This is a genomic window from Acinetobacter sp. ANC_7512, from assembly GCF_056779935.1.
In genome coordinates this window covers 115,344-173,014 of record NZ_JBWYIX010000005.1, presented here as the reverse complement: position 1 = coordinate 173,014, position 57,671 = coordinate 115,344, and the positions used below count along the sequence as shown (strand labels likewise).

General features: G+C 37.8%; 54 protein-coding genes (2 of these 54 cut by a window edge). 34 read left to right on the top strand and 20 right to left on the bottom strand.

Annotated features, from left to right (window positions below):
- Nucleotides 1-472, bottom strand: the 5' portion of a protein-coding gene (locus AC1M9H_RS07020) for an alpha/beta hydrolase (protein WP_035267316.1). The gene continues 158 nt to the left of window position 1, outside the view; the window shows 472 of its 630 coding nt (coding positions 1-472); the start codon lies at nt 470-472; its stop codon lies beyond the left edge, outside the window.
- Nucleotides 473-595: 123 nt separating this feature from the next.
- Here AC1M9H_RS07020 and yaaA point away from each other — a divergent pair, with 123 nt between their 5' ends.
- Entirely contained in the window at nt 596-1,375 is a 780-nt protein-coding gene (yaaA, locus tag AC1M9H_RS07015) for a peroxide stress protein YaaA (RefSeq protein ID WP_092767157.1), read from the top strand.
- A gap of 33 nt (nt 1,376-1,408) precedes the next feature.
- The gene (locus AC1M9H_RS07010; RefSeq protein WP_481613060.1) at nt 1,409-2,038 is read left to right on the top strand and encodes an HD domain-containing protein; all 630 of its coding nucleotides are present in this window, start codon (nt 1,409-1,411) and stop codon (nt 2,036-2,038) included.
- On the opposite strand, the gene AC1M9H_RS07005 is transcribed toward AC1M9H_RS07010, so the two are convergent.
- From AC1M9H_RS07005 to AC1M9H_RS06990, 4 genes are all read right to left on the bottom strand, one after another.
- On the bottom strand, nt 2,027-3,442 hold the full coding sequence (locus AC1M9H_RS07005) for a cryptochrome/photolyase family protein (protein ID WP_481613059.1): 1,416 nt from the start codon (nt 3,440-3,442) through the stop codon (nt 2,027-2,029). The genes AC1M9H_RS07010 and AC1M9H_RS07005 overlap by 12 nt on opposite strands.
- A 131-nt stretch (nt 3,443-3,573) precedes the next feature.
- Complete coding sequence (locus AC1M9H_RS07000) at nt 3,574-4,056, bottom strand: FKBP-type peptidyl-prolyl cis-trans isomerase (protein ID WP_092767151.1); 483 nt, start codon at nt 4,054-4,056, stop codon at nt 3,574-3,576.
- Between the two features lie 134 nt (nt 4,057-4,190).
- Nucleotides 4,191-5,477, bottom strand: a complete 1,287-nt coding sequence (locus AC1M9H_RS06995; protein ID WP_481613058.1) for an NAD(P)/FAD-dependent oxidoreductase — start codon at nt 5,475-5,477, stop codon at nt 4,191-4,193.
- A 123-nt stretch (nt 5,478-5,600) separates the two neighbouring features.
- Entirely contained in the window at nt 5,601-6,911 is a 1,311-nt protein-coding gene (locus tag AC1M9H_RS06990) for a D-alanyl-D-alanine carboxypeptidase family protein (RefSeq protein ID WP_481613057.1), read from the bottom strand.
- A 179-nt stretch (nt 6,912-7,090) separates the two neighbouring features.
- Here AC1M9H_RS06990 and AC1M9H_RS06985 point away from each other — a divergent pair, with 179 nt between their 5' ends.
- The gene (locus AC1M9H_RS06985; RefSeq protein WP_481613056.1) at nt 7,091-8,794 is read left to right on the top strand and encodes a M61 family metallopeptidase; all 1,704 of its coding nucleotides are present in this window, start codon (nt 7,091-7,093) and stop codon (nt 8,792-8,794) included.
- A gap of 51 nt (nt 8,795-8,845) precedes the next feature.
- Here the strand turns inward: AC1M9H_RS06985 and AC1M9H_RS06980 are convergent, their stop codons facing one another.
- From AC1M9H_RS06980 to AC1M9H_RS06970, 3 genes are all read right to left on the bottom strand, one after another.
- The gene (locus AC1M9H_RS06980; protein WP_092767142.1) at nt 8,846-9,094 is read right to left on the bottom strand and encodes a hypothetical protein; all 249 of its coding nucleotides are present in this window, start codon (nt 9,092-9,094) and stop codon (nt 8,846-8,848) included.
- Between the two features lie 567 nt (nt 9,095-9,661).
- On the bottom strand, nt 9,662-10,057 hold the full coding sequence (uraH, locus tag AC1M9H_RS06975) for a hydroxyisourate hydrolase (protein ID WP_481590269.1): 396 nt from the start codon (nt 10,055-10,057) through the stop codon (nt 9,662-9,664).
- 128 nt (nt 10,058-10,185) lie between these two features.
- Nucleotides 10,186-10,968, bottom strand: coding sequence for an rRNA large subunit pseudouridine synthase E (locus tag AC1M9H_RS06970; protein ID WP_481613055.1), 783 nt, complete (start codon nt 10,966-10,968; stop codon nt 10,186-10,188).
- 304 nt (nt 10,969-11,272) lie between these two features.
- Between AC1M9H_RS06970 and AC1M9H_RS06965 the strand changes: the two genes are divergently transcribed.
- The 5 genes from AC1M9H_RS06965 (at nt 11,273) to AC1M9H_RS06945 (ending at nt 16,336) form a co-directional block, all read left to right on the top strand.
- Nucleotides 11,273-11,812 carry a M23 family metallopeptidase gene (locus AC1M9H_RS06965; RefSeq protein WP_481613054.1) on the top strand — a complete coding sequence of 180 codons (540 nt, stop codon included), beginning with the start codon at nt 11,273-11,275 and terminating at the stop codon, nt 11,810-11,812.
- Between the two features lie 234 nt (nt 11,813-12,046).
- Nucleotides 12,047-12,244 (top strand): hypothetical protein, encoded by a 198-nt coding sequence (locus tag AC1M9H_RS06960; RefSeq protein ID WP_481613053.1) that lies wholly within the window; start codon nt 12,047-12,049, stop codon nt 12,242-12,244.
- Between the two features lie 104 nt (nt 12,245-12,348).
- Nucleotides 12,349-12,474 (top strand): hypothetical protein, encoded by a 126-nt coding sequence (locus AC1M9H_RS06955; protein ID WP_257219857.1) that lies wholly within the window; start codon nt 12,349-12,351, stop codon nt 12,472-12,474.
- A 172-nt stretch (nt 12,475-12,646) separates the two neighbouring features.
- Nucleotides 12,647-13,474, top strand: coding sequence for a PhzF family phenazine biosynthesis protein (locus tag AC1M9H_RS06950; protein ID WP_481613052.1), 828 nt, complete (start codon nt 12,647-12,649; stop codon nt 13,472-13,474).
- Nucleotides 13,475-13,546: 72 nt separating this feature from the next.
- Nucleotides 13,547-16,336 (top strand): M16 family metallopeptidase, encoded by a 2,790-nt coding sequence (locus AC1M9H_RS06945; protein ID WP_481613051.1) that lies wholly within the window; start codon nt 13,547-13,549, stop codon nt 16,334-16,336.
- 52 nt (nt 16,337-16,388) lie between these two features.
- Here the strand turns inward: AC1M9H_RS06945 and AC1M9H_RS06940 are convergent, their stop codons facing one another.
- Nucleotides 16,389-17,453, bottom strand: coding sequence for an amidohydrolase family protein (locus AC1M9H_RS06940; protein ID WP_481588990.1), 1,065 nt, complete (start codon nt 17,451-17,453; stop codon nt 16,389-16,391).
- A gap of 141 nt (nt 17,454-17,594) precedes the next feature.
- Nucleotides 17,595-17,984 (bottom strand): DUF3144 domain-containing protein, encoded by a 390-nt coding sequence (locus tag AC1M9H_RS06935; RefSeq protein ID WP_092767127.1) that lies wholly within the window; start codon nt 17,982-17,984, stop codon nt 17,595-17,597.
- A 115-nt stretch (nt 17,985-18,099) separates the two neighbouring features.
- Here AC1M9H_RS06935 and AC1M9H_RS06930 point away from each other — a divergent pair, with 115 nt between their 5' ends.
- Both AC1M9H_RS06930 and AC1M9H_RS06925 read left to right on the top strand, forming a co-directional pair.
- Nucleotides 18,100-18,732, top strand: a complete 633-nt coding sequence (locus AC1M9H_RS06930; RefSeq protein ID WP_035268706.1) for a hypothetical protein — start codon at nt 18,100-18,102, stop codon at nt 18,730-18,732.
- A 141-nt stretch (nt 18,733-18,873) separates the two neighbouring features.
- Nucleotides 18,874-20,586 (top strand): ATP-binding cassette domain-containing protein, encoded by a 1,713-nt coding sequence (locus AC1M9H_RS06925; RefSeq protein WP_481613050.1) that lies wholly within the window; start codon nt 18,874-18,876, stop codon nt 20,584-20,586.
- A gap of 170 nt (nt 20,587-20,756) precedes the next feature.
- On the opposite strand, the gene AC1M9H_RS06920 is transcribed toward AC1M9H_RS06925, so the two are convergent.
- From AC1M9H_RS06920 to AC1M9H_RS06910, 3 genes are all read right to left on the bottom strand, one after another.
- Complete coding sequence (locus AC1M9H_RS06920; RefSeq protein ID WP_481613049.1) at nt 20,757-21,446, bottom strand: aspartate/glutamate racemase family protein; 690 nt, start codon at nt 21,444-21,446, stop codon at nt 20,757-20,759.
- A 383-nt stretch (nt 21,447-21,829) separates the two neighbouring features.
- Complete coding sequence (locus tag AC1M9H_RS06915; protein WP_180028591.1) at nt 21,830-22,054, bottom strand: hypothetical protein; 225 nt, start codon at nt 22,052-22,054, stop codon at nt 21,830-21,832.
- A gap of 381 nt (nt 22,055-22,435) precedes the next feature.
- Entirely contained in the window at nt 22,436-23,674 is a 1,239-nt protein-coding gene (locus AC1M9H_RS06910; protein WP_481597396.1) for an MFS transporter, read from the bottom strand.
- Nucleotides 23,675-23,791: 117 nt separating this feature from the next.
- Here AC1M9H_RS06910 and AC1M9H_RS06905 point away from each other — a divergent pair, with 117 nt between their 5' ends.
- Nucleotides 23,792-24,439 (top strand): TetR/AcrR family transcriptional regulator, encoded by a 648-nt coding sequence (locus AC1M9H_RS06905; RefSeq protein ID WP_481613048.1) that lies wholly within the window; start codon nt 23,792-23,794, stop codon nt 24,437-24,439.
- A gap of 39 nt (nt 24,440-24,478) precedes the next feature.
- Here the strand turns inward: AC1M9H_RS06905 and AC1M9H_RS06900 are convergent, their stop codons facing one another.
- Nucleotides 24,479-25,945 (bottom strand): CYTH domain-containing protein, encoded by a 1,467-nt coding sequence (locus AC1M9H_RS06900; protein WP_481613047.1) that lies wholly within the window; start codon nt 25,943-25,945, stop codon nt 24,479-24,481.
- Nucleotides 25,946-26,160: 215 nt separating this feature from the next.
- Here AC1M9H_RS06900 and AC1M9H_RS06895 point away from each other — a divergent pair, with 215 nt between their 5' ends.
- Complete coding sequence (locus tag AC1M9H_RS06895) at nt 26,161-26,541, top strand: Mpo1-like protein (protein WP_180028595.1); 381 nt, start codon at nt 26,161-26,163, stop codon at nt 26,539-26,541.
- Between the two features lie 295 nt (nt 26,542-26,836).
- Nucleotides 26,837-27,511, top strand: coding sequence for an HAD family hydrolase (locus AC1M9H_RS06890; protein WP_481613046.1), 675 nt, complete (start codon nt 26,837-26,839; stop codon nt 27,509-27,511).
- A gap of 100 nt (nt 27,512-27,611) precedes the next feature.
- On the opposite strand, the gene AC1M9H_RS06885 is transcribed toward AC1M9H_RS06890, so the two are convergent.
- Nucleotides 27,612-27,809 (bottom strand): hypothetical protein, encoded by a 198-nt coding sequence (locus AC1M9H_RS06885; protein WP_481588997.1) that lies wholly within the window; start codon nt 27,807-27,809, stop codon nt 27,612-27,614.
- A 1,224-nt stretch (nt 27,810-29,033) separates the two neighbouring features.
- On the opposite strand from AC1M9H_RS06885, the gene thiE reads away from it, so the two are divergent.
- The 6 genes from thiE (at nt 29,034) to rapA (ending at nt 36,053) form a co-directional block, all read left to right on the top strand.
- Nucleotides 29,034-29,654 carry a thiamine phosphate synthase gene (gene thiE / locus AC1M9H_RS06880; protein ID WP_481586403.1) on the top strand — a complete coding sequence of 207 codons (621 nt, stop codon included), beginning with the start codon at nt 29,034-29,036 and terminating at the stop codon, nt 29,652-29,654.
- Between the two features lie 31 nt (nt 29,655-29,685).
- The gene (gene hemL, locus AC1M9H_RS06875) at nt 29,686-30,984 is read left to right on the top strand and encodes a glutamate-1-semialdehyde 2,1-aminomutase (protein WP_481613045.1); all 1,299 of its coding nucleotides are present in this window, start codon (nt 29,686-29,688) and stop codon (nt 30,982-30,984) included.
- 89 nt (nt 30,985-31,073) lie between these two features.
- Nucleotides 31,074-31,490, top strand: coding sequence for a GlcG/HbpS family heme-binding protein (locus AC1M9H_RS06870; protein WP_035267160.1), 417 nt, complete (start codon nt 31,074-31,076; stop codon nt 31,488-31,490).
- A gap of 7 nt (nt 31,491-31,497) precedes the next feature.
- Nucleotides 31,498-32,208: an acyl carrier protein gene (locus AC1M9H_RS06865; RefSeq protein ID WP_481591380.1), complete on the top strand. Its 711-nt coding sequence runs from the start codon at nt 31,498-31,500 to the stop codon at nt 32,206-32,208.
- Between the two features lie 160 nt (nt 32,209-32,368).
- Complete coding sequence (locus tag AC1M9H_RS06860) at nt 32,369-33,013, top strand: RluA family pseudouridine synthase (protein WP_481613044.1); 645 nt, start codon at nt 32,369-32,371, stop codon at nt 33,011-33,013.
- A 202-nt stretch (nt 33,014-33,215) separates the two neighbouring features.
- Nucleotides 33,216-36,053: an RNA polymerase-associated protein RapA gene (rapA, locus tag AC1M9H_RS06855; RefSeq protein ID WP_481613043.1), complete on the top strand. Its 2,838-nt coding sequence runs from the start codon at nt 33,216-33,218 to the stop codon at nt 36,051-36,053.
- Nucleotides 36,054-36,081: 28 nt separating this feature from the next.
- On the opposite strand, the gene AC1M9H_RS06850 is transcribed toward rapA, so the two are convergent.
- Together AC1M9H_RS06850 and AC1M9H_RS06845 are read right to left on the bottom strand one after the other, a co-directional pair.
- Nucleotides 36,082-36,885, bottom strand: a complete 804-nt coding sequence (locus tag AC1M9H_RS06850) for an enoyl-CoA hydratase-related protein (RefSeq protein ID WP_481591383.1) — start codon at nt 36,883-36,885, stop codon at nt 36,082-36,084.
- Nucleotides 36,886-36,964: 79 nt separating this feature from the next.
- Nucleotides 36,965-38,167, bottom strand: a complete 1,203-nt coding sequence (locus AC1M9H_RS06845) for an iron-containing alcohol dehydrogenase (protein ID WP_481597387.1) — start codon at nt 38,165-38,167, stop codon at nt 36,965-36,967.
- Between the two features lie 318 nt (nt 38,168-38,485).
- On the opposite strand from AC1M9H_RS06845, the gene AC1M9H_RS06840 reads away from it, so the two are divergent.
- Nucleotides 38,486-40,192, top strand: a complete 1,707-nt coding sequence (locus tag AC1M9H_RS06840; RefSeq protein ID WP_481613042.1) for an AMP-binding protein — start codon at nt 38,486-38,488, stop codon at nt 40,190-40,192.
- Between the two features lie 42 nt (nt 40,193-40,234).
- Here AC1M9H_RS06840 and fabR read toward each other — a convergent pair whose 3' ends face one another.
- Nucleotides 40,235-40,915, bottom strand: coding sequence for an HTH-type transcriptional repressor FabR (gene fabR, locus AC1M9H_RS06835; protein ID WP_481595942.1), 681 nt, complete (start codon nt 40,913-40,915; stop codon nt 40,235-40,237).
- Nucleotides 40,916-41,054: 139 nt separating this feature from the next.
- On the opposite strand from fabR, the gene AC1M9H_RS06830 reads away from it, so the two are divergent.
- Together AC1M9H_RS06830 and AC1M9H_RS06825 are read left to right on the top strand one after the other, a co-directional pair.
- Nucleotides 41,055-42,125, top strand: a complete 1,071-nt coding sequence (locus AC1M9H_RS06830; protein WP_180028834.1) for a flavin reductase family protein — start codon at nt 41,055-41,057, stop codon at nt 42,123-42,125.
- Between the two features lie 12 nt (nt 42,126-42,137).
- On the top strand, nt 42,138-43,232 hold the full coding sequence (locus tag AC1M9H_RS06825; RefSeq protein ID WP_179997864.1) for a fatty acid desaturase family protein: 1,095 nt from the start codon (nt 42,138-42,140) through the stop codon (nt 43,230-43,232).
- 51 nt (nt 43,233-43,283) lie between these two features.
- Here the strand turns inward: AC1M9H_RS06825 and AC1M9H_RS06820 are convergent, their stop codons facing one another.
- Entirely contained in the window at nt 43,284-43,985 is a 702-nt protein-coding gene (locus AC1M9H_RS06820) for an SIMPL domain-containing protein (RefSeq protein WP_481591387.1), read from the bottom strand.
- Nucleotides 43,986-44,516: 531 nt separating this feature from the next.
- Between AC1M9H_RS06820 and AC1M9H_RS06815 the strand changes: the two genes are divergently transcribed.
- The 5 genes from AC1M9H_RS06815 (at nt 44,517) to AC1M9H_RS06795 (ending at nt 50,080) form a co-directional block, all read left to right on the top strand.
- Nucleotides 44,517-45,314, top strand: a complete 798-nt coding sequence (locus AC1M9H_RS06815; RefSeq protein WP_481613041.1) for a 2-keto-4-pentenoate hydratase — start codon at nt 44,517-44,519, stop codon at nt 45,312-45,314.
- Nucleotides 45,315-45,339: 25 nt separating this feature from the next.
- Nucleotides 45,340-46,236, top strand: a complete 897-nt coding sequence (locus tag AC1M9H_RS06810) for an acetaldehyde dehydrogenase (acetylating) (protein ID WP_035267137.1) — start codon at nt 45,340-45,342, stop codon at nt 46,234-46,236.
- Nucleotides 46,237-46,247: 11 nt separating this feature from the next.
- A complete protein-coding gene (gene dmpG, locus AC1M9H_RS06805) occupies nt 46,248-47,267 on the top strand; it encodes a 4-hydroxy-2-oxovalerate aldolase (protein ID WP_092767099.1) in 1,020 nt (339 codons plus the stop codon).
- Nucleotides 47,268-47,664: 397 nt separating this feature from the next.
- Nucleotides 47,665-48,957, top strand: coding sequence for an OprD family outer membrane porin (locus AC1M9H_RS06800; RefSeq protein WP_481613040.1), 1,293 nt, complete (start codon nt 47,665-47,667; stop codon nt 48,955-48,957).
- A 262-nt stretch (nt 48,958-49,219) separates the two neighbouring features.
- Entirely contained in the window at nt 49,220-50,080 is an 861-nt protein-coding gene (locus AC1M9H_RS06795) for an alpha/beta fold hydrolase (RefSeq protein WP_035267132.1), read from the top strand.
- A 333-nt stretch (nt 50,081-50,413) separates the two neighbouring features.
- Here AC1M9H_RS06795 and hcaR read toward each other — a convergent pair whose 3' ends face one another.
- The gene (gene hcaR, locus AC1M9H_RS06790) at nt 50,414-51,313 is read right to left on the bottom strand and encodes a DNA-binding transcriptional regulator HcaR (protein WP_481613039.1); all 900 of its coding nucleotides are present in this window, start codon (nt 51,311-51,313) and stop codon (nt 50,414-50,416) included.
- 281 nt (nt 51,314-51,594) lie between these two features.
- On the opposite strand from hcaR, the gene hcaE reads away from it, so the two are divergent.
- From hcaE to AC1M9H_RS06755, 7 genes are all read left to right on the top strand, one after another.
- Complete coding sequence (gene hcaE, locus AC1M9H_RS06785; RefSeq protein ID WP_092767097.1) at nt 51,595-52,962, top strand: 3-phenylpropionate/cinnamic acid dioxygenase subunit alpha; 1,368 nt, start codon at nt 51,595-51,597, stop codon at nt 52,960-52,962.
- Nucleotides 52,959-53,477, top strand: a complete 519-nt coding sequence (gene hcaF / locus AC1M9H_RS06780) for a 3-phenylpropionate/cinnamic acid dioxygenase subunit beta (RefSeq protein WP_035267127.1) — start codon at nt 52,959-52,961, stop codon at nt 53,475-53,477. The genes hcaE and hcaF overlap by 4 nt, the downstream gene beginning before the upstream one ends.
- On the top strand, nt 53,477-53,803 hold the full coding sequence (hcaC, locus tag AC1M9H_RS06775) for a 3-phenylpropionate/cinnamic acid dioxygenase ferredoxin subunit (protein ID WP_005181999.1): 327 nt from the start codon (nt 53,477-53,479) through the stop codon (nt 53,801-53,803). Before hcaF ends, hcaC begins: the two co-directional genes overlap by 1 nt.
- 2 nt (nt 53,804-53,805) lie before the next feature.
- Nucleotides 53,806-54,621 (top strand): 3-phenylpropionate-dihydrodiol/cinnamic acid-dihydrodiol dehydrogenase, encoded by an 816-nt coding sequence (hcaB, locus tag AC1M9H_RS06770; protein ID WP_035267124.1) that lies wholly within the window; start codon nt 53,806-53,808, stop codon nt 54,619-54,621.
- A gap of 68 nt (nt 54,622-54,689) precedes the next feature.
- Nucleotides 54,690-55,655, top strand: coding sequence for a 3-carboxyethylcatechol 2,3-dioxygenase (locus AC1M9H_RS06765; protein WP_481609897.1), 966 nt, complete (start codon nt 54,690-54,692; stop codon nt 55,653-55,655).
- 4 nt (nt 55,656-55,659) lie between these two features.
- On the top strand, nt 55,660-56,889 hold the full coding sequence (gene hcaD, locus AC1M9H_RS06760; protein WP_481613038.1) for a 3-phenylpropionate/cinnamic acid dioxygenase ferredoxin--NAD(+) reductase subunit: 1,230 nt from the start codon (nt 55,660-55,662) through the stop codon (nt 56,887-56,889).
- Between the two features lie 88 nt (nt 56,890-56,977).
- Nucleotides 56,978-57,671, top strand: partial view of a DMT family transporter gene (locus AC1M9H_RS06755; protein WP_481608824.1) — the 5' portion only. The gene runs 212 nt beyond the window's last position; the window shows 694 of its 906 coding nt (coding positions 1-694); it begins with the start codon at nt 56,978-56,980; its stop codon lies beyond the right edge, outside the window.

Below are 57,671 nucleotides of genomic sequence, written 5' to 3'. Positions count from 1 at the left end.
TAAACAGGATATCACCTTTAATTGCCGGAGTAACATAGTGACGGATACCAGCAACTGTGGCTGTTGGTAAACCACATAGAATGACTTGTTCAGGTTGAATTTCTTGAGGTAGTGCATGATATGCCTTCGCCATAACATGTGCACCAAAACTAAAGCCTCCAACATAGAAAGGCAATGTAAGGTGTTTTGCACGTACTTGACGAATAACTTCTAAAATATCTTCTGTTTCACCAAATCCTTCATCGTGAACCCCTTCACTTTGACCTGATCCACGGAAACTTGGACGATAAACGATATAACCACGCTCAAGGAACATTTGAGCTAACAGAGTGGGAACTTTGTGCTGAGGAGTACCACCTTGAAGCGGGTGAGGGTGACAAACGACCGCAAATCCTTTTACTTCAGACTGAGGATAATCTACAAAAACCTCAATTTTGCCAACAGGGCCTTGAATGAACATTTGTTCAGACATAAAAATACCGATTAACGTGCAGGAGAATCGTATATTTTAACGTCAATAATTAAAAAAAACACAATTGGAAATAAAATAAGTCTACTGTTATAGTTTGATTAATTGTTTTTTGATCAGGTTTCTATGTTTGCCTTAATTTCTCCTGCTAAGACATTAGATTATGAATCTACACTTCCAACTGATGAACATACTTTACCAAGATTGCTTGACCACTCACAACAGCTTATAGACGTAAGTCGTAAACTGTCTGCTTCAGAAATCGCCAAATTAATGAGTGTGAGTGAAAAAATTGCGAATCTTAACGTGGAACGCTTTAGAGATTGGCAATCAGACTTTGATTTATCAAATTCACGCCAAGCAATATTTGCCTTTAAGGGCGATGTTTATACAGGTCTGGATGCGTATTCGCTTACGCAAGCTGATTTAGAATATGCTCAATGCCATTTAAGAATGCTATCGGGTCTCTATGGATTACTTCGACCACTGGATTTGATGATGCCTTATCGTTTAGAAATGGGCACAAAATTAGCAAATCCACGCGGTCACAATCTTTACGAATTTTGGGGAGATGAAATTACCCAATTGATCAACCAAGATTTATCAGAAGCCAAGAGTGATTTATTGGTCAATATCGCATCCGATGAATATTATAAATCGGTGAAAGAAAGCAAAATTAAAGCTGAAATTATCAAGCCCGTATTTTTAGACCAGAAAAATGGAAAATATAAAGTAATAAGTTTCTATGCAAAAAAAGCGCGTGGATTGATGGCACGTTATATTATCGAAAATAAACCTAATACTGTGGATGATCTTAAATCATTCAATACGGATGGCTATTATTTCGATGCTGAAAGTTCTTTGAAAGGTGAGCTCGTATTTAAACGTGATGAGCAGGCTGCTTGAAAATAAATAGGCGGTAGCTGGGCAAGGTGTCTGATGATTGATTCATATTTAAAACAGTTGAGAAGATACTGGGCCGCTACTGCACAACAGCTTGAACTATCCTCAGAGGATTCCATATCTATTCTTGATAGATTAGAAGTTCATTACAGTGAGCCTCATCGGCATTATCATACAGTGCAGCATATCGTTGAATGTATGGATCACTTACAATTGGTTCTACCAAATTTAAAAGATCCTTTATCAGTCTCTATAACTCTTTGGTTTCATGATGTCATATATGAGCCTAAGGCACACGATAATGAACAACAAAGTGCTGATATGATGCTGAACATCATATCTCCCCACATGGAGATGAGGAGATGTGAGAAAATTTATCAGTGGATATTAGCGACCAAAGAGCATCGTGCTTCAGTTGATTCAGACCTTAACTATTTACTTGATATTGATCTTGCAATTCTCGGTTCAAACGGCAAACGTTTTGAAGAATATCAGCAGCAAATTCATCAAGAATTCAGTTGGGTACCCTCTGAAATTTATACATTAAAACGAAATGAAGTTCTTAATAGCTTTTATCAAATGGAATCCATTTATAAAACAGCATATTTTCATGACACTTTAGAAAATCAAGCCAAACAAAATTTAGAACGAGCATTAGTTAGCTGATTTGAAAGCAGCTAATGCGCGCTGTCGACTCATCTTTAAATCAATAATAGGTTTTGGATAATTGAGTTTAAGATTCGGATTTTTAGCATAAGGCTCATGAATGATTTTCGCATCAAGATGAGCTAATTCAGGTACCCATTTGCGAATATAATCACCTTGGCTATCAAATTTTTGTGATTGACTAATGGGGTTAAAAATACGGAAATAAGGTACAGCATCTGTACCTGTTGAAGCACACCATTGCCAGCCACCATTATTTGCTGCTAAATCCCCATCTATCAAATGTTGCATAAACCATTGTTCGCCTTTACGCCAGTCGATGAGCAAATTCTTACTAAGGAACATGGCGACAATCATTCTGACACGATTGTGCATCCATCCTGTTTGAAGCATTTGACGGATTCCAGCGTCCACAATTGGAATACCCGTTTGTCCAAACTTCCAAGCATTTAATTCATTGGGTGCATCACGCCATGGCACATTAGATGTATTTAAATTGAATGGTTGATATTTCGATAATCTTGGAAAGTCAAACAGGATGTGTTGATAAAATTCTCGCCATAATAATTCATCTAACCAAGTTTGTTGACCATCAGAGTAGAGATGAAAATTGCCATTTGAGCGACTAAAAATTGCAGCCAAACATTGTCGAATCGAAATAATTCCTAGATTTAAATACGGTGATAATTGACTGGTAGTATTAATGTTTGGAAAGTCGCGTTGTTGTTTGTAGGTCTCTAAATTCTCGTCAACAAATTTCTCGAGCATTTGTAGTGCAAATGACTCTCCAACAGGCCATTGATATTTAATCTGAGCATCAGGATAAAAATCATGAATCGATGGAATTTTGGAGGTATGAAAGCGTTGTATAAGCTCGTGAGGTTGTACTTTCGGTACAGCGAGTGGTTGAGGAACAGAGATATTCAAGATTTCATAGCATGCACGTTTATAAGCACCAAAAACTTGGTAAGGCTGGTGCGTCTTATTTCGAATTGATCCAAGTGGGAAAATTGTGCGGTCATGATAATACTTGACAGTTACTTGATGCGATTCTAATAAGGTCTGCACTTGTGCATCACGATGTAACTCATTCACGCCGATTTCAATGTTGGCGTGTATCGCAGTAATTTGATATTTTTTTGCGAAAGTTAATATTTTAGCTGGTACATCGTCCCACTGGGGCACGATTTCTACCACAAGTGGAATATTGAATTGCTTTAACTCACTTTCAAGTGATTTAAGTTGGCGAAGATAAAAGTCAATTTTAATCACTGCATCATCATGCAATTTCCATTGTTCAGGCGAAAGTATCACCAATGCACAAGTATTCCCATGCCGGTTTGCCTCCATTAACGCCGAGTTGTCCCTAACTCTTAAATCCTGACGAAACCAAATGAGATTCATATGATTAATATCCAAATATCCTCAGGAAATTATAAGAATTTGAATCATTTAAATCGTTAAGCATTGTAATTTTTTGCATAAAAAAAAGGCGAAGCAGAAGCTTCACCTTTTTGTCCTAAAATCCGTAGATCTTAGTGGTGGTGACCACCTACACCGTGAACGTGACCGTGATCTAACTCTTCTTGAGTTGCTTCACGGATTTCAACGATTTCAACATCAAATGTTAAGTCTTGACCAGCAAGCGGGAAGTTAGCATCAACGATTACGTTTTCGCCTTCAACAGCTTTAACAGTCACAATTTGAACGCCATCATCAGTTTGCGCTTGGAATTGCATACCAGCTTCGATGTTGTCTACGCCTTGGAACATTTGTTTAGGTACTTCTTGAACTAAATCAGTGTTGTACTCACCATAAGCTTCAGCAGCAGGAATCGTTACTGTGAATTTATCACCAGTCGTTTTACCTAACATTGCTTTTTCTAAGCCAGGGATAATGTTGCCAGCGCCTTGCAAATATGCAAGTGGTTCACCTTGAGATTGATCGAGAGTTTCACCCTCTGCATTAGTCAATTTATAGTTAAATAAAACCACAAGGTCATTTGCAATAACTGTCATGTTAATGATCCATTCAAATATTTTAAGGGTACATCATAAAGTGAAAACCAATTTTTGTAGACAATTTTCTAAAAAAAATGCAGTTTCGATAATTTATAACGCTTAAATATTACATTGGGGCGTCTTTTCGATTTTCAATGCAATTTGATTTTAGGTGCTATTTTTCTGGTCATAAAATCTTTGGCTGTGAGTAACCCTGCCTGTGCATAACCATAAATCGTGGCTTGATGCAGTCGGTAAAGCGATACATACATCGACTTCGCCACAAATCCTTGAACATTGACCTGACCAAGTAATTCACCGACTGCTTTATTCTCACTTAAAGATACAAGTGAACCTTTGTCAGAAAAATTGAACATCGGTTGTGATTTTCCTGAAATTCGCGCTTTCATTGCATCAACGAGGAAAGCAGCCTGTTGACTTGCAACTTGCGCACGCGGTCCTAAAGCTGTTTCACGAGCATCTAAAATACAGTATGCGCAATCACCGAAAGCAAAAACATTCGGATCTGCTTTTGTTTGGAGTGTTGCAAATACGTGTAAGCGACCCATACGATCTTTTTCGAAGCCTTCTAGGTTTTGAATCACTGCTGGAGTTTTAATGCCTGCAGCCCAAACTTTTAATTGTGCTAGAATTGAACTTCCATCATTAAAGTAAATTTGATCAGCATCCACTTTTTCGACACGCTTAGACGTTAAAATATCCACATTCATGCGCTTAAGCTGCTTAGTGCTGTGGTCTGACATTTTTTCAGAAAGAGCCGGTAGAATACGATCCGCGCCTTCGATTAGTGAAATTTTGACGTTTTTAGGGTCAATTTTATTAAGACCGTATTTAAAGAAGTTTTGTTTGGCTTGAACTAATTCAGCTGCAAGCTCAACACCTGTTGCACCTGCACCTATAATGCCAATATGCAGCTCACGATGGTCATTGTTATTTTGAGCTTCGATATAAAGATGAAGTAGATGCTGCTGGAACTGTTCAGCCTGTTTTGGATTATCTAAATAGTGACAATGTTCTTGCACACCTGAAGTATTGAAATCATTGGAAACCGAACCAACCGCTAGAATAAGAGTGTCATAACTTAGCGTTAAATGATCAGTCGATTGGTCATAGGTCGATGCAACAGGTTTGAGCAATTGAATGGTCTTGGCTTCACGATCTAATTGTTCAAATTTACCCAATACAAACTCATAATGATGCTTCGCAGCATGACCAAAATAGTTTGTTTCTTCATCACTAGGGCTTAACGTACCTGCTGCAATTTCATGTAAAAGTGGTTTCCAAATATGTGTAAGCTTTTGGTCAACTAATGTAATTTTTGCTTTTTTAGATTTGCCCAGCGTGTCACCCAGTTGTGTTGCTAGTTCTAAGCCACCAGCACCACCACCCACAATGACAATATGATGAAGATTCGACATTTAATATTCCTATTTTTATAGCGTCATAAATAAAAAAGAGATGGGAGTTAATATGCCATCTCTTTTTTAAAAGAATTGTTCTTTTTGTATTACAAGTTACAGATTTACAATAAAAAACTGCAATCAGTTTAAAGGATAGATTTTTGCTTGATTTGTACTGCTAGATCCAAAACTAAATAATTGTTTAAACCAATTCAAAATACTTTCAAACCATGATGCTTCATCAATTTGAAGTTCATCTTCAATCAATACCGTTTGAATGAGTCTGTTATTTTGATAGATATGAATACGTGCCAACTGCTGAATTTGCGCGATAGGTGCGGTTAATGATTGTGTTAGTAGCTCGACGTTCATATGCGTTTGAGTTTGCTGTAAAGGCTCAAGAGCTGAAGTGAATCCAAAAGCATCTGTTTGAATCAAACGATGAGTTTGATTGTCAAAATTACGCATATCAATCATTTGATTCGCGTTATACAAAGAGGTCGTCACGATACTTGGCTTTTTAGTTTCGACTCTGAACATTTTTAAGGTCGATGCGACTACAGGGAGTTCAGCAATTAGTTGCTTATTTTTAATTGCAATTTCATTGCGTGTATAAGCATAGGATAGGTTTAAAAGCTGATGTGCGATTTCAGCGCGTTTGAAGCCACTTTGAGCACCGAGTACCACAACAATAAGTCTTCTTTGATTGAGGTCAAATTGTTGAGTTGGTCGGTTGGCTGTAAGTGCAAGGTTATAGCCTGCAGCACGAGTAAACCCTGTTTTTAAACCATCAACAGTAGCATCTTGTTTAAGTAAGATATTCGTTGCACGGTGAAAATGCTGATTGTAAGTAAAACTTTGCTGTTTCGAGTAGTCAAGGTAATCGGGTGTTTCATTGGTGAGTGCTTGTGCGAGCACGGCTAAATCATGCGCTGTAGAATAGTGCATATCCATTGTAATGCCCGCGGGATTGGCAAAATTTGTATCTTTCATGCCAAGTGCTTTGGCTTCTTGATTCATGCGTTGAACAAATGCAGGTACAGATCCTGAAATTCGTTCAGCCAATGTGACAGCAGCATCGTTGGCAGACATGATAATTAAGCCTGCCAAAAGCTGATCAATCGTAATTTGTTGAGTCGGTTTCAGATACATCTGAGACTCATCCCATTGAACTACATTGACGACTGGTGTGGCAGTAATAACTTCATTTTTGTTAATTTTACCTGCTTGAATGTCTTTCAGAACGATGTATGCCACCATCATTTTGGTTAACGAAGCTGGTGCACGTTGGACATGGCTATTGTGTTCAGTAATGACTTGACCTGATTGTGGATCTAAGACAGTCCATGCTTCAGCTTCTAAACTTTCTGGTGCAACTTCGAACAAGGAAGCATGTGTGATATTTACAATAAAAAAACTAAAAATTATGAGTAGAGCAGAGTAGAGTTTCAACGGGTTTACCTATATAAGCCAATCCAATGGCATAGATCATCAAGCACACCGCATGCTATGCCTTTTTTTTCTGAAACTCTAGTCAGATTTGTAGACAATTAATACGAATCGCGCAACTCCAAGTAAAAAAATGCTAATCTAAATACAAGTTGGTTCTATAGTTTCTCAATTAAGACATTATGTTGCATTATCAGATCGAATTTGACGACTTTCGTCAGCATCTCATTCACGTTACTGTTCGTTTCGTTGCTCAACCAACTCAAGTATTGAGCTTGCCAACTTGGATTCCAGGAAGTTATCTCATTCGAGAGTTTTCAAAACATATTGAGTCTGTTCGTGCCTATGATGAAGATGGTCGAATACTCAAGATTCGTAAAAATGAAAAAAATAAGTGGCAGTTATTTAATACTGATTTTGAGCTGATTACGGTTGAGTACGACGTCTATGCATACGACCTCTCAGTACGTGGTGCTTATGTTGATGAAACACGCTTATATGTGAATCCTGCTTGTGCATGTTTAGGTTTAGAAGGACAAGAAGACAAAGCGGTAGAAGTTGAGTTATTTTTGCCAGATGAATTGAAACATTTCCAACTCGCTACAGGATTGACATCTAAAAGTTTAGTGCGTGGTCGCTATACGCTTAAGGCAAAAAACTACGCTGAATTGATTGATGCACCATTTGAGCTTGCAGATCAAACTCGTTTTGCTTTTGAAGCAAATGGTATTCCACATGAGTTTGTGGTTTCTGGCAAACATGCGATGAATGTCCAACGTATGAAACAAGACATTGAGAAAATCTGTGCGACAGAAATATCCATGTTTGGTTCAGCACCATTTGAAAACTACACTTTTATGACCATCGCGACGGGTAACAGTTATGGTGGTTTAGAGCACCCGAACTCAACCAGTTTGATTTCTCCACGTGATGATCTACCTAAGTCCAATGAGCCTGTTGAACCTTCCGCTGATTATCAGCGTTTCTTAGGTTTGTGTAGCCATGAATATTTTCATTCATGGTTGGTGAAATTTATTCGCCCTGAAAATTTTGTGAATTATGATTTAGACAAAGAAGGCTATACCTCTTTGTTATGGATTTTTGAAGGCTTCACGTCCTACTATGATGATTTAATTCTACTTCGTAGTGGTGTGATTTCTCAGGAATCTTACTTGAAGTTGTTAAAGGCGCAGATCGATCGTTATTTGCAAAATCCAGGTCGTTTTGTTCAAACTGTAGCAGAGTCAAGTTTTGATGCATGGGTCAAATTCTATCGTCAAGACGAAAACTCTAACAATGCTGGCACAAGTTACTATAACAAGGGTTGCTTAGTAGCGCTGTGTCTAGATTTAGGTTTACGTTTAAGAGGTTCAAGTCTTGATGCATTGATGCGTAAGCTGTATGAAAATGCGCAACAGGGTATACAGGTTCATGAACGTACCATCTATGAACTATGCCAAGAACTAACAGGTGATGATTGGTCTGAACAAATTAACCATTTGATTAATACCACGGATGAGTTACCGCTTGATCAGTTGTTCCCTGAATTTGGCTTAGACTATGTTTTAAAGCACGATAAATCTTTACCATTTGGTTTAAAACTTGTAGATAAACCTGAAGGTGTATTAATTCAGTCTGCTCGTCGTGATGGCGCTGGTGTTAAAGCTGGGCTTTCTGCTCATGATATTATCATCGCAGTTGATGGTTTAAAGGCGACCACTAAGCAACTCGATAAGTATGCAAAATTGGAAGGTACTTTTAATGTGCATGCTTTCCGTCGTGATGAATTAATGCAATTTGAAGTTCAAGCAGGTGGTAGTGAACTCACTGAAGTAGATCTTAAGGTTTCCGATCAATATAAAGTTGAGAAATGGCTTAAAGCTTAATTTGCTTAGATTAGAAAATTCATGAAAAACCCATGCTTAGCTATGGGTTTTTCATAACTCCAGTTCTCGTCTTAGATCTTCCAAACGCTTTTCAAATATTGTTTTGTCTTTTGAGTATTTTTCAAAAGCAATTTGAACTTTTTTTATAGATTCTTTTCTTCTGTTTATGTCGCTATCTGAGGCGTAATTTTGACCATAATTTACCTCACTCAAATGAGCTTCTGAAACAAGTCTATGAGCATAATCTATAGCAGTTTCAAAAGTTCTTAAAACTTCTTTAAAATTTTTATGCTTGTTCACATTTTTTTCTTGATTGAGCCACTGTTGAAGATTTATTAATTTGTCGTAGTAATACAGATTATTGAATTTATCTTCATAAATTTGCTCTTCTAAATTAAATGAGTTGTGTAATTCATAACCTTTAGCGCGGATGAGTGAGTTTTTTTAATTGGTATAAGATGGTGTGATATTGATTTGAAATAATCTTGAGTTCTTCAAACTTGGATAAAGTTTCAATTGCTCTATGGAATTTATAGGCATCTTTCCATGATTCTAGGGACTTCAGTACGAAATATAGGCTGATCCAAGCTGTGACTATCCCAAGAAATTCAGCTAAAGATAAGATTTCAAGACAAATATAGTTATCACAATAGTGAGATAACTTGTTTTCATTCAATGCATAAAAGAAGTAGTAAAGAATTGATAAAATAAAAGCAGCGTAATAGCCTTTAGGAAAGCTTTTTTTATGTTCATAAGAAATCCTTATTCTTTTGAATAGGATAATTAAACTTTTAAAATTAATAAAGAAATAAAAAAGCTCACATAATGTGAGCTAAATTTGTGTCATAAATGATCAACAAAAAAAAATTAGTTCCCTCGATAGGTTGAATAACCATATGAACTTAATAACAACGGAATATGGTAATGATCTAAACTACCATCAATCAAAAAAACCACTGGCACTTCTGGAAAAAAAGTACGCTTGTTGTTTGCTTTAAACCAGTCGCCAGTTTTAAAAGTTACTCTGTAAACACCTTTTTGAAGATCTGTTTCGGCTGGATATAGAGCCTTGATACGACCATTTTCATCCGTTTTAGCTTCGTTGAGCTTTACCCATTTTTCACCCTGCTGCGCTTCAAGGGTAACTGCAATATTTGAGGATGGAAGACCAGTTTCTTGATTAAGCACATGAACACTTAAAGGATTTGCCAAAGTGAATGTTGAAAATGCAAAACCTGAAAGAGCAAGCGTAAATTTTTTCATAAGTATCAACTCACAATAAGCAAATAATTGAAAAAAGTGTACTTATAATGAGAGATTATTTAAGTTAATTTATGTATAAAAAAAGGATGCAATCGCATCCTTTTTACTTTTTTTACAATAGCTTGAGCTTAGCGTGCGCGTCCACGTGGAGCTTTTGTATTCGGGCGAGTAGTACCATTGGTCTTACGACGTGGTTTCTCATGTTCTTCCATTTGCCAAATACGTTTAGTACCCGATTTTTTCTTAGTACCATCTTTATTGACTTTCTTATTAATCGGCTTGCCACCTGTACCGCCTGGTTTCTTCACATAAGAGCGTGAGCGGTATGGCTCTTCGGCAGGAACATTTTGAAAGTCAGGATAAAGTAATGGTTCAATTTCTCTAGTTTCGCCAGATTCAAGACCCATCTGTACTAAGTCAATTGATCCAATTTTAGTGCGAATAAGACGTAAAGTTGGGAAACCCACTGCTGCAGTCATACGTCGAACTTGGCGGTTACGACCTTCGCAAATCGAAATTTCAACCCAAGAAGTAGGTACAGAAGCACGGAAGCGAACAGGAGGATCACGATCCCATAACCACTCAGGCTGTTCAACTTTTACGGCTTTTGCAGGTAGAGTCATACCGTCTTTAAGCTCTACACCTTTACGAAGCTGTTCTAAAGCCTCTTCAGTCACATTACCATCAACTTGAACCAAATAAGTTTTAAATTTCTTATTGGCAGGGTTGGTAATGTACTGATTTAAACCACCATGGTCGGTTAAAAACACTAGACCTTCAGAGTCCATGTCTAGACGTCCAGCAAGACGTAAAGTCGGATCGTCAACGAAATCAGACATTGTCATATGCGCTTCGTCTTTACGAAACTGGGAGAGAACGCCATAAGGTTTATTGAGAATGACGATTTTCATATAAAAACTTCAATAATTTGCAAATAGTGAAAGGTCTGACTTATCAAGAATTTATGAACATCCTGAATTGATCTGAGGATTCGATCAATGAAGTCAAACAAAATAAATAGGGGAATTGGTGACTATTATGCGTGATTCAAAAAAGAAAGTATCGTATTGATCAAAAAAAATATGTAATTCTGACGATTTAATCGGTATAAGCAGGCTTTTATTGGTTTATGACAAGTGCTTTTAATTTAATCAATACAATGCAAACGTCGATCAGACGCTAAAATTTAACTTAATTTAAGATGTTGGGTTGTATATGAAAAAAAGGATTATTGGATCACTCATTGCAATCAGTTGGATGCTTACTGCTTGTCAGCCCCCAACTTCAGGCGAAACAGCAGGATTACAATATCCATATTTATACTGGAAACTTCAACAACAAGCGTTGACAGAGCCGTTGGCGATACCCGTTGAAGGAGTCAAAGTAACTCAAATAGCAGATACTTGGGGGACGGCACGTTCAAATGGTCGTACACATCAAGGAATTGATATTTTTGCCAAACGAGGTACGCCTGTATTGAGTGCAACACAAGGTATTGTAAGTCGTATCGGCACAAATAGTTTGGGAGGTAAAGTCGTCTGGGTGGTAGGACCTCAGTTAAGTCGCCATTACTATGCACATTTAGATGAATATGCAGCACACATCCAAGAAGGTGACTGGGTTGAAGTCGGTGAAGTATTAGGATATGTGGGAAATACTGGCAATGCGATCAATACACCTCCACATTTACATTATGGGATTTATTTAACGAGTGGTGCTACAAATCCATATCCATATTTAAGACTAAAGGAATAAGTCTCGTTAATACAAGTAAACAAATGAGAGAGCCTTGTAAGCCTCGTAACACGTATCAATTTTAATCCTCTGAAATTTATATAGCTTACAGAATGAAAGTTACGATGCAGTATTTTGATACAGCTCTATGCTCGCAGTTTCATGCAAAAGGGTTATGGTTATTTGTACTGGTCTAATTCAAGTGAAAAAGAATTCAAGATCAGTATCAAAATCTGATAATCATGGAGATATGAAATGAGTAATCAATACAATCAAGATCAAAATGAGCAACAGCAACAGCAACAAAATCACCAGCAACGTCAACAAGGTCAACAGCCACATCAACAGCAACCCAATCAGCAGCAACAGCAACAAGATCAACAGCAACAGAATCAGCAACAGTCCCGTCAACAATCACAACAGCAATCTGATTTAGATCAACAAAATCGTTAAATCATTAATCTTAAATCGAATGGGAATTTAGGGATGAAGCCCCATTCTTGTCAGTAAATTCAAGCATTAACAATTTAAAGTAAATGACACGAGGAAGATAAGATATGGCGAATAAGTCCAAGTTAAAAATTAAAGATTTAAAAGATCAAATTAAATCGAGACTTAAGAAAATTTCTAAGCATGAATCTAAGTTAAAAGATTTAAAGAAAGCGCTCAAAAAGCGTAAATAGCAAAAGACCCTCATGTGAGGGTTTTTTTATGGAAAATCATTAGAAATATACAGTTTATGAACGAATCTTTGTGAAGCAATAATTTATAGTCAAGATTGAAATTAATCTATGATCTGAAATAATAAAAGATTATTATTCTCAATTAGAAGTTTGGAAATATTAGGGTGTATTTATGAAAATGTATCAAGTTGATGCCTTTACTACAGCGTTGTTTAAGGGGAATCCTGCAGCTGTAGTGGTCAGTGAAGAATGGCTTGATACATCACTCATGCAAAATATTGCATTTGAAAATAATTTGGCTGAAACGGCTTTTGTTAAAATTATTGATGATGAAAATTATGAAATCCGTTGGTTTACACCTAAAGTTGAAGTCGATTTTTGTGGTCATGCCACTTTAGCGAGCAGTTATGTACTTTTTAATGAGTATACTCAAGCGAAAAAAATTAAATTTCATGTCAAAGATTTAGGAATTTTTACCATCACTCGACAAGATAATGGAAAAATTACAATGAATTTCCCTGTTCGAATCCCTCATTTAACTGAAGAGTTTCCTGAGTTATTAAAAGAAGTGGTTGATCGTCCAATCAAGGAAATTTATCTAAATCAACAAGCTTATATTTTAGTCTTGGAAAGTGAACAAGATGTGCTTGATGCCAAACCTAATTTTGCCAATATTAATGCAATTGCTGAAGCATATGAGGTTAGTACTTGTATTACAGCATCCGATCATCCCGATATTGCTATAACTGCAGCATCAGAACAATATGATTATGTGGCACGTTATTTTGCACCACATAAAGGCATCAATGAAGATCCTGTAACAGGTTCTATGCATACAGGATTAGCACCCTTGTGGGCTGAGAAATTGAATAAAACAGAACTTATTGCTTTTCAAAGCTCAGAACGAGGTGGCGTGTTGTATTGCCAACTTAAAGAGAATCAAAGAATTGAAATTTCTGGCTATGCCAAACTTTATATGAAAGCTGAAATTTACCTTTAAAGCATAAACCCTATTGATCATACCCTTGTCAGGCGTGTGATCAATTTTTTTATATCAATAATTGGAAGAACAATGCTAACTCGTTTTAAAAAACTTTCACTTACTTTAATGATCGTTGCGGTCAGTTCTAGCGGTTTAGCACAACCTGTTTTGGTCAAGACTGAACAAAATATTGAAGAATACAAACTAGAAAATGGTTTACGGGTGATTTTGGCACCGATACCTAAAGAAAATAAAATTTTTATGAATATGGTGTATTTAACGGGAGCTTTGAATGACCCACAAGGTAAAGGTGGTTTAGCACATTTACTTGAGCATCTCGCGTTTAAAGGCACAGAAAATGTAAAAGGAGATGAGTTTCAACGTCGTCTAGATCAGCATACGCTCATGAGTAATGCGATGACTGACTACTATTCTACCCAGTATATGAGTGTCATCCGTCCAGAACAAAAAGCCATTGATGAAATGTTGTATCTGGAGGCAGAGCGAATGGATAAGCTCGTACTTCAGGAAAAATTTGTTCCGTCAGAAATCGCAATCGTAAAACGAGAGCGTGAGGTTCGAATGGATCAACCTTTTTCAGTATTGATGGATCAAATTTGGAAATCTGCTTACGGAAATCAGTATCTAGGTCGTCTACCGATTGGTGATTTAACTGAGCTTCAGTCAATCAACATGAAGGAACTGAATCAATTTTACCGACAATGGTATGCACCGAATAATGCAGTTCTAGTGATTGCAGGTAAATTTAATAAAACGGATATCCTGAAAGCAGTGGATAAAAATTTTAATCAAATTCCTGCGCGTCAAATTCCTGAGTCAACCCAAGTTCCAATGCTTGATTCGACCAAGATCAAAGATCGTCAATTTATCGTGCAAAAGGGAAGTGATTTAGGCAAATACAATATTTATCTCAATGGCACCCAGCAAAAAACACAGACTGCACTCGCTTTAGCACCTTATTTATTTACAATGCAACCTAGTGGTCACTTGTACAAAGATATTGTAGAAACAGGTACGGCTACACAGGTTCAATCGACGACATGGTTAACACCAGATTTTAATCTTGTTTTTATGGGGGCAGTGTATGCTCCTAATCATGATGAGAAAAAAGTTGCCCTTTCTCTAGAGAAAGGAATTGAGAAAAAGCATCAATTTAATGAAACAGAATTAAATCGTGTCAAAAACATGATTAAAAATGGTCAAGAGAGCATGATGACCAATGCCTCTTCTGTGGGTGGTTTCATTAGTGATTATGTGGTTTCATCCAATGGGGATTGGACAAAATATTTTAAAGACCAAGCAGAGATACAAAGTTTAAATGTCGATCAGGTTAATCAGGCAATAAATCAATTCTTGGTTGCTGAGCATCGTATTTCGGGAGACATACAACCTACGCCTGAGGATCAAAAAAAGGCACTCGAGCTAGACGCTCATGAGCAAGAATCAAAAACTTTAGATCAAGTGACAACTCAAGAAGAGCCTTTAAAAGACCCAGCTGTGTATAAAGCTGAAGTGGCTGAGCACTTAAAAAATTCCAAGCAGTATGTTGAAAAGTTAGAGAAAAAAATCAAGCGTGGTACTTTGAAAAATGGGATGCAGTATGCACTATTCCCAACGTCAACACGCGATGACAAAACTTACGCATCGATATCTTTAAATTTCGGGACAGCACAATCACTCAAGCATCAAGGTGAAGCACTAGGCTTTATGTCTTATTTGCTATTGAGAGCATCTGAGCAGTATAGCCTGCAAGATATTGCAGACAAATCAATCGAGGCGGGTGGTCGAGCATCTGCTTCAGCTGTTGATAATGGTATTGTGATTAACGTATCTGCGAAGAAAGAAAAATTTACAGAATTCTTCAAGTTTATTGTCGACGTTATGAATAATCCGAAATTTGAGCAAAGTCAGTTTGACCTCATCAAATCGCAAACATTGTCGTCATTAAATCGACCATATACAGAGCCTGAAACTGTTGCAGGACTGACTATCGCTAGAATCGTAGAGCGATATGAACCAGGTGATTTGCGATATCATTTTGAACCTAAGCTGGCAAAGCAGCAAATTGAAACCATCACCAATGATCAAATTAAAGCTTTGTACCAAAAGTATTTTACAACTCAAAATGGTCAAATATCGGTGACTGGTGATTTTGATGACAAAGCCATTCTGAAATATTTGAATTCATCTTTAGGTCAGTCTAAGACAAAAGAACCATACCAACGTTTGCAGGGCAGTCATATAGATTATCCTGCTCAAAAAGTTCATGCGCTGGCTGAACAGCGTCAATTTGGTAATTATCAAGCGGTTATTGCCATTCCAGTGGGTAATAATCATCCTGATGCAGAAGCATTATATGTGTTGAGCCATATTCTAGGCGAGTCACAATTATCATCACGCCTTGCCATGGAGTTACGTGAAAAAAATGCGTTGGTTTACAGCTTTGGAAGTAGTTTGAGTTTGGATAATTTTATCAATGCTGGTGCTCTAGGTGTAAGTGCTAATTATGCAGCAGGAAAATCAGCTCAAGTTTCTCAAGGTGTGCATAAAGTATTCACTGACTTATTAAAGAATGGTGTGACGGAGCAAGAGCTTGAAGCGGCTAAAGCCAATATTATGAAACAGCGTGTCACGAATTTAGAGGATGAGCGCCGTATTCATCGTGGATTGAACAGTCAGCTTGAGCAAAATAAAACACAGCTTTCAAGACTAGAGCGAGATCAGGCATTTGCAAAACTGACGAAGCAAGATATAGATGCAGTGATCAAAAAATATATTAAGCCTGAGTTTTTGGTTGAAGTTATGGCAGATCAGTATGGTAAACCACAACCTGAAATGATTTTAAAGCCTAAAACTTAGAGCCACAATGTACGATTCAAAAAGGCTCATTCGATCGTGAATGAGCCTTTTTTTAAAGCTTATAAAATTGCTGCGCATTTTTACAAAATATCTGTTCAACAACATCTGAATTATAGGTAGCGACAATGTCGCTAAAGGCATCAATGATATTTGTGAGTGATGTGCTCACTTTATCCATCGGGAAGTTGGATGCAAACATGACACGATAAGGCCCAAAACATTGTAAAGCATGAATAATCATAGGAGAGACCAATTCAATGATTTGTTGTTTAGATGCTAGTGTTCGTCGTGTATGAAATTGATGACCTAAAACAGGCATGAAGAGTCCAGACATTTTTGTATATACATTCGGACATTGAGCTAATTCTGCAAGATCTTCTTTCCAGTGGAAATAGATATTGTCTCGCGCAGTTTGGGTGATTCCTGTGTGTTTACCTACTGGGCCGAATAAACCTGCTGGTGTGCCCAAATGGTCTAAGACAATCGAAGTCTCAGGAAAACGTTTTGCCAAAGCAATAACATCTTTAAGCTGGCTAGAATAAACCCAAGCATCAAAGCTTAAATTGTACTGGGCTAAGGCTTCAAAACCTTTTAAAAATTTTCGATCAGTGTAGAGGTGGGGATCATCGTTCCATGCATGAATTCCAGGATCTTCATGATGTGCAGCCATTTTTCGAATACCACGAAAATGCGGAGATGCCTTTTTATGCATTTTAAGAATTTTTTTGAAATTACTTTCACGAGGATCAGCTGTTGCAACGATTCCAGCCAATTTGATGTTTTCTTGAGAAAAAGGAAGCTGCTGAATAAATTGCGTTTCTTCTACAACGCCAGTCCCTTTTTGATGATGCCAGCTGGCTTCGACATGTACAACACGGCTCACAGTATAGTGTCCAATGTCTTTGTGGTAATCCGCTGGTAAATAGGGTGCTGTGATGTAATCTGTAAGTCCTACTGTATCAATTAAATCTTTAGGTTTTACGAGACGAACGACTTTATCCAATATTTTTGGATGTTTTCCAAAAAGCTTAACAGCTAAAGCGGCAGCATGCGGTGTGTGATAAGGATCCCATTGATGGATATGAGCATCGACGATGGGAAAGTTGAGTTGATTCATCGCTATCCTTAGTTGAGTCATCAATAAGAATAACATACGAGAAATTGATCAATTTTTAAATTGCATTTTCGTTTGAATATTAGAGTTTAAGCATTAAAAAAGCCCCCTAAAGGAGGCCCAATGCACACAATGCAAATCTATTTAATGTTCGTGGTCATGTTTATTTGCATGAAACTCTTCATTACGACGGAAGCGAAGGTAGTTCTCAAACTGTTCGCAGTATTCGTCATAATTATCTTCAAGCATCATATGAAACTGTTGCATGATATAAGACATCACTTGTTCTTTAGCATCACGCATTTCATTGCCATCTTTAAAGTTATTGGCAGCAACCCATGTATTAAAACGAGCAGTACCAAATAGCATCGCAGCACTGACTTGACCACGAGCATCGGCTGGTTTAACAGTAGAACCTTTTTCAACACGGCAAAATTCATTGGCTTGCTTAATAAATTCATCAGCACGTTCGAAGAAAATCGCATTCAATGCTTCTTCTTCAGTGACATCAGTCGCTTGAATCTTTTGAACCATGAATTGTTCCTAATAAATAACTTAATTCAAGCACTATTATAGGCAAAGGCTTGCATAAACTAAACCTTTCACTTAATCTAAAAATAGCCTAAGTAATTTTTTTATGAGCTTTTCTATGCAAGATGCTATCGCAGTTCAAAGTTTAAAAAGTGATATTGCGTTACTGAGACAGAATATTTGGCCACCTGTTGATCTTGCGAATGTCGAAGGTCTTCCCATTTATTATGGAAGCAAAGAGCAAGTAGCTGCTTATTACCAGCAGTGGACAGGTCTAATCGAAAGGGCACAAGATTTATTTCAACCTTTTATGGAAGATGAGGTTTTAGATGCCATTCATTTACCGAGTCATCTAAATTTACCGCTGTTTTATTTTCATGTAGACCGAATTCGCATTAACAAAACACGTGCAAAGGAATCAAAGACTTTTCGTGGTATTGCTAGTGTATTAGAGAAGTGTGGACAGTTTGAACCTGAACAAGTTTTGGCAATGAGTCGTTGGTTGGATCATGATGACACTGCTGCATTAGTTGCGCATCGCGAATTTATAGATTTAAGAACTTATGTATTTCAGCATGGGCAAAGTGAATATACGAGAACACGTTTTTATGTAAATGGTATTGTCTTAAGTGTTGAGCCTCATTTCGAGTTGGTTGATGCTCGCGATAAACCACGTAAGCAACGAAATGACTCATATAGCGATCCATTGGCGGATAACAACACGTGGCGTATTTATGGTAAATATCGTTAGTTGAGCTGATTGAACTTAGTTTTTAGACATTAGAATCAATGATTAGCTACTTTATAAGTACAAAGCTTCTACGATCAATATCCAAACTTATTGATTAGTATTGTTTAAAATAGTCATCACAAAAAATAACTAATTTAAAGAATGATGACTGAAAAGATTAAACAATTTAAAAAGGCGTGGATGTTATTCCGTCAACATGATGAAAATGGATTAAGTGTATTCTTCGTTTTAGCCATACTTCAAATTTTAATTATTGGTACGAGTGTTGGTTTACCGTATTTGTTTAAGCTGCTGATTGACCAGACCAGTGAACCTGATCATTACTATTCGATTCAAGACTTTTTTCAAATTCATCTGCTCTATTTATTCGCCGTTGCTTATGCACTCGCTTGGTTTATCAATGAGGGGATGAAGAATATAAATAATTTTGCCATGTCTATGATGATCAGAAATGTTGATGCATCCATGCTTAAAGCTGGAGTATTTAATTTTCTTGATTTGAAATTAAAAGATCAACGACAACAAGATATCGGTGTATTTAATGCAAATCTAATTCGTGGCAGTGAAGCACTTGGTACAATTATTTTTACTATATTTTTTGTCATTGTACCTACGGTATTTAAAATCTTAGGTATGGTGTATGTGCTCGGAAATACGATCAATCTTGAATTTGGTGTGTTTTTTTTCGTATTCTCAGCTTGTACAGTTGCTTTATCGCTCATCATTACCTTTAAGACACAAGATATCTTTACGATTATGTATGGTGCTCGAAATCAACTGAATCAATTTGTGATTGAAAAACTCCAACAAAGTTATGATATCAAACTCAGTCATTCGAAATATTACGAATTTGAAGAGTTTAGCCGCAGAATCGATGACTATAAAATAAAGACTCAGGATACCTATAAAAAACTTCAGTATCTCATGATATATCAACTGTTATTTGTGTCATTTTTTCTTTTGGTATTCATGGTTTTATCAGTCTATATGTTTGAATATCAAAGTTTTAGTTCAGGTGATTTTGTTTTAGTCAGTACCTATATTATAGGTTTAACCATTCCTTTAATGATGATGTCTCAAAATATCATTCATTTGAAAGGTCATATTGTGGCTATTGATCAGTACCTAGAATATTTTGAATTGGAACATGAGTCATTCAGTACGAATGATCTAACAGCTGAGGAACAGAAAGAAAGTGAGGTGGCGTATTCATTTCAAAATGTGACATTTGATCTAGGTCAGCAGACGATTGAAAATTTTAATTTAGACATCGTGTGTGGAAAAATATATTTAATTCAAGGTCGAACAGGTATTGGAAAATCAAGTTTCCTCAATTATTTGGTGGGAATAGAAAAGATCAAATCTGGACGACTATTCTTTAGAAATTTAGAGATCACTTCAGTATTTTCAGAAAAGATATTTGATCAGATTGCTGTGGTCAGCCAAACTCCGATCGTTTATTCAAGCTCATTAAGACAAAATTTGATTCAAAATACTGAGATCAAATATTCTGATGAGGAGCTTAAACATTGGCTAAAAGAGTTTGATTTACTCCATTTGCTGGAAAAAAATCAAATTGAGTTAGACGATGATATACAAGAAATTTATAAAAATTTTTCTGGTGGTGAAAAACAACGATTGAACATCATTCGTGCATTACTAAAACAACCAAAGTTCCTGATCTTAGATGAACCTACAGCAGCCTTAGATGAGAAAACAAGTTCGAAAATTTTAAAATTTATTCAAGAGCGAGTTGAAACAGTCATTATGATTTCTCATGAACGTATGGCGACAGAAATTGCTGATGAAATTATTGATTTCAACATCATTTTAAATTCTAAGAATGAGGATTAAATGATGATTGTTCTGGCATGAATATCATTCAAAAAAAAGCGATTTTTAAAAATATGTATTTATTTGATTAAATTTAGTCATGAGCAACGATTCAAGTACTTGATGATAGATTTTGATGTCAGTTAAATATTTTTTAGCGTGAGCTGAATGATGTTTATGCTATGAAATATTTATGATAATACAAAATCTACAGCTGCTTGCGCATGAATAGAAGTTGTATCAAATAGTGGGACTGAGAATTTTAGATCTCCTATAAGCATACAAATCTCAGTGCATCTTAAAATGATTCCTTCAGCGCCAGAAGATATTAATTCTTCGGCAATATGAATATATTTCTTTTGCGAAGCTTCGCTAATTATTCCTAAACATAATTCGTTGTAAATAATATCATGAACAATTTTTCTACTCGCTTTATTAGGTGTTATTACTTTAAGTCCTTTTTCCTCCAATCTGCTTTTATAAAAACCTTGTTCCATCGTAAATGCAGTACCAAGCAGCCCAATTTTTGTAATTTTCTGGCTCATGATTTCCATGGCTGTCGCATCTGCTATATGAATAAATGGTATGTTGGTTGATTCCTCAATATAAGTTGCTACTTTGTGCATTGTATTTGTACAAAGTACTATGCCATCTGCACCTGCTTTTTCTAATTGTATGGCTTGATCTCTTAAATAGATTCCTGCATCTTCCCATAATCCTTTGCGTTGTAACTCCTCAATTTTAGCGAAATCAACGCTAATAAGAATAACCTTAGCAGAGTGTAACTTGCCAAGTTTCGTTTGAACCATCTTATTGATTTGTTGATAGTACAAATCAGTCGACTCCCAACTCATTCCACCTAATAAACCAATTGTCTTCAAGTTCGCACCTTTAAAAATTAAATATTTAATTTATCAATATAATGAAAATTATCGAGTATGAAATTGCTACTTTTTAAAATAATGACTTAATCAAAGTGAGAAAAGTTCAGCTTTTGATGTGTATTTTTAGGGATGAATGTATATAAGTTTAGCAGCAGAATTTACCAATCTTATGGTTGAGTAAGCTTCTCATCGGAAGAATTCACATTAACCCCGAACTTAGAAGCCATAAATAGAGGAAAATTATTGTATTGCTGAACAATCCATGTATAGAGCATTCTAGTTCAAAATCTTGTAGGATATCAATCAAAAGGCTCATTCACGAGCCTTTTGATGAGTGATTTGAAAGATTAAAAAGTCTATTGTTCATAAGATTTTTAAAATTAAATCAACGTGTCTACAACACCTTTTAATACACCTAATCCTAGTGAATCAATTGTTCCATTAAGTGTTTCATTTACGCCAGTGCCAATTTTCACTAAAGGATCTTTTAATCCTACAAGAGAGCCGACAGTACCAAGCAAATTAGTCACTAAACCTGCACCAGATACTGCTTCAATTTCATCTAATGTAAGTTCTTTTAAAGTTGTTGGATTTGAATTATTCATTGTATTCACCATTCATGTTTGATTTTATTTTCAAGTAAATCGAATAACTAGCGTTAAACGATAGACACATCATAATGAATGCATTTTGTATGCCAACTAATAAATAATGATAAATATATAATTTAGGTATAATTAATAATATGGAGGAGTGATTAACGGATTTTTCATGAAAAAATTCATCATTTTTGTGCAAATGTCACCGAATTGGTGCATTGATCGATTTGAATGATGGTTGAGAATTTAGCGCGTTAATTTCTTGAATTGATTTCACTCAACGAAATGAGTTTATATTTCATAGAATTATTTAAGAATTGAGCGTAAAAAATTACACTCAACTCAACTCAACTCAACTCAACTCAACTCAACTCAACTCAACTCAACTCAATTAATTGATGTACATTGCTGAGCTTTAGGATTATTCAATCCTCGACTATGAGTGAATACAGCAATTACAGCTAATGAAATAAAAATCAATACACTGTAAATTAAGGTACTGGTATTGAAGTGATCTACCATAAAACCACCAAATAAAGCGCCTGCTGCAATCATGATTTGGAACATACTGACAAAAAGAGGCATCCCTTTTTCAACCGCATGTGGCGCATGTAAAAACATCCAGATATTGGCTGTCGTAGGAAAGGCACCAAAAGCAAAACCCCATAATGCTGTAAGAATATATGCACCAGTTAAGAATTTGGCATAAACAGGGAATGTAAGGAATACGATTGCTAAACACAATGCAACAGCAAAAAGCGTATAGCGGACATTGATATTGCTGCTATAACCGGAGAATGCATTGCCTACGAAGCCTGCTGCTCCATAAATAAGAAGTAAAGAACTGATGGTTGAACCATCAAATCCTGCTTCATTTTTATAGAAAGGCGCCAAGTAACTGTATGTTGAAAAATGCGCTAATCCGATAAATAAAACAATGATTAACCCTTTACGAGCTTTTGGATCTCGAAACAATGCGGGTAGATCGCTATATTGAATAGCTGAAGTCGGCGGTAATTTCGGTAGGAATTTAATTTCAAAAAACAGAATAATGGCACCAATCACCGAGGTGATCATAAAGGCATTACGCCAACCGTAAATTTCACTTAGCCATGTTCCAACCGGAACACCCAGCACAGTTGCCAGAGTCACGCCAGCCATGACGATAGCTGTTGCTTTGGCGATGGGTAGGTGAGGAGGTGCAACACGACCACTTAAGGCGATTGCAGTTGCCCAGAATCCGCCTATCGCGATACCCAAGAAAAAGCGACTCAATAGAATCCAAGTGAAACTTTCTGAATAGCTCGTAATGAAATTTGCAATGACCATGACCGCTGTGAGTGCGATTAATAAATAGCGTCGATCAAGTTGCTTCACCCAGACCGAGATAAGCGGTGCTGCGAAAGCACCCATCACGCCTGGAAGGGTAATGAACAGGCCAGCAGTACCGACTGAAATGTTGAGATCTAGTGCGATTGCATTGAGCACACCAATAGGGAGAAACTCACTGGTCACTAATATAAAAGCGGTGATAGAAAGTGTTATAACAGCAAACCAATTTCCTTGATTTTTTGTAGGAGATGGAGAATTAACAGCGGTTTCAGTCAGATGAGATTCGGATTTCATTGACCAACGCTCCTTGAAAATAATTTCATAATGATTGTTATAGAAATAAAATATTTGAATTTAAGATCTGGGTCAATTAATTTATTAATGATCATTATAAAATTAATTGGGTTGAATATGCAGGAAAGTTCAAAGCCAATAAATCAAATGGATAGTGCCAAATCAATATCAAAGGGGCGTGGACGTCCTAAGTGTTTTAATGAAGAACAAGCACTTGAAAAAGCCATGACACTATTTTGGAAATACGGTTATGAAGCCACTTCAATGAGTGATTTAACATTCGCCATGGGAATCACTGCACCTAGTCTTTATAGTACGTATGGTGATAAATCTGAGCTCTTTAATCGTTGCATTGACTATTATCTCAGGCACGAATCATGCTCGATGGAAATGATTTTTAAACAGGCACATTCCATAAAATTAGCAATGGAACTCTATTTGATTGAAAATCTAAAACGACTGGTGCAAGAAGACAAACCTAAAGGATGTATGTTGGTCGTGTCGACAATGAACTGTTCGATTCAAAATCAACAAATACAACAATCAATTTCGCAAAAAAGACAGCTATCTAAATCGAATTTACTAGAAAAATTATTAGCTGCCCAAGCTTCAGGTGAAATTAGTGTACAAACTAATATTCAGGCAATGACAGATTATTATATGACGATTTTGCAAGGACTAAGCTTACAAGCACGTGATGGCGCAACTTTTGAACAATTGGGAAGCGTTGTACACATGGCGATGCAAACTTGGGATCATTTTTAAGTCAGAACTTCTCACTGACGAAAAGTTCTGACTTGAATTTTATGACTTGATAAATTTTCTGCTTACTAAGAATTGTTCAGTCGCTTCCAAAAGTTTTTCAGCGTAAATTTCTTGCTTTGCCGTCAACCAACCTAAGGCGAACCAGTCACTGGCTTCTAATTCTGTTTGCTGTAAGTAGGATGATGAGGAAGACAATACTTGATATTGTTCAGCTGCATAATGTGCATCATTAAGCGCCTTGCCGTATTTTTGTAAATTCTTCACATCAAAAATTTGTGTTAAGACTGGGAAACTGAATTTTAATTCACTTAAATGTATTGCCAATTGGTCAAGACTTTCAAAGTTAGAAGGATCAGCTTCATTCAGACATTCCTGTAAAACTTTATACTGCTGTTGAAGCGTATTTTGAGCATAGGTTTTGAGGTCTTGGGTTTGCACCTTCTTGGAATTGCCTAAACTAAAACTCAAAAGTTCAAGATAGTGTTGAACGTTTTGGGTAGATTTGACTAAGTTATTTAATTTTTCTCGGGCGTAGAGCACATCTTTGCTGAGCATTTCAGCAGTTTTAGGGTTTTGCAGAATAGCACCTAAGGTGTGTTGCATATGCTCATAATGTTTTAGGTTTTCAAAATGACTTTTAAATGCAGATAACTGATGTGCCCATTTATCTGTGCTCTTTGATGTCCAGTCTTTAAAAATAGATAGACTTAAAAACAAATAGTTCAAAGCAATATGTGCTTGTTCGATGTGTTCCTGTTCAGCCACTTCCGCAGAAATCGCAGCAATATTCGGCAGCAAATGTTGCATATGGTGACCGATCATCATTCGAATCGTTTTTTCTGCGCTTTCTTTTTTTGCAACGATCCATTCTTTTTCAGTTCGCGCTGGGCTTACAACTAAATTTGAAACCAATAAATTACCAAACTCAGCCTTACTTCGAACGTCTAGCCAAAGTTGATATTTTTTGACCCACTCAAAACTAAACGCTAGTAATGTTTCAACTTTTCCTTGTTTGAGTTCAAACTCTACTTCATGAATCTCATGTTCTCGATCATCTGATCGTACAACGCCAATATCTAGACTCACTTCAATCTCGGCATCTTCAAAGCTAATCACTCGAACTGTACGTTGAATGTCTGTTTCAAACTGCAAGACTAATTGGTCAAAATCACCTTTCAATGCGTCATTTAAGACCTCATAAGCTTCGGAATCATCTGAATAAATAGATAGATCTAAATTCGGTGCAGCCTCAAGATTATCTAAATCATGATTATGTTCGAAACGGTGTAAATGGCTTTTACTTTTCGTCGCTTTTAGGGTTTGAACCCAATTGGTATTTTCAAGACGTTGTCGAATGGCTATCCCATGCTGAGAGAGTAGGCGATCTGGAGTGTCATAGTACTTTGCTTGCATTTGAATGAGTTCAGACTTTTTTGGATCGATTGCTTTTAAAATCGCATTCCGTCGAGCTTCTGGGATCTGAAACTTTAATTCAATTTCAAGCATGTGATTTTCCTAATCGATCAATCATTTTCGTAGAAGTAAGACATTTGATTGCCTTTTAATTTAAAGGGGATTGTAACTGATTCAGTTAGAACCACAATCTTGACAATTCACTTACATTTACTTGAATGAATGATTAATCACAATATTTGTAAGATAAGCTTTTCAAGTGCGATTTTTTGAATTATGGTGGTCAAAAAAAGGACAGGAATACAACAATGAATGCTTATGTAGAGCCATCTTCATCGCAAGAAGAAGCTAAATTTCAATTACCCATCAAGAATTACTCAGAATTTTATCGTTTTTATTTGACTGAACACCGCAGCATTATGAGTCGTCGTTTACATGCAGCAGGTAGCTCAATCGGTATTTATTTTTTTACTCAAGCGATTCGTCAGCGTAAAGCTAAATATCTGGTCTACGGATTAGTTTCAGGCTACGCATGCGCGTGGGTGGGGCATTTTGTTTTTGAAAAAAATAAGCCAGCAAGCTTTAAACAACCGTTGTATAGCTTTATTTCAGACTGGAGAATGTTATCGGATATTTTGCGCGGAAACTTGAGTTTGAAAGATCGTAAATTTGATAAAATTGATAGCTAAATTTATATATTGTTAAAAAAGCTCAGCAGATTCTGGGCTTTTTTTGTCATGAAATGTTTTAAGAAAGCTACACAAAAATATGATTATATGATAGCTGGAGAGGCTTAACATCCAATGAATAAATCCAAATTATAAATATTGGGATTAAATAAAAAATTAACGTATTCAGTTAGATGAGTTAACGGTATTATTCTGATAAACCGCATATAATACATATTATGTTAATTTAAATAATACTGAAAAAAAAGAAGATGAACTATATATAGAACTTTTATTATGAGAGTGAGTATTTTTAATGCGAAACATACTTCTGTTTGATTTGGATCAAACTATTTTGAATAGGAATGAGTCACTTATTCGTTTTATAAGTTGGCAAGTAAATTTTTTCCAATTAGTACCACAAGAACTAAAAGATGCATTTATAAAAAAATTTATTGAATTGGATGATAATGGAAATGTTTGGAAAGATATCGTTTACAGTCAATTAATCAAAGATTTTAATATAAAAAAATTTACTGTTGATGAATTACTTAATTCTTACATTACTGATTTCAATAAATTTTCAATTGGTTTTGATGACTTCCAAAAAGTCATTTCAGATCTTTATCAAAAGGGATATAAGATTGGGTTAGTCTCCAATGGAAAAAGCCCATTTCAGGAACATAATTTTTATGCTTTAGGTCTTACCGAATATTTCTCGACTATCATAGTTTCAGAAGCGATTGGCTTAAGAAAGCCCGATAAAAAAATATTTGCTTATGCTTGTAACCAGTTAAATTGTTCACCTTCTGATTGTATTTTTATTGGTGACAATCCTAAAGCTGATATAGAAGGTGCAAAAAATGTTGGTATGAAAACTATTTTTTTTCACCCAAATCAAATACTAAAAAAACCTATTACAGATGAGAGTATTCATCATTATGATGAATTAGAGCTAGCTATCAATAGAATAAATAAAGAGGGCGTATGATGAATGATAAAATTAACTCATATGATAACTTTTTTTATAGAATTGAATGGATTAAGTGATGAATCAGATAATTAAATGCGACTATTTAACATAATAGAGCTCATCCTAAGTTTTTTAAATCAGGTCGAATTTTATAAATATTATTTTGGAGTTCAAAAATATGACTTAGAGCTTTTCCTATCAGTAATATATTTTCTCTATTTTCTAGTGATGGATCTGATTGAATCTTACTAGGAATACTGTCTAATAATATGGCGGCTTGATGCAAATCATCATTTATTTTTTTTAATTGATCCATTTTTCTCTTCTATACATATTGGTTAGGGTATAAATAATATTACGTTGAGATCCTGAATTATTCAATTATATGGTGTATTGTTGTTCAAATAAGAACTTTTTAGAACATATAGATCTGTTTCATAAATCTTAGATTAGCATTTGAAGTGCAACACCATCTTTTTTAACTACACCTTACACATGTAAGCGGTTTGTATAATTCAAATATTCTTCTGCTATCTATTTTCTTTACTGGATAGTCGGACGTAATGTCTTTGCCATCTAGTACTACCGAAATTTCTTCAAAATCAAAATAAATATTTACTAAATTTTCTTTAAAACAAATAAATTCAATTTGACTTTCTTTACTCGTGTCAGAAAATTTTCACTGAAAGTGGTTTAATTAGATAAATCGTTATTTACTTTTAAATATTTACATTTACTAAGCCCTTACTATTATTTTTATACCTAAATTTATGATTTTTAATAATATTTTATTTGCCTCCTAATCTTAAAAGGGAATCTCTTAATCATTTGCTGTACATGACATGCCAAAAGGTGTTTTCATACTGATTCGTCTATAACTAATGCCAAGTATGGGCTCCTTCGCAGGTAACATCTCTCTTTTTTCGCAAACTTCCTTTATGTACATAAGCGTGTCTTTCGAAGAACTATATGGAATATATTCAAGCGTATTTGAGTCAATGACTTTAAATCTCTGTCTTAGTTCATAAATTTTTTCACTAGGAGCTTGTGCTGAAAGCTTTCTTTCAATAATTTGATTTTCAGCTTCATACCAAGAGCGATCAACAAACCCTTCTTTGTCATGTTTAAAAAATCATTTCTGCATGAGCGAAATTATTAGCTAATAATAAAATTAAAATTCTCATAAACATCTATTTTTTCTTATATATATTTTAAATATTCAATTAAACCTCAATATTTATCTCAAGAGTTGGCCACAGAACTTGTGGATGAATTTGAGCTTGAAAAAATATAAAATAGATGAAATTTCGATTTTGATTAATTTTTGTCACATTTTGCCAAAAAGGTCTATCCAGCAATTAGCTTCGAATGATTAGTCAAATTTTCTTGGATTAAATTTCACAAATTCATTTCAATCAATATCTTTAACACGCTTAGTCAACAATAGAGCCTGTTAATTTCTACATTTTATCAATGTGTTCTTCCAAGGCTTTGTCCTATAATGTTTTAAATTTTTAGTATTTGCCTAGAGTTATTCTTTATGCGCGGTTTGTATTTAATCACCAACGATGATCCTATTGAACTTCTATTAGCAAAGCTTGAAGGAGCGATGGCAACTTATGAAGTTGCAGTACTTCAGTATCGTCGTAAAAACGTTGCGAAAGAAGATCAAGCTTATGAAATTGAATACATGAAGAATATGTGTAATCAATATAAGGTTCCTTTTGTCATCAATGATGATTTAGAGGCCGCAGTCAAATATGGCGTGGGTGTGCATCTTGGTCAAGATGATGGTTCAATCCAAGAGGCTGTGGAAAGATTGCCAAAAAACGTCTTAATTGGACGTAGTTGTAATAATTCTATTGAACTAGCTGAGCAAGCGATCGCAGACGGCGCAAATTATGTAGCCTTCGGCGCAATTTATGCGACACAAAGCAAACCTGAAGCAGGTAATATTGGTTTAGAAACATTAAAAGCTGCAAAAGCAAAATTAAATGTACCTATTTGCGCGATTGGAGGTTTGACGGTTGAAAATGGCGCTGAAGTGATTGCTGCTGGAGCAGATCTTTGTGCTGTCATTAGCGATGTATTGGGTCGGTCTATGTCAACTGTTGGTCAACGTGTTTACGACTGGTCAGAGCTATTTGCTAAACAAGCTTAAATTTTTTACTTTTTCGAGTTGAGTGATTTTCATGAGTTTATCTCCTAAGCAAGAACAATTATTTAAACAAGCCAGTAAACATATTCCTGGTGGTGTGAATTCACCAGTACGTGCTTTTAATGGTGTAGGCGGTACGCCGGTATTTATTGAAAAAGCTCAAGGTGCCTACCTGTACGATGTAGATGGCAAACGCTATGTGGATTATGTTGGTTCATGGGGACCAATGATTTTAGGACATGCACACCCTGCGATCATTAAAGCTGTTCAAGAAGCCGCTGTTGATGGTCTAAGTTTTGGTGCACCTACAGTGCATGAAACGACATTGGCAGATATTATCTGTGAAATTATGCCGTCAATTGAATTGGTACGTATGACCAACTCAGGGACAGAAGCAACAATGACTGCGATTCGTCTTGCACGTGGGTATACAGGTCGTGACAAGATTGTTAAGTTTGAGGGCTGTTACCATGGTCACTCAGACTCACTTTTAGTGAAAGCAGGTTCTGGTCTACTCACAAGTGGTGAAGGCGAGGCGACATCAGCGGGTGTTCCTGCTGATTTTGCAAAACATACTTTGACGCTTCCATACAATGATATTGCGACTTTAAAAGAATGCTTTGCTAAGTTTGGTTCCGAAATTGCGGGTGTTATTGTTGAACCTGTTGCAGGTAACATGAACTTGGTTAAACCAATTGATGGATTCTTGCAAGCCATTCGAGATGTGTGTGATGAGCATGGTTCAGTCTTCATTATTGATGAAGTGATGACTGGATTCCGTGTGGGATTAGGTGGAGCTCAAGCACACTACGGCGTTACACCTGATTTAACTACGCTAGGTAAAATTATTGGTGCAGGTCTGCCTGTAGGTGCATTTGGTGGTAAGCGGGAGGTGATGGAATGTATTGCGCCTCTAGGTAAAGTTTACCAAGCAGGAACTTTGTCAGGTAACCCGCTGGCAATGAGAGCTGGGATTGAGATGTTTAAACATCTTCGTCAACCAGGTTTCTATGAAAATCTAACTGCACAGCTCGAAAAGTTATTGGTTGGTTTACAGACTGCCGCAGATGAAGCAGGTATACCATTTAAGACTCAACAGGTTGGAGGTATGTTTGGATTGTATTTCACTGATCAAGAAGACATCACAAGCTTTGATTCAATGTTGAAATGCGATGTTGAAATGTTCCGTAAATTCTTCCATGGCATGTTGGATGAAGGTGTAAATTTAGCGCCTTCTGCTTTTGAAGCCGGCTTTATCTCAAGTGCGCATTCCGATGAAGATATTGCGTTCACTATTCAAGCAGCTAAGAATGTATTTGCGCGTTTAAAATAGAATTTTTTTGAAAATCTATTAACATAAGCCTACAGTGTAAATACTGTAGGCTTTTTTGCACGTATAAAATTCACGGACTTAAAATAGAAATGAAATTAAAACATTATTTAACTTTAGAAGACGCGGAGTTCTTACTGACGCGTGCGCAACAATATGCGATTGATAAAAAGTTGAATGTCAGTATTTCTGTTGTAGATGAAACTGGAAGTTTACTTGCAATGAAACGCATGGATGGTGCATCTCCGATGACTGCGAATTTGTCAGCTGAAAAAGCAAAATGTTCAGCTTTGAGCCGCCACCCATCTCAAATTTTTGAAGAGCTGATCAAAGATGGGCAATTGGGTTTTCTGACTGTTCACTCATTGTCGGGAATGTTAGAAGGTGCGGAACCCATTATTTATCAAGGGCAATTGGTGGGAGCCGTGGGAGTTTCAGGTGCTAAATCTTTTGAAGATGCTGAAATTGCGCTGCATGCCATTGAAGTTTTCTTGGCTTTAGCTGATTAGAGTGGCAATGTCATATTTTTATACACCACCCAAAAAAATTGAACTCAGCGCGAGTTTGGCAAAGTGGTCCATTGAAGCTGAACAATGCGTCTTGGTGGTTTTTGGATTTCAACGTTTAGCTGAATATAGCAATGACCAACATCAAGAATTATTAATTCATTTAAATCGCTTAATTAAAAAAGCGCAGGCTTTAGATATTGAAGTGATTGAAATTGAAGAGCAGCAATCATTTTCTAAAGTAGCGCAGTTGGGTGAATTACTGGCAGAAAAAAAACAACTGATTGTGTCTGGCATGATCAATTCACCTATAAAGCAACTTTTACAGCATATCATTTCGATTACTCCTCAAATTTGTGTGGTGAACGATGCTGTTCATGTAGAAACGAAGAGCCAACATTTACAGTGGATTGAGAACTGTGTAGAACAAGGTATTCATCATATGAACACCTCTGCCATGATTCGAATGCTGGAATTGAGTGCGCCGTCCTCATTTATTCTTTCTGAAAAGGGTATATTGCTGTCTATTGCTGAATACCTCGAATTCGATATTTTAGAAATTGATCCATTTCAAGATTTAAGACGCTATGGCTTAGATTCGGTCGCAATGGTGAGTTTGATTGGCTTGTGGAGAGCCAATGGCGCACATATAGATTTTGAATCATTTGGGCAAAATTGCACACTTTCTCAATTGCTTCCTATCCTGAGAAAAGACAGCTAGATGTCACAAACAAAACTTAATTCATTTGAATCGTTAGATTGATTTAATTTCTATCAGATATCGGAAAAATCGTCACTGTTTGTCCATTTCAAGATTGTAATTTATCGCTAAGCTTTCTATTATTGCCGCCTTGTTTTCACGATCTGCTAGGAATAGAAATTTGAGTCATTTTCTTCAGGAACATCTCATTCATCGTGATCAAGATTTTATGGTGATTCACAAACCAGCTGGATTACTTTCTGTTCCAGGCAAAACGCCTGACCTTCAAGATTGCGTTATCAATCGTCTTCTTCAAGAAGAACCGCGTACACTTCTTATTCATCGTTTAGATCGCGATACATCAGGCTTATTGGTATTTGGACTCAGCAAAGCAGGTCAAAAATCGATCTCGCGCCAATTTCAAGAACGTGAAACGGATAAAACTTATCAAGCACTAGTAGCGGGATGTGTAGAAGGTCAAGGAACTGTAGACATTCCTGTGATTTACGACCCATCGCGTCCGCCATTGCATATCGTAGATGCGCATCACAATAAAGCAGCGTTAACGCATTGGGAAGCAATTGAACAATTTCAAATTCAAGATCAGTGGGTGACACGCGTAAAATTAACGCCAATCACAGGTCGAGCACATCAACTTCGCGTTCACATGCAGCATTTAGGGCATCCCATCGTAGGTGATACTTTGTATGCAACACCAGCGCAACAAGCTTTGAAAGATCGACTCTGTTTGCATGCAGAGCAGTTAAGTTTCAATCATCCTGTTACTGGTGAACGACTGAATTTTCAATGTTCAGTGCCGTTCTAAAAACACATTTTTAAATCAGCATACGAATATTTTATGATCTGATCATGATGAAATCTTGGTTATGATCAATTAAATAGATCGGTGCTAAATATTGCTCACTTTTTGGTGGGCTTTATGTCAAAATATATTGCTTATAGACGTTAAATTCTGCTCAAATCATCTCCTGTTTGAGCATAAGTTTTCAGTCCTAACTTGAGATAAGGTGGAAAAATTGCAGCAGTTTGCTATTGGTCAACGTTGGTTATCAGACACAGAGACAGAGTTAGGTTTAGGGGTTTTGATTGATGTAAATGAACGATCAATTAGTATCCTCTTTCCTAAAAGTGACGAAACCCGTGTCTATGCACGTAGTAACGCACCTTTATCTCGAATTGTGTTCAATGTGAATGATGAGCTTCAAGACCAAGAGGGCATCGTCTGGAAAGTCGAATCATTAGAAGAGCGTGGTGGCGTTATTCGTTACAACGTCATTCGTCAGTTACAAGATGGTACTGATGAACGCAAATCATTAAATGAAACCCGTGTTGGCGCGACGATTCAATTGTCTAAACCACTTGATCGTTTATTGGCAAGCCAAATTGATTATAAAGAATGGTATGACCTGCGTATTGAAGCATTACAAATGCAAGCTAATATGCAAAATAGTCCATTACGTGGCATGGTGGGCGCTCGTGTTGGATTGATTCCTCACCAATTTTATATCGCGCATGAAGTAGGTAAGCGCTTTGCTCCACGTGTCTTATTGGCGGATGAAGTTGGTCTAGGTAAAACCATTGAAGCAGGTTTAATCATACACCAGCAACTTAAAACAGGACGTTCTGAACGCATCCTCGTTTTAGTACCTGATTCGCTGCAATATCAGTGGATGATTGAAATGCGTCGCCGTTTCAATTTGAATTTCTCGTTATTTGATTTAACGCGTACTGCTTCGATCAAAGAACATGATCCAGAATTGAATCCTTTCTTAACTGAACAGTGCATCATTGCGTCTGTTGATCTCATGATCGACCATGAAGATTTACGTGAGCAAGCGCTCGAAGCAGGTTTTGATTTGCTTGTGGTGGATGAAGCACATCATTTGATGTGGTCAGAAGAAGAGGGTGGTAATGACCGCTATGACCTTGTTGAAGAATTTGCTGAAAAAACTGCAGGCGTACTTTTACTGACTGCAACGCCTGAACAGTTAGGGGTCGAGTCTCATTTTGCCCGTTTACGTTTACTCGATCCGCAACGTTTTAGTTCGCTTGATCGTTTCTTAGATGAAGAGGAAAAATATCAGCAAACAGCTCAAATTGCAGAAGTGCTGATGTCGGATCAACCCCTTGAAGCTGATCATTTTCAAGCAATTGAGCAGTTACTGGGTCACAAGATTGAAGATGAGCCAGAACAGCGTTTCCGTGCAATTCATGAATTGTTAGATCGTCACGGTACGGGACGTGTACTATTCCGTAATACACGTGAAGCGATTCAAGGCTTCCCTGGTCGTGATTGTCAGCCTGCACCATTACCTGCGCCAGAAGGATGGTCGATGGATGGTAAACTTCGTGAACAAATGTGGCCAGAAGAAGCGCAATTGGACGGGGCTTGGATGGAAACTGATCCGCGTGTAACGTGGATTATGGAAATGCTCCGTACTCAGTTAAAGCATAAAAAAGTCTTACTCATTGCGCGTAGTGGGCCTGTGGTTGAAGCTTTAGAAAATGCATTACGTATCCATGCAGGGATTCGTACAGCAATGTTCCATGAAGGCATGAGTCTATTAGAGCGTGACCAAGCAGCTGCTTATTTTGCAGAAGATTCCTATGGTGCTCAGATTTTATTGTGTTCAGAAATTGGTTCAGAAGGTCGTAACTTCCAGTTTGCTTCAGATTTAATCCTATTTGATTTGCCAGCGAATCCTGATGTGCTTGAACAGCGTATCGGTCGACTGGATCGTATTGGTCAAGAAAACCGTATTCAGATTCATGTGCCATATTTAGTGGGCACTGCACAAGAGCGTATGTTCCGTTGGTACAATGAAGCATTAAATATTTTCAGCAATATTTCTCCAACTGCGCAAACCTTACAAGAAAATTTTATTGTTGATCTTAAAGATTGCTTGTTGGCTGATAAAGGTCAAGCCTTTGAAGATTTGCTTGAAGCCGTAAGTGTGCAACGTGAAGCTTTAGAGCAAGAGCTACAAGCAGGACGTGATCGTTTATTGGAATACAATTCTTGTCGTCCAATGGTTGCGCAAGAAATTGTGCAAGCACTTGAAGAGTATGATGATAATACGACTTTGCCAATGTTTATGAAACGCTTCATGGCATCAACCAATATTGATTTTGATGAGCAAAGTAATGGCACGGTGATTATCAAGCCTACTGATCAAATGCAAGTCCAAGGTCTGACTTTGGATGAGGAAGGCATGACCGTGACGTTCTATCGTGATCAGGCTCAAATCCGCGAAGATGCGCAATACATAACGCTTGAGCATCCTTTCACTGAAAGTGTCATGGAAATGATCAATACGCAATCGTTCGGTAGTACCAATGTGGCGTTATTGAAATCTGCAGCTTTACCACAAGGTTCAGTTTTAGTTGAGGTGTGGTTCAAAGTGGATGTGATTGCACCGAAAGCATTGAACTTGCCAGCGAGTTTACCAACACAATTGATTCGTGTGTTATTAAGTGAAAAAGGCCAAGATTTATCAGCTAAAATTGCACCAGATATTTTGAAACCATACTTACATCATCTTGACGGTAATAGTTGTCGCCAAGTGGTGAAAGCACGTCGTGATGTCGTTGAACAACGTTATGCACAAGCTTTAGACATTGCAAAAGGTGCTTTGCCTGAATTAAAACAGCAAGCGAAAGAAATCTATAGCAATAAATGGCAATATGAAATTGATCGTTTAAGTTATTTGAAACAATTTAACCCAAGTATTCGCGAAGATGAAATTGCACGTTTGCAGAAGCTTCAAAAAGAAGGCTTAAGCCTTTTAGAAGGTTTAACTGTAACGCCTGAAGCGATTCGAGTCTTGGTGGTGGTAAAGCCATAAAATAAAAAAAGCACCCTAGGGTGCTTTTTTAGGACTGCAGAAATTGATTGAAGTCAGGTTTTCTTTTTTGTAAGAAAGCCATCACGGCTTCAATCATTTCAGGTGATGTTAAACGTTCTGCAACAACCTCAGCTTCCTGAACAATACAATTCTGAATTTGATCTTGCTCGGGTCGAATTTGTTTTTTAATAATTTTTAGCGTGGTCATTGGCAGTTGACTCATCTGTTGAGCTCGCTGCAAAGCTAATTGTTCAGGTTGCTCGCAAATCTGATTGATGATTCGACATTTTAGCGCTTCTTCCGCTGAAAATTTTCGACCTGTGAGCAATAATTCGGCAGCCATATGATAACCAGCCAACTCAGTGAAAAGAAGGCTGGTGCCACCTTCTACAGATAATCCCAAACTTACAAATGGAATTTGAAATTCTGTATCGGGGTGGGCGTATACCATGTCACAGTGAAATAGCATAGTGACGCCAACGCCTATAGTGCAGCCACGTACCGCAGCAATAATAGGTTTAGAAAATCTTGCGATCGCTTTTAGGAAGACAAAGGGTGGTGTAGCATCAGCGGCTAAACCAACATATTTTTGAGCGGCAGACATAAAATCTTTCAGATCATTTCCTGCGGTAAAATCATGTTCGTTACCCTGTAAAATCACAACATTCACTTGTTGAGATTGATCTGCCGCATCCAATATTTTTGCAATGTCATTGTACATTTCCCCAGTTAAAGCATTTTTTTGCTCGGGGTGATCAATTTTGATGGTCAGGATTCTATTCTCAATCGTGACATGAATAAAAGGGTTTAGTGAATCTAAATTTTTTAACATGGCGGCATTCCTTGTCGCAAATTAAAAAAGCTCAGTAGACACGATTGTATACTGAGCTTTTATTCGTGCCTTATTGGCATTAAAGTCGATTTAAAATTTGCTCAGCATCTGAATAATTCATGTATTTTGGTACGGCATAAATTCCATGGGCTTCAGTAAAAGCAGATTTAATCATCTCTGGGAAATCTTGCTTTTTTAAATTCGGAATCTCAGTATTGATTTTCAAATCTTTGAGTAATTGCTTTACGCTTTGAATGAATATATTTGCGGCTTGTTCATCCGAAGTGTGTGACGAGCTTAAACCAATTTTCTTCGCTGCTAGTGCTAAGCGTTTTTCTGATGCTTTACGATTAAATTCTAGAACATGAGGCAAGATAATGGCATTAGCGCGTCCGTGTGGGATTTGATATTGAGTCCCTAATTGATGCGCCAAAGCATGTACATAGCCAATTCCAGCACTATTCATTGCCAAACCAGCATAATGAGAACCGAGCGCCATTGCTTCACGTGCTGCAATATTCTGACCATCTTCAAATGCTTTTTTTAAATTCTCCATGATCAATTTCATGGCTGCACTGGCGTAATAATCTGATTGTTTGTTGGCGAATCCGCTTACCCACGATTCAATTGCATGAGTAAGGGCATCAATGCCAGTGTCAGCAGTGATAGCAGGTGGCATGCCTTTCATGATGACGGGATCTAAAGCAGTTGCTAATGGAACGACTTTGGGATCAATAACTAAGCCTTTAATATGAGTTTCACTGTCTGAAATAACTGCGGCAATGGTAACTTCAGAACCTGTACCTGCGGTGGTCGGAATCACGAACAATGGATATGCAGGTTTACGGCTTTTTAAAATTCCAAAAAGTTGTTTAGGCGATTTATGGTTTGCGGCTGCGAGCGCTAATACTTTTGCTGTATCAATCGTCGAACCACCCCCTATACCCAATACGCTATCGCATGCGGTATTTTTAAACAGTGCTAGAGATTTTTCGACAATTTCACAAGTTGGATCAGGTTTTACATCAGAGAAAATAACAACTTCAATCCCATTGTGCTGTAATTGATCTTGAATGGGTTGTATGACACCTAATTTGACCAATACTGCATCAGTCACAATCATCACTTTTTTCATGCCGAGCTGAGCAATATTGCCACACAATTGCATTGATGAATCTTCACCCGCAAATACGAGAGGATGTGATACTGGGATTGCAAGGGTGAGGGCTTTGACAGCCATGAGTTGAGTTTTTGCACGTAAAATAGTGGCAATCTGAGCCATAATGATCAATCTCTATCCATGAGTTTGATTTAGTTATAGGATAATCATTGTCCAAGTACATTGGCGATAATCATCAACACATTGGTCTTAAATTACAATTTTATCAAAAATATAGCGCTATTAAACTGAGCAAAATAATGGTTGGATTTTGATCAGAATTCATGATAGAAAATAGAAAATAATTCGAAAATTTAAATCGTAAAGCTGTAGTTTTTACTCGGCAATCAGGAACTCAGGACGAGTTTAAAACGATTAAATCAGCTTTCGGTTATGAGTCATTACATAACAACAATGATGCGTTATTGGGAGTCATTACACATGGAAGTAAATCAGAACAACAACCAATTTGAGTTTTTACCGACTCATATTCACTATTTAATGTATTGGGAAAAGAAATCGCCAAACCAAGATTTCTTAGTTCAGCCTTTACCAAATGGTCAGGTGATTAAATACACTTGGGGAGAAGTGGCCAGTCAAGTCAAAAAAATGGCTGCTTATTTACAATCTTTGAATTTGCCTAGTCGATCTCAGATTGCAATTTTTGGTAAAAATAGTGCGCATTGGATTATGGCAGATCTTGCAATTTGGATGGCAGGTCATGTGTCGGTTCCTTTATATACGACTCTCAATGGTGAAGGAACCAAATATGTTCTAGATCATAGTGAAACTAAGGCTTTGTTTATCGGTAAACTGGATGGTATTGGAGACAGTTGGAACGATGTGAAACAAATCATCCCTCAAGATATGCATTGTATTAAATTGCCATTGGCACCTGACTATAATGCGCCAACATGGGATGAAATCACTGCGAAAACAGCACCAACCAGTGAGCCTTATTTTCCAAACGAGGATGAGCTTGCGACCATTATTTATACCTCGGGCAGTACAGGTCTACCTAAGGGCGTTATGCAAAGTTATAAGACCTTGCTCTCACCTGCGAGTGAGCTGAAATCTACGTTTGGTGTTTCAGAAAAAGATCGTGCTTTATCTTACTTGCCGCTAGCTCATGTTGCAGAGCGTGTATTTATTCAATCATCCGTGATGATTTGTGGTTTTACCGTTTATTTTGCCAATTCATTAGATACATTTATTGAAGATCTTAATCGTGCAAAACCAACGATCTTCTTTTCTGTGCCACGTTTATGGACTAAATTTTATTTGGGGATTAATGAAAAAATTCCACTGAATGTACAAAACGTGTTGTTTAAAATCCCATTCTTGGGGAATAAGATTAAGCAAAAACTCTTGGCAAAATTGGGTTTGAATCATGTTCGTTATGCTTTAACGGGTTCTGCACCTTTACCCGTAGATATTATTAAATGGTATCGAAATTTGGGCTTAGAGTTGCTTGAAGTTTATGGAATGACAGAAAACTGTGGATACTCGCATATCACACGTATGGGTGAATATATGAGTGGATATGTCGGACATGTTCAAGCACGAGTAGACTGCAAGATTGATGAGAATGGTGAGATTTTAGTCAGAAGCCCAGGAACAATGTTGGGTTATTACAAAAACCCAGAAAAAACAGCTGAAGATTTGACTGAGGATGGTTATTTAAGAACAGGTGACATGGGTGAAATTGATGCGACTGGCCGTCTAAAAATTACTGGACGTGTAAAGGACATCTTTAAAACTCAGAAAGGTAAGTATGTAATGCCTGTACCAATTGAACAAAAGATTGGTAATAACCAAATGATTGAATCTGTCTGTGTTGGTGGTGCAAGCCATAAACAGCCGATCGCCTTTGTGATGTTGGCAGAAGAAATTCGCAATAAATTACAGCAAGATAATAAACGTGATGATATCGAAGCAAAATTAATTGAGTTGAAGAATGAAATTAATGAAAAGCTTGAACCGCATGAAAAAATTGCATTCTTTGTGGTCATCATGGATTTGTGGACGATGGATAATGATATGTTGACGCCGACTATGAAGATTAAGCGTAATAAAATTGAGGCGAAGTACGAAGCACTTATTCCAACTTGGGTTGCTCAAAATAAAGAAGTAATTTGGGAAAAGTAATAAAAAAGCCCTTCAACTGAAGGGCTTTTTTACACTCAATATTCATTCTTTCAGATGACGTGCGCCTTCTAAAATCATTCGGATCATCGTCATCGTTTGTTCAGCTACAACTTTTCTTTCATCGTGTGGCATGTTGATTAATTTAGCACCCATAGTGAATACCAATTGAGTAATCGCTTTTGCAGCTAATTCTGGATGCTTGATTTTATGAGGGTTATTTTGCTCAAGGCGAACAAGATCATCCATGAGTTCTTGCTGAAAGTAATTGAGCTGTTTTTCAACCGCCTCTTTATAAGAGGCAGAACCAGTATAACCTTCACGTAACAACAAGCTCAGATTACCTTCGTCAGCATCTAACTGTTCAATAAATACTTCAACTGAACTACGCACAATACTTGAATTGCGAACTGCTTTTAAGCGGGCTTGATGCAAGATTTGACGTAAAACAATACCTGAGCGATCAATCAATTCAATGGCAAGTTCATCGATATCTTTGAAATGTCTATAAAAGCTGTTGGGGGCGATTCCTGCTTCACGAGCAACTTCGCGTAAGCTTAAAGATGCGATGCTTTTTTGAGGTCCGATAAGGTTGAGAGCAGCTTGGAATAATTCTTCTTTCGTGATTGTGGCTTTTCTTCCGACTGTACGTGCAGTTGGATGCTCCAAAATGGATGCGGATTCACTGGCATGCAGAGGAGAAAGGGGAATCGTAGAGCTGCTCATAAATATCAGATGTTTACAGTTAGAGTTGCATTATATCGCTCTGTGTCAGGATATGGAAATCAATAGATGATATACAAGTGTCTATACAAATATATATACATGTGTATAATAATTCTAAACCCACTGTGATGAGCCCATGATGCAAGCAGTTAAGCAACCTAAAAATTTGATTAGATCCGCAGTAAATGCTGTATTTGATCCGAATGCTGCCAATTTTTGGTTGCAAAAGATCGATCCAATTTGGTCGGTGAATCAATCATTAGGCAAAATTGTTGAACGTACACAAGTTGCAAATGATACGGTCAGCTTAAAAATTGCGGTTAATCGAAAATTTCAGTTTGGTGAAGCAGGGCAACATCATCCAGTTATTGTCACGACACGAGGTCGTTGTTTTGAACGTACCTATAGTTTGACCAAAATCGACACTCAACATGTATTGTTGACTGCTAAGAAAGTCGATCAGGGTGTAGTCAGTTCTTGGATTAACGATATTGCTGAGGTAGGCGATATTGTTGAGTTTGGTGCACCCTATGGAGATATGACACTCGGAAGTGTAAATACACCTCTATTAATGCTGGCCGCAGGGAGTGGTATTACTCCAATGTACAGCTTGATCAAGGCATTATTGCAGCAAGAAAAAAAATTAGTTCAGCCAGTTAAATTGATGTACTGGGCAAAAAAAACAGAAGATTTAGCATTTCAAACAGAGTTGATTGCTTTGGCGAATCAACACTCAAATTTTAATGTTGAATTTTTTACCACTCAAGATGAAGTGGCTGATTCCCGTTTAGAAGATTCTCATTTAACTGCTATCGAATCCTTAGATCAATATACGGTTTATGCATGCGGTCCAGCAGGATTTGTGCAAGTTGCTGAACAACTAACTGATACTCGTGTTCATAAATTTAAAGGTGAAGCATTCAGTGTTGAACCATTCATTAGTGATGAAACTGGTTTTGTTCAGGTCACACTTACGAAATCAAATAAGGTCGTCACGATTCCAAAGGGACAATCAATACTTGCAAGTTTAGAGCAACAAAATATTCGCCCACAGCACGGTTGCCGCATGGGGGTATGTAATAAATGTGCATGCCATAAAGCGCAAGGTGCAACTAAAAACCTCGTCAATGGTGCAGAAAATACTGAGCCTGGAAATCTGCTCAAAATCTGTATCAATTCAGCTCAGTCTGATCTCACTATCGACCTATAAGCGAGAATAATCATGAATATGCCAGTTCAAGCACAATATTTCAAAAACCCAAAAAATCGTGAACTCACTGATGCACAACTTGATGAACTCGCACGTGAACTTGATGCGATTAAGCAGGAAGTTCTTGATGATTTAGGTGAAAAAGACGAAAAGTATATTAAGCGAGTGTATGCAGCGATTCGCTACAGTTCAATCCTTGGACGTGCATGCTTATTTGCTGGCTGGTTTCCTCCAGCATGGCTTTTAGGCACAGGCTTGCTTGGTTTTGCCAAAATCATGGAAAACATGGAGTTGGGCCATAATGTGATGCATGGTCAATATGATTGGATGAACGACCCTAAATTTAAAGGGACAACTTACGAATGGGATATCGTCGGCACATCTGATGATTGGCGCCAAACCCACAACTACAAACACCATACCTATACCAATATCAAAGGTATGGATGATGATATTGGTTATGGAATTCTTCGTTTGTTCCCAGAGCAACGCTGGAAAAAAGGATATTTATTACAACCACTTTACAGTATTCCATTCTGTTTGTTATTCCAGTGGGGTGTAGCGATTCAGAACTTAGAAATTGGTAAGCGCTTAAAAGGGCGCATGACCAAAGAAGAATTTCAACAACGTTTGAACCCGATGAAAAAGAAAATGGGGAAACAGTTATTTAAAGATTATGTTTTTTTCCCACTCATTGCAGGTCCTGCAGCATTACCCGTTTTAACAGGTAATTTAGTCGCTAATGGTATTCGTAATATCTGGACATTCAGTATTATTTTCTGCGGTCATTTCACCAAAGATGTGGAAGTTTTCCCGAAGTCAGTTTTAGAAAATGAAAGCCGTGGCCATTGGTATATGCGTCAAATTCGTGGGTCTTCTAACCTCACAGGTTCAGAAGGATTCCATATTCTGACGGGGCATCTGAGTCATCAGATTGAGCATCATCTTTATCCAGATATTCCTGCTCGACGTTACCGTCAAATGGGGCCTAAAGTGAAAGCGGTGTGTGAAAAATACGGCTTGAATTACAATAATGCGAGTTTATTTAAACAATATGGTCAGGTTTTGGGACGTATTGTGAAATATGCCTTCCCATTTAAAAAGTAAGGAACAAAAAAAAGCCACTTATTGAGTGGCTTTTTGAACTTTAATAGCAAACTATTTTAATTGAATTGATCCATTTGCATTGACTGTGATTGTTGATTCTCCAGCAGCCATATTTTGTGAGTCTGCAACGGGTGCACTCTCTACAACCATTGCGGCACGTGCCATGGCCAATGGTCTTGGTGAATAATTATTGGTGTTCATATTCAAGTTAACCAAGTTATAACTAGAACGATTCCAAGCTTTAGTGAGAACCTGAGCGCGCTGTTGGAAATTTTGCGTAGCTTCAGTCAATAACTCATTTTCAACCTGCTTTCGTTTTTCAGTGGAAACAGTGAAATTAATCGATTGTGTTTGAAAATCTTGTTGTAACTCGCTAATTAATTGGCTCGCTGCTTTAAAATCTTTGCTTTCAATATTCACTTCAGCGCGGCCGCGCCATTCCTTCAGTTTTGTTGAATTGTTGTTGTCATAGACAGGGTAAGTGGTCTGAGAACCTGTTTCGACCTTAACTTGGGGGTATTTTTTACTGATGTTGATGGCCTGATTCATCAATTGGGTCATTTGTGTTGAAAGTTGTGCAGGCTGTTTATTACTTTTTTCAATAAATAGAATGGCGTGCATTTCGTCATTAGAGACTTGTTTAGAAGCGTCTGCTTGAAGATTAATAATATTAGTTTTAGGTTCTGTGTCAGCAAGTACCGAAAAGCTAATCCCGGTAGCTAAGATCAATAGTGGCAGTTTTAATAATTTCATTGTTATCTCTGTATCTTCACCTGATGAATATTCTAATCTTTTTTGATGGAGAGAAAATGTGATTATTTGGTGATGAGATAGTAGCAATTGTAATATTCAACACCGATTTTACGACTTAAGTCGCCTTAACAAGGCTTTTAAAATGTATTTTAATTGAATTGTAGTTGAACAATAAAAGAATATAACTTGTCTTTGGATTAGTGCATTAATAATTTGTAATTCATGGATAATTCTATTATCAATGGTCTAATAAGCAGTATTAGAAATAGATTAAACATTCTGTATATTTAAATAATAAAATTTTAAAAACATGTAAAACAATAAGATAGTGTCTTCATTTGATAAATTATTTATAGTCTGAAACTATTGTCATAAAGAAAATAAGTATTGGCATATAGGTCAAGATTTTTCCATTCTAGCTCTCATCAGAGATGCAGGTATCTCTCTAAAAGAATTTGTCCTTTAGAAGGTTGTTTTCAAGCAATTTCCTAAGGTCAAATAGATCATCGAATGAAGTTGAAGGAAGTCTTGATGTCTAATTCTGCTGTAGTTGAATCAGTAGCACAAGCGTTACGAACTGCTGAATTATCACAAAGTGCAATCGCACCAATTCGCCCAACGTTGGGTGGTGAAGCTGCTGATGTAGATATCGCTTACGCTGTACAAGAAGTGAATACAGCGCGTGCCTTATCAGAAGGTCGTCGTTTAGTTGGGCGTAAAATCGGTTTGACATCAAAAGTGGTTCAAGCACAACTCGGTGTAGATCAACCTGACTTCGGTATGCTGTTTGCAGACATGGCTTATGGTGATGGAGAGGCGATTCCTGCAGGTCTATTGATCCAACCTAAAGTAGAAGCGGAAATCGCTTTGGTGATCAAACAAGATTTAACGAAAGAAAAACACACTTATGCTGACATTATCAGCGCGACTGATTATGCACTTCCTGCTGTTGAGGTGGTGGATAGTCGAATTGAAAACTGGAAGATCAGTTTGATTGACACTGTCGCAGATAATGCATCTTCAGCTGCATTTGTATTGGGTTCACGTCCTGTAAAACTCGATAACCTTGATCTAGTGAATTGTAAAATGATCATGACACGTCGTGAAGAAGTCGTGTCTCAAGGTGTTGGTAAGGCTTGCTTAGCAAACCCTTTAAATGCAGCTGTCTGGCTTGCTGATGAAATGGTACGTCGTGGTCGTCCATTGTTAGCTGGTGACATTATTTTAACAGGTGCATTAGGCCCTATGGTTGTAGCAAACCCAGGTGATGAATTCAAAGTTGAGATTGAAGGCTTTGGTTCAGTGACTGCTGCTTTCGCTGCTGAATAAGTCGGAATTTTGAGAGAGTACGTTAATGAAAAAGATTAAATGTGCAATGATCGGACCAGGTAACATTGGTACTGATTTGCTTTACAAACTTCAACGTAGCGAATGGTTAGAGCCAGTTTGGATGGTGGGTATCGATCCTACTTCTGAAGGTCTTGCTCGTGCTGCGAAAATGGGTTTAAAAACCACTGCAGAAGGGGTTGATGGTCTTCTTCCTCACGTCATTGAAGATGATATCAAAATTGCTTTTGATGCAACGTCTGCATATGTACATGCTGAAAACAGCCGCAAGTTAAATGAACTTGGTGTACTGATGATTGACTTAACACCTGCTGCAATTGGTCCTTTCTGTGTTCCACCTGTGAACTTAGAAGCTTTACTTGCAGAAGGTGAAGTGCCTAACGTGAATATGGTAACGTGTGGTGGTCAGGCGACAATTCCTATGGTTGCAGCAGTTTCACGTGTTCAACCTGTTGAATATGGTGAGATCATCGCGACTGTGTCTACAAAATCTGTAGGTCCTGGTACACGTAAAAACATCGACGAATTCACACGTACAACTGCGGGTGCTATTGAGAAAGTTGGTGGTGCGAAAAAAGGTAAAGCGATCATCATCATTAACCCTGCTGAGCCACCACTTATGATGCGTGACACAGTACACTGTCTCGTTGAAGGTGAGCCAGATCAAGCTGCGATCACTGAATCAGTTCACGCGATGATTAAAGAAGTGCAAAAATATGTACCAGGTTACAAACTTGTAAATGGTCCAATTTTTGATGGTAACCGTGTTTCCATCTTCTTGGAAGTAGAAGGTTTGGGTGATTTCTTGCCGAAATATGCAGGTAACCTCGACATTATGACAGCTGCAGCTGCTCGTACAGCAGAAATGTTTGCTGAACACGTATTCAACAAAGAAGAAGCTTAAGGAGCAACCGCATGTCTAAGATTATTGTTCATGATATGACTTTACGTGATGGTATGCATCCGCAGCGCCATCAAACGACTGTTGAGCAAATGATTGCAATTTCAACAGCACTTGATGATGCAGGCGTACCATTAATTGAAGTCACTCACGGTGACGGCCTTGGTGGTTCATCAGTAAACTACGGTTTTGCTGCTGCGACTGACGAAGAATACTTGTCTGCTGTTGTACCGCGTATGAAGAATGCAAAAGTTTCTGCACTTCTTCTTCCTGGTATCGGTACGGTTGACCACTTGAAAATGGCACATGAAATCGGTGTATCAACGATTCGTGTTGCAACTCACTGTACTGAAGCTGACTGTTCTGAACAGCACATCACCGCTGCGCGTAAATTAGAAATGGACACAGTGGGCTTCTTAATGTTGGCTCACATGGCATCTCCAGAGCGTCTTTTAGAAGAAGCGAAGAAGATGGTGTCTTACGGTGCAAACTGTATTTATGTGACTGACTCAGCAGGTTACATGCTTCCTCAAGATGTAATTGATCGCGTTGGACACTTACGTCAACACTTGGACCCAAGCATTGAGTTGGGTTTCCACGGTCACCACAACTTAGGTATGGGTGTATCAAATACTGTTGCTGCTGTTGAAGCAGGCGCGGTACGTGTTGACTTGGCATCTGCAGGTCTCGGTGCGGGTGCAGGTAACACACCACTTGAATTGTTCATCGCTGTTGCAAATCGTATGGGTATGGACACAGGCGTTGACTTGTTCAAAGTACAAGATGTTGCTGAAGATCTCGTGATTCCAATGATGCACAACCCAATTCGTGCAGACCGTGATGCAGCTACTTTAGGTTATGCGGGTGTTTACTCTTCATTCCTATTGTTCGCTAAACGTGCTGAAGCGAAATATGGCGTATCTGCGCGTGAAATCTTAATGGAGCTTGGTCGCCGTGGTACTGTTGGTGGTCAGGAAGACATGATTGAAGATCTAGCTTTGACTATGGCTAAAGCAAAAGAACTTAACGCATAATTTAAAAGTGATTTGAAAGAGCACTCTTAGGAGTGCTTTTTTTATGAATTTAGAAAAGATACATATAAAAAAACAATTGCGTGAGATGTTTGGGTGCTTATATTGAGTGATTTGGTGTAGAGCGTATCGTGATTGTTAAACTTAAAAACTATTAAATAAAATGGCAAAATGCTTCTGGGTTAATTTGTAAGATATTAAAATATAATAAATTATCCATAGTAAAAGTTAATTTGCTTAGTTACTGAGCTATTATTAATTGTTTATAACAATGAGAATTTTTAAAGTATTGTTTTTCATCGGAAAAGTCTAAATTTTTTTTAGACTCTAGTCTGATTTCTTCAGAGTGCACAATTTAGCAATATGCTCATCAACGCTGATTTGAGTATAGGATGAAGCCATGCGTCATCAAAAATTATGGCTAGCAATGATTGCTGCAACAACTCTAGGGACAACTGCTGCTCACGCGAATTTTGTGGCTGATTCAAATGTTCAGCTTAAATTTAAAAATTTCTATTTAGAACGTAATTACGATACAGCACCAAATCTAGATTATGGTAACTGGACGCAAGCAATCACTTTAGATGCTAAATCGGGTTATCACGATATTGGTGCAGGCATTCAAGTTGGTGCAGATCTCTTGGCTCAATATGCAATTGGATTGAAATCGCGTGATTCTGTAAATGACATTCATATGCCATATGATAACAGTCAAGGTCGTACAGAACGCGATAATGCTAAATTCGGTGCGACTTTAAAATTTAAAGTTTCTGAAACTGAACTTAAAGTAGGTGATTTATTGCCGATGTCACCAGTTATTTTCTTCGATCCATCACGCCAATTATTAACTACTTATAGTGGTGCATGGTTAGAGTCGAAAGATATTCAGGATACTAAATTAACCTTAGCTTATATTGATGGTATTAATGCGCGTTACGATAATCAGTATCAAGATTTGACCTTATTCCCAAACAATGATTTTGCGAAGGCAGAAGCTCAAGGTCTCACAACTGATGATGGAATGTATATTGTTGGTGTTGATCACCAGTTTACATCAAAGATTGGTGGTAGTTATTGGTTCGCTGATTTAACTGACATCTTCAAGCAACATTATGTTGCTGCAAGCTATAAAACTAAACTTGATGAAAAAACGAATTTAGATGCACATATTCGTTACTTCGATAACAGTGAAACTGGCGATAAACTTTTTGGTGAAATTGATAGCCAAGCAATTTCTATGGGGGCGAAAGTCAATCATGGTATGCATACTGTTCAATTAGGTTATCAAGAGATGTTTGGCGAGCATGGAGATAAAGCGACACTATTCCCAACATTGGGTGGTTGGGTGCCACAACCTTATTTAGATAACTGGTCAGTCGCGAGTTTTATCCGTAAGGATGAGAAATCTTGGAGTGTAGGTTATACCTATAATTTTAAAGAAATGGGTGTACCAGGATTATCTGCCACTGTACGTCATTTCCAAGGTTGGAATATTGATACGGCAACACCAGGTCGAGGTCGCGAGAATGAAAATAACATCATCGTGAACTATGTTGTGCCAGAAGGTAAGTATAAAGGTCTTGGTTTCAACTATATGTTCATTGATACTAATTATAACAACATCAATGTTCCAGGTACCTTGAGTGATTTAGAAGAGCATCGTGTGGCGTTAAGTTATAGTTATAAATTCTAAAAAATGAAATTGATCTCGATATGATGAGCAAGGATCATATCGAGATCTTATCAAGTCATATTAGAGGGTGAATATTGATTTTAAAAAAATAAGAAAAAACAGTAATTTATTTAATTGGTAAAAAGATGGATGCAATCGTAAATTTGTATCAGTTGAAAGGTACAGAGCAGTTAATATAAGACTGTAAAACTATCATTTGTAAACATCAACTGATGATTGTTTCACAAATATATGATCAGTTATAGACAGTTAGAGGACTATGATGAGCACTGTTCAAATTCCAGAATATAAAACGGATTCATTCTTTGGTTTAGAAGATAAATGGATCGAAACTGCTGAAGGTGAGTTAACCCATTATCATGAAATTGGTGAAGGCACGCCTATTTTATTCCTTCATGGTTCTGGTACTGGTGTATCAGCAGCTGCTAACTGGTGGTTGAATTTACCTGCAATTGGTGAGCAAGCGCGTTGTATCGCAATTGATACCATTGGTTATGGTCAAACTGTCGTTGCACCAGGAACTCAATACGGTATCCGTGCATGGGTTGATCATGCAATTCGTACTCTTGATGCACTTGGTATTGAAAAAACATGGTTAGTAGGTAATTCGCTAGGTGGTTGGTTAGCATTCCAATTGGCACTTGATTATCCAGAGCGTGTACTCGGTATTGTTTCAATGGGTACAGGTGGTGCAAAACAAACTGCAGCCCTAAAAGCGCATGCAAACCCAGTTTTAACAGAAGAAGGTATTCGTAAGACACTTTCAATGTTCGTTGTAAATAAAGACTTAATTACAGATGAGCTGGTAAAAGTACGTTTTGATTCTGCGGCGAATGACTATGCATCTGATCGTTTAATGGATGTTGTGGGTGCGCGTGACCGTGATCGTTTCGAGTTCCCATTAGACTTTGAAAAAATGAAAGACATTACAGTTCCTGTATTGTTGATTCATGGTACTCAAGATGTGGTAATTCCTGTGTCGCGTACTTGGGACATTTTGAATATCGTTCCAAATGCTGATGCACATATTTTTAGTCAGTGTGGCCACTGGTCGCAAGTTGAAAAAGCAGAAGAATTTAATACAGTGATTAAAAATTATCTAGCAGTTCATGGTGTTAAATAATTTAAAATCCTAAAAAACTAAAAAAGAGGATGATTTGATCATCCTCTTTTTTAAAACTGAAAATATAGAACATGTGTTTAATACGTTTAAATCTGCATATTGATAATCAATATTGAGCATTGATCTGTTTTAATGCATTAGACTTAAGTGGTAGATCAAGTCTAGTTGGTTAATGAGTTGTTTAAAAATTAGTCTAATCTAAAGCCTGAATTCATAGAATTTATGATGATATTTGTAAAACTTTATTAGACTAAAGTCTAAGACTGATGGTTGAAATAAAACTAAAAATCACCGCTATGTCTAACGGTGATCATTAATTTGAAAAAAAATTAATTAATTACGATTAATATCAAGGTAAAAAACAGAGCTCAGTAAGTCCATAAATTTTTTGACGCCTTCTGAGTTAGTAGTTTTTCTATAGCTTGCAAATAAATCGATTGAAGGTAATTCCACGTCTAGCGGGCGAATCACGGTGTTGTTCATCGTCAGTGGTGCGATATATCCAGGTAGAAAAGTACAGCCCAGGTTCATGCCAATAGAATTAATGTTAAAGAGGATATTGTCTGCAGTTTGAACAATATTTAAATTGATTTGATGATATTTAGCAAAATCTAGAATGATCTTATTTAGGGTTTGAGATTGCTGTTCAGAAGGAATAATGAAATCGATTCCATCGAGCTCTTTAACTGGAATGCGATCGTATTTAGCGAGTGGATGATCTTTGGGGAGTAAGAAAATCAAAGGTTCTCGTAAAACAAATTGACTTTCGATTTCATCACTAAATAGATTTTGACGAGTAAAAGCGATATCAATTTCGCCTTTTTTTAACATTTTTGACTGATCGGAGTTGTTTAAGCTTAACAATTCAATCTTTAAATCCCGGTTTTGAACACGAAGATTAGGGAGAACGTAAGGAAAAATTTTCATTTCAACTACAGGAACAAAGCCGATACGTAACAATTGCTGTTTAGATTTGGCAATCTGACGAGTCATTGCGACTGCTTTGTCTGCTTGGGCTATCGTGAGGCGAGCTTGTTCAAGGAAGACTTGACCCTCCTCAGTGAGTTCTACCTTACGTTTTGTACGATAAAGCAAAGGGACGCCAATTTCATCTTCAAGATCTTTAATCTGCTGGCTCAATGATGGCTGAGCAGTATAAAGGCGCAAGGCTGCTTTGGTGAAGTTGAGTTCTTCTGCCACAGCAATGAAATATCGTAGGTGTCGTAGTTCCATAAAAAATCATCCAAAGATTGATTCATATAATGTCTAAATATGATCAAGTGCGAGTATAGTTCACAAATGGATATTCGGTGAAGTGGGGCTGAGCATATTGAAATATCAACGTTATTATTAAAATATGGTAAAATTCACGTATTCAGCGATTGATTAATTTATCGATAAAACATCTTGATTCAAACAAAAAAAATATTTCCCCAAAACTCGTTCAAAACTCATTATCTCTGCAAAGTTGAGTCTATTAGTTTGTGTCTAATTTAGTCACAGGAGAGCTTTTCATGAGTGGGAAAATTGATGTGCGCGAAATCGATGCTTTAGTCGATGCACAAAATGGACGTATCACGCCATCTATTTATACAGATCCAGATATCTATGAATTAGAACTTGAACGTGTGTTCGGTCGTACATGGTTATTCCTTTGCCATGAAAGCCAAATTCCAAAGGCTGGTGATTTCTTCAATACCTATATGGGTGAAGATCCGATCATCGTGGTACGTCAAAAAGACGGTTCAATCAAAGCATTGTTAAACCAATGTCGTCACCGTTCAATGCGCGTGAGCTTTGCTGACTGCGGTAACACTCGTGCATTTACATGTCCATACCACGGTTGGTCTTATGGCGTAGACGGCTCTCTTAAAGATATTCCTCTTGAAGATCGTGCATTCCCTCAAGGCGCATGTAAAGAGAAGTGGAGTTTGATCGAAGTAAACCGTGTGAAGTCTTATAAAGGCTTAATCTTCGGTTGTTGGGATGAAACAACTCCAGACCTTGAAGAATACATGGGTGATATCGCTTGGTACTTAGATGGCGTATTAGATCGTCGTCCAGGTGGTACTGAGATTATCGGTGGTGTTCATAAGTGGGAAATCGAATGTAACTGGAAATTTGCGGCTGAACAGTTTGCATCTGACCAATATCATGCATTGTTCTCTCACGCATCTGCGATTCAAGTATTAGGTGCTAAACCTGATGACGAATCTACTAAGAAATTAGGTGCTGCGCAAACTGCACGTCCTGTATGGGAAACTGCGAAAGACGCAATCCAATATGGTTCACGTGGTCACGGTTCAGGCTTCTTCTTTACAGAGAAACCAGATGCAAACGTATGGGTTGATGGTGAAGTAGCAAACTATTTCCGCGAAACTTACGAAGAAGTTAAAGAGCGTCTTGGTGAAATCCGTGCTTTACGTCTTGCGGGTCATAACACTATGTTCCCAACATTGTCTTGGTTAAACGGTACAGCAACACTTCGCGTATGGCATCCACGTGGTCCAAACAAAACTGAAGTATGGGCGTTCTGTATTGCGGATGCTGAAGCGTCACAAGAAGTGAAAGAAGCGTTTGAACGTTCTGCGACACGTGCATTTGGTCCAGCTGGTTTCTTAGAGCAAGATGACTCTGAAAACTGGATCGAAATTCAAAAAGTCTTACGTGGTTACAAAGCACGTCAAAACAAACTCATTATGGAAATGGGTCTTGGCAACGAGAAAATTCGTGAAGATGGTATCCCTGGTATCACCAACTATATTTTCTCAGAAACTGCGGCACGCGGCATGTACCGTCGTTGGGCAGACTTGCTAATCCATGAAAAATGGGAAGATGTTGAGAAAGCAGCTGACGAATATGAGAAGGAGCTTATGAAATGAGTCAAGTGAGTTTAGAACTTCACCATCAAATTAGCCAATTCCTCTATCGTGAAGCGAAATTGCTTGACGATTGGAAATTCCGCGACTGGTTAGATACGTTAGCTGAAGATATTTCTTACACGCTACGTACAACACCAAATGCTCAAACACGTGACCGTCGTCGTTCAATTGAACCACCTACAACTTGGGTGTTCAATGATACGAAAGATCTTTTAGAGCGTCGTGTTGCTCGTCTTGAAACAGGTATGGCTTGGGCTGAAGAGCCTCCATCACGTACAACTCATATGGTGAGTAACGTGATCGTAGAAGCTACTGAAGTGGAAGGCGAATACGATGTATACGTTACATATCTTTTGTACCGTACACAAAAAGAGAAAGATGTCACGATTTACTGTGGTAAACGTCATGACAAGATCCGTAAAGTTGAAGGTGGCCTAGGCTTCCAAATTTTCAACCGTAAGATCACGCTTGATCAAGTTACCTATAACTCTCACAACCTGAGTGTGTTCTTCTAATGAATAAGATTTTTGTTTGCCAAGTTGACGAATTAGACGAAGGCGAAGCGTTGAAAGTAGATTGCGGCGTTAACGGTATCGATGCGCTTGCAGTGTTTAACAATGGTGGTGAGTTCTTCGCAATGAATGACCGTTGTTCTCATGGTAATGCTTCAATGTCAGAAGGTTATCTTGAAGACGATGGCACTGTCGAATGCCCATTGCATTCAGCTCGCTTCTGTTTAAAAACCGGTCAAGCATTATGTTTACCAGCGACAGATCCAATTCAAACTTTCCCAGTGATTGTTGAAGATGGTGCGTTATACGTTGAAATGGCAGGAGAGTAATCATGGGTTGGCTTAAAGGCGAAGTTGCACTGATCACAGGTGGTGGTTCTGGTTTAGGTTGGGCTTTAGTTGAACGCTTCCTTGAAGAAGGTGCACACGTTGGTGTGTTACAACGTTCACAATCTAAAGTCGATGCTTTAAAAGAACGCTTTGGTGATCAAATTGTTGCAATCGCTGGTGATGTTGCCAACTATGAAGACAATGTCCGTGCTGTAAAAGCAACTGTTGAGCGTTTTGGTAAGCTTGATTGCTTTATTGGTAATGCAGGAATCTGGGATCACTACGCAGATATCGTCAATACTTCAGGTGAGCAACTTGATAAAGCGTTTGACGAAATCATGGGAATTAATACGAAAGCATTAATTCTAGGTGCTAAAGCTGCACTTGATGAGTTAGTAAAATCTGAAGGTTCGATAATCTTCACGCTATCTAACTCAGCATTATATTCTGCGGGTGGTGGTCCAGTTTACACAGCATCTAAGCATGCTGGCGTAGGCATCATGAAGGAATTGGCGTACGAGCTTGCACCCAAAGTTCGTGTGAATGCTGTTGCGCCGTCAGGTATGAATGTAAACATTAAAGGTGCTGCATCATTAGGCCAAGAAAATCTAGGTCTTTTAGATGCGCGTGATCCTGAGAAAATCGCGCGTGGTATGCCGTTGAACTTCTTACCTGAGCCTGAAGAAATGACAGGTTCTTATGTGCTCTTGGCATCTCGTCAAAATAACCGACCTTTAACTGGTGTTCTGATCAATGCAGAATGTGGTTTGGGTATTCGTGGTCTACGTCAACCACGTGCTGGTTTCTTTGACGAATAAAATCTAGTCTAAAAAATGGACTTATCGGCAGCCTGTTCTAAGGCTGCCTTCCTTTTAAGGAGTCTCTCATGGCCGTTAAACTTATTTGTGCTTCGCACAGTCCTTTAATGGAATTTGCTTCACCTCAAGATCAGTCAAAAGAGCAAAAAGTACGTGCTGCTTTTGAACAATTATCTGCTGAAGTAAAAGCTTACGATCCAACACTGATCATTACTTTTGGTCCAGACCATTTTAACGGTTTTTTCTACGACCTTATGCCAAGTTTCTGTGTCGGTATCCGTGCTACGGCTGCTGGTGACTGGGATTACGGTAAAATTGACAATAAAATCGATGTTCCTGAAGACAAGGCTTTGGCACTTGTGCGTCAAGTTCTAGATGAAGGTGTTGATGTTGCATACTCATATCGTATGCAGGCTGACCATGGTGTGACTCAACCATTACACTTCCTTTGTGATGGAAAACTTGATCGTTATAAAACGATTCCAATATTTATTAATGGCGCTGCCGCACCAATGCCAACCACAAAGCGTACCATTGCTTTAGGCCGTGCGGTTGGACAATATATTAAGTCACTTAATCTTGAAAATGAGCGTGTACTTGTATTGGGTACAGGTGGTTTGTCTCATGATCCACCAACACCTCAAATGGGGTCAGTGCCACCAGAAGTTGAAGAGTTTTTAATTGCTGGCCGTAATCCAACTGAAGAAGCACGTAATGCGCGTCAAGCGAAAATTATTGCAGTTGGTCAGAAACTTGCTGCTGGAGATACATCAGTTGCAGTACCGCTGAGCCCTGAGTGGGATATCGCATTGCTTGAGAAATTTAAACAAGCAGATTTTGCTGCAATGGAAGCGATGACTGAGGCAGAAATTCGTGTCGAAGGTGGTCGTGGTGGTCAAGAAGTGCGTTGCTGGATGGCAGCATTTGCTGCACTGAGCGAAGTTGGTGAGTATGAAATGATAACTCACTGCTATGAAGATATTAGTGAGTGGATTGCGGGCTTCGGTATCGTATCTGCGGAATTAAAAGGTTAATCCCATGAGCAATGTAAACAACATCGTCATCGTTGGTGCAGGTCAAGCAGGCGCAAGTGCGATCCTTGAGCTTCGTGCAAACAAATATGAAGGTAAAATCACATTAATTGGTGATGAAACGCATCTTCCTTATGAGCGTCCACCACTTTCTAAAGACGTGATTTTAAAACCTGAAGAAACCAAGATTGAAATTTTATCTGAAGAAAAATTAGCAGATCTTGGTGTGACAGCAATTCGTGGTAATGGTGTCGTGAAAATCAACGCTGAAGCCAAAACTGTCGAACTTCAAAATGGTGATGTTGTTGCTTATGACAAATTGCTGATTGCAACTGGCGGTGCAGCACGTCGTCTTCCAAACTTCGATGCACTTGGCAAACATGTTTACACGCTGCGTAATCTTGAAGATTCACAAGCCCTTGTACCAGTGTTACAAAAAGGTCAACGTATCATCCTGATTGGTGGTGGTGTAATCGGTCTTGAGCTTGCATCATCTGCACGTTTCAAAGAATGTGAAGTCACTGTCATTGAAATGGGTCCAATGGTGATGGGCCGTTCATCGCCACGCATCTTGAGTGAATTCTTGCTTGAACAGCAAAAATTGGCAGGTGTGGATGTCCGTCTTTCAACCTCAATTGCAGAGTGCAAGCTTGATGGCGAAGAAATCGTAGTGACTTTGGCTGATGGCCAAGAACTTCGTGCGGATGCTGTGGTTTATGGTATCGGTATTGTGCCAAATGCGCAGTTGGCAGTTGACGCTGGTCTTGACGTTGATCTCGCGATCAAAGTAAACGAAAATTGCCAAACCTCGAATGCTGATATTTATGCGGCAGGTGATGTGGCAACTCAACTTCGTGACTGTGGTAACCACCGTCGTGTTGAGACTTGGGAAAATGCTAATCTTCAAGCAGGTATCTTTGCACGCCATGTAATGGGTGTAGAACATCCTACTCCTAATCCAGCATGGTTCTGGACAGATCAGTTGGACATTAACTACCAATTCGTAGGTGATATGGCAGCGGCTGAATGGTTCGTTCGTGGTGAAATCAATCCTGAGCTACGTGCAGAATCTTCATTTGTATTGTTCGGTGTAACTGACGGTATTATTGTTGGTGGTATTACGGTAAATGCGGCTAAAGAAATGCGTCATCTTAAAAAATTGATTAGCAAACAAGCTGCATTTGAAGCAGATAAATATTTAGATCTTAGCCAAGACCTTCGTAAACTTGTGAAGTAAACTTGGTGAGATTGTGCAACAGACCTAGGGTAACTTAGGTCTGTTTTTTATGTGCCTAAGAAAATATTGATTTAATTTTGAGCAAATTATGAATTCTAGTTCCTCAAATATAATGGTCGTTGCGAGTATATATGCCTTATTGGTATTGATATGGGCTGCAACACCACTTGCCATTGTATGGAGTGTTGCAGAAATTCATCCAATGTGGGTGCTCATCATTCGATACTTTGGTGCATCTATAATTGCTTTGGCGTTGCTCAAAATGATGCGTGATCCACTCCCGTTTGATCATGTATCGCTGAAAAGTTATGTGGCTGGTAGCCTAAATTTAATAGGTGCGCAGTTATTTATCTACTTAGCAGCAAATTATTTAACGTCAGGCTTAATGGCACTGATCTTCGGATTTTCGCCATTAATTGCAGGTCTCATTGGACATCTCATCCTAAAAACACATAAGTTGTCTATTTTACAATGGAGTGGAATGGTCATTGCCGTATTGGGTCTCACATTTGTTTTTGCAGAATCTGCAGATGAGCGAGTCAATCCTTGGGGTGTGGTTCTGATGCTGATCAGTATGGTGTCGTATATCAGTTCGATTTTTTGGGTCAAACAAATTAATGCACCTTTAAGCCCCATGAGTCAGGCGACAGGTTCATTAATCTTTTCAGCTTTAGGATCACTCTTAATCATTCCATTCATTTGGCAACAAATCCCAACTGTGCTACCAAGTACGCAAGCGATGGTGGGTTTTTTGTTTACAATGATCATGTCATCAATTGTTG

Coding starts and splice junctions, on each gene's coding strand:
- AC1M9H_RS07000 (WP_092767151.1), bottom strand. CDS start 4,056: ATGACAGTTATTGCAAATGACCTTGTGGTTTTATTTAACTATAAATTG.
- yaaA (WP_092767157.1), top strand. CDS start 596: ATGTTTGCCTTAATTTCTCCTGCTAAGACATTAGATTATGAATCTACA.
- AC1M9H_RS07010 (WP_481613060.1), top strand. CDS start 1,409: ATGATTGATTCATATTTAAAACAGTTGAGAAGATACTGGGCCGCTACT.
- AC1M9H_RS06815 (WP_481613041.1), top strand. CDS start 44,517: ATGTCTAATTCTGCTGTAGTTGAATCAGTAGCACAAGCGTTACGAACT.
- AC1M9H_RS06965 (WP_481613054.1), top strand. CDS start 11,273: ATGAAAAAAAGGATTATTGGATCACTCATTGCAATCAGTTGGATGCTT.
- AC1M9H_RS06810 (WP_035267137.1), top strand. CDS start 45,340: ATGAAAAAGATTAAATGTGCAATGATCGGACCAGGTAACATTGGTACT.
- AC1M9H_RS06830 (WP_180028834.1), top strand. CDS start 41,055: ATGCAAGCAGTTAAGCAACCTAAAAATTTGATTAGATCCGCAGTAAAT.
- hcaR (WP_481613039.1), bottom strand. CDS start 51,313: ATGGAACTACGACACCTACGATATTTCATTGCTGTGGCAGAAGAACTC.
- AC1M9H_RS06850 (WP_481591383.1), bottom strand. CDS start 36,885: ATGTTAAAAAATTTAGATTCACTAAACCCTTTTATTCATGTCACGATT.
- hcaD (WP_481613038.1), top strand. CDS start 55,660: ATGAGCAATGTAAACAACATCGTCATCGTTGGTGCAGGTCAAGCAGGC.
- AC1M9H_RS06960 (WP_481613053.1), top strand. CDS start 12,047: ATGAGTAATCAATACAATCAAGATCAAAATGAGCAACAGCAACAGCAA.
- hcaB (WP_035267124.1), top strand. CDS start 53,806: ATGGGTTGGCTTAAAGGCGAAGTTGCACTGATCACAGGTGGTGGTTCT.
- hemL (WP_481613045.1), top strand. CDS start 29,686: ATGAGTTTATCTCCTAAGCAAGAACAATTATTTAAACAAGCCAGTAAA.
- hcaC (WP_005181999.1), top strand. CDS start 53,477: ATGAATAAGATTTTTGTTTGCCAAGTTGACGAATTAGACGAAGGCGAA.
- AC1M9H_RS06930 (WP_035268706.1), top strand. CDS start 18,100: ATGCAAGATGCTATCGCAGTTCAAAGTTTAAAAAGTGATATTGCGTTA.
- AC1M9H_RS06890 (WP_481613046.1), top strand. CDS start 26,837: ATGCGAAACATACTTCTGTTTGATTTGGATCAAACTATTTTGAATAGG.
- AC1M9H_RS06820 (WP_481591387.1), bottom strand. CDS start 43,985: ATGAAATTATTAAAACTGCCACTATTGATCTTAGCTACCGGGATTAGC.
- uraH (WP_481590269.1), bottom strand. CDS start 10,057: ATGAAAAAATTTACGCTTGCTCTTTCAGGTTTTGCATTTTCAACATTC.
- AC1M9H_RS06870 (WP_035267160.1), top strand. CDS start 31,074: ATGAAATTAAAACATTATTTAACTTTAGAAGACGCGGAGTTCTTACTG.
- AC1M9H_RS06825 (WP_179997864.1), top strand. CDS start 42,138: ATGAATATGCCAGTTCAAGCACAATATTTCAAAAACCCAAAAAATCGT.
- AC1M9H_RS06795 (WP_035267132.1), top strand. CDS start 49,220: ATGAGCACTGTTCAAATTCCAGAATATAAAACGGATTCATTCTTTGGT.
- AC1M9H_RS06950 (WP_481613052.1), top strand. CDS start 12,647: ATGAAAATGTATCAAGTTGATGCCTTTACTACAGCGTTGTTTAAGGGG.
- AC1M9H_RS06915 (WP_180028591.1), bottom strand. CDS start 22,054: ATGAATAATTCAAATCCAACAACTTTAAAAGAACTTACATTAGATGAA.
- thiE (WP_481586403.1), top strand. CDS start 29,034: ATGCGCGGTTTGTATTTAATCACCAACGATGATCCTATTGAACTTCTA.
- AC1M9H_RS06910 (WP_481597396.1), bottom strand. CDS start 23,674: ATGAAATCCGAATCTCATCTGACTGAAACCGCTGTTAATTCTCCATCT.
- fabR (WP_481595942.1), bottom strand. CDS start 40,915: ATGAGCAGCTCTACGATTCCCCTTTCTCCTCTGCATGCCAGTGAATCC.
- AC1M9H_RS06985 (WP_481613056.1), top strand. CDS start 7,091: ATGTTGCATTATCAGATCGAATTTGACGACTTTCGTCAGCATCTCATT.
- AC1M9H_RS06865 (WP_481591380.1), top strand. CDS start 31,498: ATGTCATATTTTTATACACCACCCAAAAAAATTGAACTCAGCGCGAGT.
- dmpG (WP_092767099.1), top strand. CDS start 46,248: ATGTCTAAGATTATTGTTCATGATATGACTTTACGTGATGGTATGCAT.
- AC1M9H_RS06970 (WP_481613055.1), bottom strand. CDS start 10,968: ATGAAAATCGTCATTCTCAATAAACCTTATGGCGTTCTCTCCCAGTTT.
- AC1M9H_RS06945 (WP_481613051.1), top strand. CDS start 13,547: ATGCTAACTCGTTTTAAAAAACTTTCACTTACTTTAATGATCGTTGCG.
- AC1M9H_RS06995 (WP_481613058.1), bottom strand. CDS start 5,477: ATGTCGAATCTTCATCATATTGTCATTGTGGGTGGTGGTGCTGGTGGC.
- AC1M9H_RS06955 (WP_257219857.1), top strand. CDS start 12,349: ATGGCGAATAAGTCCAAGTTAAAAATTAAAGATTTAAAAGATCAAATT.
- AC1M9H_RS06845 (WP_481597387.1), bottom strand. CDS start 38,167: ATGGCTCAGATTGCCACTATTTTACGTGCAAAAACTCAACTCATGGCT.
- hcaF (WP_035267127.1), top strand. CDS start 52,959: ATGAGTCAAGTGAGTTTAGAACTTCACCATCAAATTAGCCAATTCCTC.
- AC1M9H_RS06905 (WP_481613048.1), top strand. CDS start 23,792: ATGCAGGAAAGTTCAAAGCCAATAAATCAAATGGATAGTGCCAAATCA.
- AC1M9H_RS06765 (WP_481609897.1), top strand. CDS start 54,690: ATGGCCGTTAAACTTATTTGTGCTTCGCACAGTCCTTTAATGGAATTT.
- AC1M9H_RS07005 (WP_481613059.1), bottom strand. CDS start 3,442: ATGAATCTCATTTGGTTTCGTCAGGATTTAAGAGTTAGGGACAACTCG.
- AC1M9H_RS06935 (WP_092767127.1), bottom strand. CDS start 17,984: ATGGTTCAAAAGATTCAAGCGACTGATGTCACTGAAGAAGAAGCATTG.
- AC1M9H_RS06895 (WP_180028595.1), top strand. CDS start 26,161: ATGAATGCTTATGTAGAGCCATCTTCATCGCAAGAAGAAGCTAAATTT.
- hcaE (WP_092767097.1), top strand. CDS start 51,595: ATGAGTGGGAAAATTGATGTGCGCGAAATCGATGCTTTAGTCGATGCA.
- AC1M9H_RS06940 (WP_481588990.1), bottom strand. CDS start 17,453: ATGAATCAACTCAACTTTCCCATCGTCGATGCTCATATCCATCAATGG.
- AC1M9H_RS06800 (WP_481613040.1), top strand. CDS start 47,665: ATGCGTCATCAAAAATTATGGCTAGCAATGATTGCTGCAACAACTCTA.
- AC1M9H_RS06900 (WP_481613047.1), bottom strand. CDS start 25,945: ATGCTTGAAATTGAATTAAAGTTTCAGATCCCAGAAGCTCGACGGAAT.
- AC1M9H_RS06840 (WP_481613042.1), top strand. CDS start 38,486: ATGGAAGTAAATCAGAACAACAACCAATTTGAGTTTTTACCGACTCAT.
- AC1M9H_RS06925 (WP_481613050.1), top strand. CDS start 18,874: ATGATGACTGAAAAGATTAAACAATTTAAAAAGGCGTGGATGTTATTC.
- AC1M9H_RS06885 (WP_481588997.1), bottom strand. CDS start 27,809: ATGGATCAATTAAAAAAAATAAATGATGATTTGCATCAAGCCGCCATA.